This is a genomic window from Aeromonas finlandensis, assembly GCF_000764645.1.
GTDB lineage: Bacteria > Pseudomonadota > Gammaproteobacteria > Enterobacterales > Aeromonadaceae > Aeromonas > Aeromonas finlandensis.
Window position 1 is genome coordinate 1 of sequence record NZ_JRGK01000056.1, and the last position, 41,522, is coordinate 41,522.

The window sequence follows — 41,522 nt, forward strand, 5'->3', positions numbered from 1 at the left end:
ACATGAAGGACATGAAACGTATCGCTGTTGGCGGTTAAGCCAGCATCGGGCTGGATGATGAAGGGGCGGGGATGACGATCCCCGTCGCCGATCGGACTGGACACCCGACCGGCCAGCCAGAAAAACCAGCCCGACAGCCATAAAAAAGCCCCGCTCATCGAGCGGGGCTTTTGCATTCAGAAAGGCCGGATAAATCAGGCTTTCCACGCTTTCCAGGTGTTGATCAGACCGTTGGTGGAGCAGTCGTGACTGGTGACAGCCTCGGTGGTGTTGAGCTCCGGCAGGATCTTGTTGGCCAGCTGTTTGCCCAGCTCCACGCCCCACTGGTCGAAGCTGAAGATGTTCCAGATTGCGCCCTGTACGAAGATCTTGTGCTCGTACATGGCGATCAGGGCACCCAGGGTTTTCGGGGTCAGGCTCTTGAACAGGATGGAGTTGGTCGGGCGGTTGCCTTCGAACACCTTGAACGGCACCAGATCCTTGACCTGCTCCAGAGTCTTGCCAGCCGCCAGGAACTCGGCTTCGACCTGCTCTTTGCTCTTGCCGAAGGCCAGCGCCTCGGTCTGGGCGAAGAAGTTGGCCAGCAGTTTCGGGTGGTGGTCACCGATCGGGTTGTGGCTGATGGCTGGTGCCAGGAAGTCACAGGGGATCAGCTTGGTGCCCTGGTGGATCAGCTGGTAGAAGGCGTGCTGGCCGTTGGTGCCCGGCTCACCCCAGATGATGGGGCCAGTCTGGTAGTCAACCGGCTTGCCGTTGCGATCCACATACTTGCCATTGGATTCCATGTTGCCCTGCTGGAAGTAGGCAGGGAAGCGGTGCATGTACTGGTCGTACGGCAGAATGGCTTCGGACTCGGCACCGTAGAAGTTGTTGTACCACAGGCCAATCAGCGCCAGCAGTACCGGCACGTTCTGCTCATAGGAGGCGGTGGCGAAGTGCATGTCCATCTCGAAGGCGCCTTGAAGCAGGGCTTCGAAGTTTTCGAAACCGACGGAGAGGGCGATGGGCATGCCGATGGCAGACCAGGAGGAGTAGCGGCCGCCAACCCAGTCCCAGAACTCGAACATGTTGTCGGTGTCGATGCCGAACTCGGCCACGGCCTTGCCGTTGGTGGAGAGGGCAGCGAAGTGCTTGGCAACGTGGGCCTTGTCACCGGCGATATTGATGAACCAGTCGCGGGCGGTCAGGGCGTTGGTCATGGTCTCCTGGGTGGTGAAGGTCTTGGAGGCCACCAGGAACAGGGTGGTTTCCGGATCGATCTTCTTCAGGGTCTCGGCGATGTGGGTGCCGTCGACGTTGGAGACGAAGTGCATCTGCAGGTGGTTTTTGTAGGGGCGCAGCGCCTCGGTGATCATCACCGGACCCAGGTCAGAGCCACCGATACCGATGTTGACCACGTGCTGGATCGCTTTGCCGGTGTAGCCTTTCCACTCGCCGGAGATGATCTTCTCGCAGAAGCCCTTCATCTTGGCCAGTACGGCATTCACTTCCGGCATCACATCCTTGCCGTCGCACTCGATGGGGCGGTCGGAGCGGTTGCGCAGGGCCACGTGCAGTACGGAGCGACCCTCGGTCATGTTGATCTTGTCGCCATTGAACATGGCGTCGATCGCGCTGCGAAGATCGGTCTCTTTGGCCAGATCAACCAGCAACTTGAGGGTTTCTTCGGTGATCAGGTTCTTCGAGTAATCAACCAGGATGTCGCCGCCGAAGGTGAGGGAAAACTTGTCAAAGCGCTTCGGGTCCTGCGCGAACAGATCCTTGAGTCGGGTCTCTTTGTTTGCTGCAAAGTGGGCTTCCAGTGCCTGCCAGGCCTGGGTTTGGGTTGGATTGATATTTTTCATAGGATTCCTGAAATGCCAAGTTGTGTTTGAACCTTGCAGGCAAGGTCCCGCCAAACCTTATTATCCGAGCATTATAGCGAGCCGATCGGGCGGCCCGTGTAACAGATTTTTACCGATTGTCTTTTACCGCAATGGGTCACTGTCGGGAGCATACAACCAGAACATTGGGATTATGTGTCACGAAAGCAAGGCGGATCTTGCGCTTGCTCATGATTGGGGCCACCCCGATGGCCTGAAATTGTTTTCATCCGGTTGGCTTGGTTATGCATCGAAACGGCCATGGGGCGGGGCCAGAAACGACAATGCCAGCCCGAAGGCTGGCATTGTCTGTTGCAGCAGAACCGCGATCACGCCTGCGGTTTTTGCATGTGCATCACCATCTGCGGGAAGGGGATCTCGACGCCTTCGGCATCAAAGGTCAGTTTCACCTTCTCGTGGAAGTCGAACCAGACACCCCAGTAATCGCCGGTCTTGACCCACGGGCGCACCACGATATTGACCGAGGAGTCGGCCAGCGCGGCGACGGCGATGGTGACGGCCGGATCTTTCAGGATGCGCGGCTCTTCGTTCACCAGACGCTCGAGGATCTGCTTGGCCTTGCGCAGGTCGGAGCCGTAGCCGATGCCGAAGGTCATGTCGACGCGGCGGGTATCCATGCGTGAGTAGTTGACGATGGTGCCGTTGAGGATGGCGGAGTTCGGGACTACCACCATCTTGTTGTCACCGGAGGTGAGGGTGGTGGTAAAGAGCTGAACGGACTGCACCACACCCGCAGTGCCAGCCACTTCGATAAACTCGCCCGCCTTGATGGGGCGGAAGATGATCAGCAGGAAGCCGGCGGCAAAGTTGGAGAGCGAGCCCTGCAACGCCAGACCGATGGCCAGACCGGCGGCACCGATAATGGCGACGAAGGAGGCGGTTTGCACCCCGACCCGGCCCAGTGCGGCGATCACCACGAACACCAGAATGGCGTACTTGAGGATGCTGCCGACGAAGTGAGTGACGGTGGTGTCCAGCTTGCGGGTCTGCATCACCTTGACCACGCCACCGCTGAGCAGGTTGGCGGCGATATAGCCGACCAGCAGGGTCAGCAGGGCGGCGGCGATATTGACGCCGTATTCGATCAGCAGCCCCTGATTATTGACCAGCCAGGTCTGCGCTTCGGTAATGATTTCGGGTTCCATAGGATGTCCTGTCAGGTTTTAAAAGGTTTATGGTGGATGAATCTAACACCGCAGCGCGACAGTCCGGGTCGCATCTGGTACTTCTTTTCTGCCATAAAAAGCTGACACAAAAAAGAAGGGAGGCCTTGGCCTCCCTTCTTTTGTGCTGAATGATGCGAAAAAACCATCAGCTCTGCAGCAACTGGCTGCGGATAAATTGCCACTGATCCTCGAAACCGGCGGTGGGTTTGAGCTTGAACTCGGAGCGAACAAACTGACTGATGCGACCTTCGGTGTAGGCCAGCAGCAGATTGGCCAGCATGGTCTCGTCGAGCTGGAAGCCCTGCCCTTCGCGCAGCCGCTTCTCACGCAGTACCTGCTTGATCTGGGTCTCCAGCTTGTCGAACAGGATGCTGATGCGATCCCGCAGTCGATCGTGCTCACCCAGCAGGGCATCGCCGTTGAGGATGCGGGTGATGCCGGGATTGCGCTCGGCAAACACCAGCAGCAGCTGCAGGATGTGGTGGCAGCGCGCCATGGTGTCCTTCTCTTCATCCATGATCAGATTGACCCGTGACAGCAGGGAATCCTCGATAAAGTCGATCAGCCCCTCGAACATCCGCGCCTTGCTGGGAAAATGTCGATAGAGGGCTGCTTCAGAGACGCCGACCTCGGCCGCCAGACGGGCCGTGGTGATGCGCTGACCCGGACTGGTTTCCAGCATATGGGCGAGCGCTTGCAGGATCTGATCACGCCGACTCGGTTTCTGATTACTGCTTGCCATGGATTCCCCTAAAAAAACAATGGCTTGATTCTGTTATTAAGCACCGCCCATCGGGCAGGTGTGGTCTGTTATTGGCGACCAGAAGAACCAAAACCGCCTTCACCCCGTTCGCTCTGATTGAACTCATCGACCAGTTGGAAGCTGGCCTGAACGACCGGCATGATCACCAGTTGGGCGATGCGCTCGCCAGGTTGCATGGTGAACTCATCTTTGCCGCGGTTCCAGACCGAAACCATCAGCTGGCCCTGGTAGTCGGAATCGATGAGGCCGACCAGGTTGCCCAGCACGATGCCGTGCTTATGGCCGAGGCCGGAGCGGGGCAGAATGGTGGCACACAGAGCCGGATCCTGAATGTGAATGGCCAGACCGGTTGGCACTAGCGTGGTATCACCCGGAGCCAGGGTCAGCGGTGCATCCAGCAGGGCGCGCAGATCCATACCGGCAGAGCCCGGTGTGGCGTAGGCGGGCAGCGGGTACTCGGTACCGATACGGGCATCCAGAATCTTCAGTTCAATTTGTGTTGTCATGAATCGTTTTTTCAGTTGGAACTTGTGTCGGCGCCTCTCTTGCACGGCAAGGCGGGGCGTCATGAGTCTTGCGTTATCGGGACGCTCAGCGCCGGTAGTGGCTCGCAATCAGGGCAACCAGATGACGGGCCAGCGTCAGCTTGTCGGCCAGCGGCAGAGGCGCTTGGCCCCCTTGCCAGAACACGGTCAGGGCGTTGTCATCGGCGTTGAAGCCCTGCCCCTCGCGGGACACATCGTTGGCGGCGATCATGTCCAGCCGCTTACGCTGCAACTTGTCGAGGGCGTATTGTTCCACATCCACGGTTTCGGCGGCAAATCCGACGGTGAAGGGTTTGTCTGAAAGGGCGCCGACGGCAGCGATGATGTCGGGGTTCTTCACCAGCTTCACCACCATCTGGTCGTTGTCGCCGGTCTTCTTGATCTTCTGGCTGGCTACCTGCTCGGGGCGATAGTCGGCCACCGCCGCGCAGCCGATGAAGAGGTCGCACTCGCCGACCCGGCTCATCACCGCCTGATGCATCTGCTCGGCACTCTCCACATCGACACGGGTAACGCCAGCAGGCGTCGCCAGTGCCACTGGCCCGCTCACCAGCGTCACCTCTGCACCCGCCTCACGGGCGGCGCGGGCGATGGCATAGCCCATCTTGCCGGAGCTGTGGTTGCTGATGTAGCGCACCGGATCCAGCGCCTCGCGGGTTGGACCTGCGGTCAGCAGCAGCTTGACGCCCGCCAGCAACGGCTCGGCAGCCAGTTGCTGACAGCAGCGGTCCACCAGTTCGAGGGGATCCAGCATCCGGCCCGGGCCCACGTCGCCACAGGCCTGGCTGCCGGCATCCGGCCCCCACAGCAGAATGCCGCGGCTGGCCAGGGTCTTGAGGTTGGCCTGGGTCGCAGCGTTGAGATACATCTGCTGGTTCATGGCGGGCGCCAGCGTGATGGGCGCCGGGGTTGCCAGACAGAGGGTGGTCAGCAGTTCATCGGCCATGCCGGCGGCCATGCGGGCCATCAGGTTGGCGCTGGCGGGGGCGATCAGTACCAGATCGGCCCACTTGGCCAGCTCGATATGGCCCATGCCCGCTTCGGCAGAGGGATCCAGCAGGCTGTAGGCCACCGGATGACCGGAGACCGCCTGCAGGGTCAGCGGGGTGATGAACTCCTTGGCGGAGCGGGTCATCACCACTCGCACTTCGGCCCCCTGATCTTTCAGGCGGCGTACCAGCTCGGCACTCTTGTAGGCGGCGATCCCGCCACTGACACCCAACAGGATGCGTTTATCGGCCAATCTCATCTGCTGTTTCTCTATCCGGCTCATTCTGACTGGTCGGCTAAGATACCACAGGCAATGGATGACGACAGGGGTTGGCATCAAGGGGTGTGGTCGGGCGCGCGCAATTTTTTGCTATGTTTTTTCTCAACAGGGATGAGGGAGAGACAAATGAGCATCAAAGAGTGGCCGGAAGATGAACGACCCAGAGAGAAGCTGTTGCGTCAGGGCCCCGCGGCGCTCTCCGATGCCGAACTGCTCGCCATCTTTTTGCGCACCGGTGTCAATGGCCTGAGTGCGGTGGATCTTTCACGCAAGCTGTTGAATCAATTCGGCTCTTTGCGCAGCTTGCTGGGGGCGGATCAACAGGGATTCTGCGAGGCGCACGGCCTTGGCCCGGCCAAATATGCCCAGTTGCAGGCGGTGCTGGAGATGGCCAGACGCCATTTGGCCGAGCAGCTGCAACGGGGTGATGCGCTCACCTCGCCCCAGTTGACCCGGGACTATCTGCAGGCCCAGCTACGGGATCGGCCGCGCGAGGTGTTTGCCCTGCTGTTGCTCGACAATCAGCACAGAGTCATTCAATTTGTTGAGCTTTTTTTCGGCACAATCGACTCGGCAAGCGTCTGGCCAAGAGAAATCGTGCAGATCGCGCTCAAACATAATGCAGCCGCTGTGATTCTGGCGCATAATCACCCGTCCGGCGTCGCCGAGCCCAGTAGGGCCGACCGCCAGATCACGGATCGGATCACGGCCGCCTTGGCCCTGATCGATATCAGAGTGCTGGATCACTTGGTGATCGGTGACGGCATCACGGTTTCTTTTGCCGAGCGTGGTTGGTTATGACTGCGCTCTGGCACCGTATTAGTTGATCTTTGATCACGGATGCTGTATAAAATGCCGCCTTCTGTTTGCCCCGCAATCGAAGGCCAGCGGGGCAGATATTTGCTCGAGCAATGAAGTAAGATTTGGAGAGACTGACATGTCTAGAGTATGCCAAGTAACCGGCAAGCGCCCGGCAGTTGGTAACAACCGTTCGCACGCTAACAACGCTACCAAGCGTCGTTTCCTGCCGAACCTGCACACTCACCGTTTCTGGGTTGAGAGTGAAAAACGCTTCGTAAGTCTGCGCGTATCCGCAAAAGGCATGCGTATCATCGACAAGCGTGGCGTTGAAGTGGTTCTGGCTGAACTGCGCGCCAGCGGTGTTAAGGTATAAGGAATTAGATCATGGCTAAAGGTATTCGCGAGAAAATTCGCCTGAACTCCAGCGCCGGTACTGGTCACTTCTATACCACTACCAAAAACAAGCGCACCATGCCCGAAAAAATGGAGATCAAAAAGTTTGATCCCGTTGTTCGTCAGCATGTGATCTACAAGGAAGGCAAAATCAAGTAATTACTTGATGCTGCATTCCCAAAAACCCGGCTTCGTGCCGGGTTTTTTTATGCGTCGAATTCAGTACACTGCCGGTTCAAAGGGAGGCTTGCCATGTTCAAATTGAGCCGCAAAGGCTGGAATAACGTGATCATCGTGGTGGTGCTGATCGTGATCACCCTGTTGCATCGTATGGAGACTGCCCAGCAGGAGAACAGCGCCAAGCGGGCTCGCCCCTTGCTGCCGGATGCAGCTGTGGTGCTCACCTGGCAGGGGCCGAGCTGGCAGATCGAGCGGATCGGTCAGGGCTGGCGCAGCGGGCCGGATCTGGGATTCGACAGTGCTCAGCTGGATGCCCGTCTGGCGCGCTGGCAGAGCTGGTTGCTGCCCCCCGGCGAGGCGGTACGCGGTACACCGGTGACCATCAAGGTGTGGATTGCCGGCCAGAACGATCCGGTCGAGATCGGCCTCTATCAGAACAGCGGTCAATATGGCGCCCAGCTGCCGTCCGGCCTCTGGCTCTCCCTCACTGCCGAACAGTATCGCGATCTGCTGCGTCCTGCTCCCTGAGCTCCTTTTCCTTGCGAGGTTCCAATGCCTGAATTGCCAGAAGTTGAAGTCAGCCGTCAGGGGATCTCCCCCTGGCTTACCGGCATCAAGGTCACCAGGGTGGTGGTGCGGGATGGCCGCCTGCGCTGGCCGATCCCCGGTGAAATTCAGGAGCTGGTGGACCTCACCATCCATCGGGTGCGCCGCCGCGCCAAATACCTGCTGCTGGAGACCGATTTCGGCACCGCCATCCTCCATCTGGGGATGTCCGGCAGTTTGCGGGTGCTGGATATTGGCACCCCGGCCGAGAAGCATGACCACGTGGATATCGAGCTGGAGAATGGCAAGCTGCTGCGGCTCAACGATCCGCGCCGTTTCGGCGCCCTGCTCTGGACCCGTGAACCGGCCGAAGCCCACGCGCTGCTGGCCAAGCTGGGGCCGGAGCCGCTCACCGATGCCTTCAATGGCGATTACCTGCGCGATCGCGCCAAGGGGCGCAGCACCGCCATCAAGCAGTTCCTGATGGACAATCAGGTGGTGGTCGGGGTGGGCAACATCTACGCCAACGAGGCGCTCTATGCCGCTGGCATTCACCCCAAACGGGCGGCGGGCAACATCAGTGGTGAGCGGCTGGGAACCCTGGTGGCCGAGATCAAGCGAGTGTTGGCCGAGGCCATCCGTCAGGGGGGCACCACCCTCAAGGATTTCACCAGTGCCGATGGCAAGCCGGGCTATTTCGTGCAGCAGTTGCAGGTCTATGGCCGTGGTGGCCAGCCCTGTTTCCACTGTCACACTCCGCTGACCGAGATAAGAATGGGGCAGCGCACCACGGTTTTTTGCACTCATTGCCAGCGCTGAGCGCACTTTTTGCCCCGATCCGGGGGAAGTTGTAACAGCGTATTGCCACGCTGTTGAAGATTTGCACAGCTGTCACTAATATCCCGACCGTTCAGGCGGTTTGAGAAATAAAAATGACAGTTAAATCAATAGACTGGGAACTCCTATCCCGGCAAGAGCGCTATTGCGCCAAAAGCATGGCCCGCTTCCTCTACCCCGAGGGATGCGAGCGCCAGACCTTCAATCGCGGCAAGTTCGTGCTGCGCAGCCTGCTCTATCGCAAGTCGCTGAGCCGGGTCTTCAGCCTGTTTCAGTGCGAGTCGCTCAAGGCGCTGCCTGCCCTTTACCCCGAACTGCTCGACAAGCCGATGCGTCCCTACCGCTTCGCCAGTGCCAGCGCTCGCCAACGGGCCGAGATGATGGAAAATCACTATCGGTTGCTGCTGGAGTGCTACCCGCTGCTGATCGACCCGCTCTATCTGGGCGAGGGGATTGAGCTGGGGCACTATCCCCAGAGCGGCTGCCGGATCCTGCTGCGCCATGACGGCACCTTCCGCCGCGAGGCCGAGCTGGCACTCTCCATCGTCAACGGCGAGGGGCAGCGCCTCTACAGCTGCGCCTTCTCGCTGGCGGGCAGTGCGGAGCGTTTGATTCTGATGATCGGCTCCATGCAGGGGCCGGAGCCTGCGGTCGACAATGCCCAGGATCGGGTGCGCGAGCTGACCAAAGAGGGGCACGGCCTGCGGCCCAAATCTCTGCTGGTGCAACTGGTGCTGCAACTGGCACAGAGCATGGGGGCGGCAGAGGTGCTGGCGGTGCGCAAGCGGGCCCACGTGTTCCAGGCCAAGCGCTACAGCAGCAAGCAGAAAGCCAACCTGCAGGCCGATTATGACGAGCTGTGGCAGGAGTTCGATGCCCGGGATGTGGACGCCAACTTCGTCGCCTTGCAAGCACAGCCGCGCAAGCCGCTGGAGGAGATCGCCTCCAAGAAGCGGGCCATGTACCGGCGCCGCTACGAGTGGCTCGATCTGCTGGTGCAGGGGATGCGCGAGCGGTTTGCCCGTCAGTAACCGGCACGCTGGCTGAAGTCCTCACAACGAGACCAATACAACAAGGGCTACCCGCGGGTAGCCCTTGTTCGTTTCTGCCAATCAGGGAGGGATTAGCGCTGCTGCTGTTTGGCGGCGATGGCCTGCGCCACCACGGGGTCGACAAACTGGCGGATGTCGCCACCGTGCAGCGCCACCTCTTTCACCAGAGTGGAGGAGATAAAGGAGTTCTCCTCCGCCGGAGTGAGGAAGACGCTCTCCAGCTCCGGCATCAGGCGGCGGTTCATGTTGGCCAGCTGGAACTCGTACTCGAAGTCGGAGACGGCGCGCAAACCGCGGATCAGCACGTTGGCCTGATGCTCTTTGGCGAAATCGACCAGCAGGCCGGAGAAGCCCACCACCTTGACGTTGGGCAACTGGCTGGTCACTTGCTGTACCAGCTGGACACGTTCTGCCAGATCGAACAGCGGGCGCTTGCTCGGGCTGTTGGCGACACCGACCACCACCTCGTCAAACAGCTTGGCGGCCCGGCCGATGAGATCGGCGTGGCCATTGGTAACGGGATCAAAAGTCCCGGGATAAATTACCCTGGTAGTCATCTTTGCGGTCCTGCAACCTGGAAATTTGGTCGCATTATAAGGTCGTCGCTTGAGAATAGCAGTGCATCAGGCAAGAATACGCCATCGCGCATCAAGCCTCCTTGCATTGGTGACAGGGAGCAAAGGGATTTTTTATGAAACGTATTCTGGTCGTTCGCAATGACAAGATTGGTGACTTCATGCTGGCGTGGCCGAGCTTCGCCATGCTCAAAGGCTCCATGGCGTGTCATGTGACTGCCCTGGTTCCGGCCTACACGGCGCCGCTGGCCCGGCTCTGCCCCTGGATTGACGAGGTGATCATCGATCCGGGTGTGCGGGCCGACAAGGAGCAACAGCGAGCGCTGCTGGCCCGGATCAAGGCGGCGGCGTTCGATGCGTCCATCTGCCTCTTCTCCAACTCCCGCAACGCCATGCTGGTGTGGAAGGCGCACATCCCTTACCGGCTGGCACCGGCGACCAAGCTGGCGCAGGTGCTCTACAACCAGCGGCTGGTGCAGCGTCGCTCCCGCTCGCTGAAGCCGGAGTCCGAGTACAACCTGGATCTGATCCGCCGCTTCCTGGCCGATCAGCAGGTGGCCGTGGTGGAGCCCAAGACCCCCTTCCTGCAGTTCGATGACGAGACCCTGCAACAGGTGCGCGAGCAGCTGGCAGCCAAGCTCAAGCTGGATGCCAGCCGCCCCTGGCTGATGGTGCACGCCGGTAGCGGCGGTTCGGCCAACAACCTCTCCATCGAGCAGTATGCCCGCATCATCATCAAGCTCAATCAGGCTTGCCCCGAGCTGCAGTGCGTGCTGACCGCTGGCCCGGGTGAGGAGAAGCTGGCCGAACAGCTGGCGGCGGAGCTGCTGGCCCACGGTGGTAACGGCTGGATCTACCGCTCCAGCGACGGTCTGCCGATGTTCTGTCAGGTGCTGGCCAACGCCGCGCTGTTCGTGGCGGGCAGTACCGGGCCGCTCCATATCGCTGGCGCGCTGGATGTGCCGACCGTCGGCTTCTTCCCGATGCGCAGCTCCGCCACCCCGCTACGCTGGAAGCCTCTCAACAGCGAAGGGCGTCACCTCGCCTTCAGCCCGCCGGAGGATAGCGACCACCCGGAGGATATGAGCCAGCTCGATCCCAAGACCATGGTGCCGGTGATGGCCCGCTGGGCGGCGCCTTTCTGGCAGAAGTAAGGTATGCAGCAATGCAAACAGGGCCCCGCGGGGCCCTGTTTTGTATGGTGATGATCGCAGCTGACAGACCAGCAGATCGGACATTGTCCCGGTAGCCCTTTTACGGCCCTCTCTGGACCCCGCTGGTGCGGCTCCTGCCGGTATAAGCTGGAGTTGGGTCATTTAACCAAAATCCATAAATTAAACTTATAGCGAACGATCTAACCCCTGCCGCCACCCGTCATTACGATTGTGAGCCCCGCAAGGGCTCCGCCCGATCTGCCGCCATGCTATTCGCCCCTTGTTCCGGTGGAACAAGGGGCGAATTAACGAATTTGCGGTGGGGTGGCGTACAGCCCTTATTCCGGCTGCTGCGGCTGTTGGCGCACCCAGAGGTCGGCGTATTTGACGAAGGTGGAGTGGGCGGAGAGGATCGCCAGCAGCAGCCCCTGCTTGCCATCGAGGAAGCCCGCCTTGAGCAGGTACATCTTGAGGAAGCAGCCGACGGCGTGGATCAGCCCCTGACTGAGGGAGCCCTTCTTGCCGCGGGCGGTGCGCTGATCGGCCCAGGCGCGGGCATAACCGGCGGATTTGACCAGATAGTGCTCCAGATCCCGATAGGTGAAGTGGAGCAGGTCGCCATGAATATTGACGATCTTCATGTTGGCCCGCACTTCCACCTTCTCGTGCACCAGCGCCTCGTTGTAGCTGGTGAGCGCCTTGGGATAGAGGCGCAGCACCCGATCCGGATACCAGCCGCTGTGGCGGATAAAGCGGCCAAACACCCAGGAGAGGCGCGGCAGCGAGTAGATGGTGTCGCTGGCCGGATTGGCCATCACGTTGGCGATGGCGGTTTTCAGCTCGGGGGTGAGCCGCTCGTCGGCATCCAGCCACAGCACCCAGTCGGATTGCACATGGGACTGGGCCAGCCGGCGCTGTTTGCCAAAGCCCGGCCACTTGGCGTTGACGAAGAAGCGGGCACCAAATTCGGCGGCAATGGCCGGGGTCTCGTCCTGACTGCCGGAGTCCAGAATGACGATCTCGTCCACCAGTCCGTCGAGGGAGGCGAGGCACTTGCGCAGGTTGTCGGCTTCATTCTTGACGATCAGAACGGCAGCCAGAGTCGGTTTTTTCACGAATGTGGGCTCACGGTTATTGCCCGGCTGGCGGGTCGAATGCGTATTGATGGGCCATTCTAACGGAAAAACGGGCCAAAGAGAGAGCCGCCATTGCCCGTTTCTCCCTGCTGGTTGCCTGTCTCGTCTCGCCCGGTTGGAAGAGGGTCACCGCTGGAAAAATGAGGCGGATGGGGGGATGCGCGAGGATCTTCTGTTATTTATCCACTCATTCTTGGGGCATAATCTCGCCCAGTGATGATTAACAGCCGGGCCAGTCCCGAGAGAAGACGCGTGATGAAAATATTGGTGATCGGCCCCTCCTGGGTCGGTGATATGGTGATGTCCCAGAGCCTCTACAAGGCGATCAAGGCCAACCATCCGGAGAGTGAACTGCATGTGATGGCCCCCGCCTGGTGCTGCGCCCTGCTGGAGCGGATGCCGGAGGTGGACAAGGCGATCACCATGCCCCTTGGCCACGGTGACTTCAAACTGGTGGCGCGCCGTCGCCTCGGCAAGCAGCTGGCGGCCGAAAAATACGATCAGGCCATCGTCCAGCCCAACTCCATGAAGTCGGCGCTGATCCCCTGGTTTGCCCGCATTCCGGTGCGTACCGGCTGGAAGGGCGAGAGCCGCTATGGCCTGCTCAACGATCTGCGCAGCAACAAGTCCGCCTTCCCGCTGATGGTGGAGGGCTATCTGGCGCTCGCCTATCCCAAGGAGCAGATGAAGAGCCGGGCCGATATTCCGACCATTCCCCACCCTTCTCTGCACGTCGACCTGATCAACCAGAGCAAGGCGCTGGAGCGACTGGGGCTGGATCGCGCCCGCCCGGTGCTGGTGCTCTGCCCCGGTGCCGAGTTTGGTCCGGCCAAGCGCTGGCCGGAGGGGCATTACGCCGTGGTGGCCCAGCAGCATCTGGACGAAGGGTGGCAGGTGTGGATCTTCGGCTCCAACAAGGATGTGCCGGTCGGCAACACCATCCGGGATCGGGTCAATCTGCTGACTCGCCCCAACTGCCATGTGCTGGCGGGCAAGACCAGTTTGCACGAGGCGATCGATCTGATGGCGCTGGCCAGCCGGGTCATCTCCAACGACTCCGGCCTGATGCACATCGCCGCCGCCCTCAACCGGCCGCTGGTGGGTGTCTATGGCTCCACCTCGCCGCTCTACACCCCGCCGCTGGCAGATCGGGTCGAGATCGTTCACACCGACATCGAGTGTCGCCCCTGCTTCAAGCGCACCTGCAAGTTCGGCCATCTCAAGTGCCTGATCGACCTGCCGCCGGAGCAGGTGGTCGATGCCTGCAAGAAGCTGGAGCAGAGCCAGTAAGATGCCCTACCGTCTGCTCTACAACTTGTTGATCCATCTGGGATTGCCGCTGGCGCTGCTGGCCCTCTACAAGCCGAAGAAGGGCAAGCCCGGCTTTGGCGAGCGCTGGGCCGAGCATCTCGGGCGGCTGCCCGCCACCGGACAGGATGCGCCGCTGTGGATCCATGCGGTGAGCGTGGGGGAGACGCTGGCCATCACGCCGCTCATTCGAGCCCTCAAGGCGGAGCGGCCCGATCTGCCGATCCTGCTCACCACCACCACTCGCACCGGCGCCGAGCAGGCCGCCAAGCTGGGGGAGCTGGTGATGCATCGCTACGCGCCGCTCGACTACCCGTGGGCGGTGGCGGCCTTTCTCGACACCTTCAAGCCGCGCGCGCTCTGGGTGATGGAGACCGAGTTGTGGCCGAACTGGCTGGCCGCCTGCGAGGCGCGCCACCTGCCGGTGACCATTATCAATGCCCGCCTTTCCGAGCGTTCCTGCCAGCGTTATGCCCGTTTCCGCGGCGCCTTCGACGCCCTGAGCCGACCGCTGACCCATCTGCTCTGTCAGCATCAGGATGACGCCGACCGCTTCGCCCGCCTCGGCATCGATCGTTCGCGGCTGGCGGTGACCGGCTCCATCAAGTTCGATATCCAGTTTGGTGACGAGGTGCAGGCCAAAGGGCGTGCCCTGCGTCAGCAGCTGGGGGCGGATCGGCCGGTCTGGATTGCCGCCAGCACCCATCTGGGTGAGGACGAGCAGGTGCTGGCGGCCTTCGATCTGCTGCTCAAACGCCATCCCGCTGCGCTGCTCATTCTGGTGCCGCGCCACCCCGAGCGGTTCGACCGGGTGGCCGAACTGTGTGCCCCTTATGGCTGCGTGCGGCGCACTGATGGTGCTGCGCTGAGTGCCGGGGATAAGGTCTATCTCGGCGATACCATGGGCGAGCTGCCGCTGATGCTGGCGGCGGCCGATGTGGCCTTCGTTGGCGGCAGTCTGGTCAAGGTGGGCGGCCACAATCTGCTGGAGCCAGCGGCGCTCGGCAAGCCCTGCCTGACTGGCCCCGCCTACTTCAACTTCAGCGACATCACCCGTCAGCTGGTGGCTCAGGGGGGCGCCGCCATCGTGGCCGATGCTGCCGCTCTGGGCGAGCAGGTGAGCCAGCTGTTTGCCGATGTGACCGCCCGCCGCGAGATGGGGGAGCAGGCCCGCGCCGTGGTGCTGCGCAATCAGGGGGCGCTGGCCCGCACCCTCTCGCATTGCCTCGCCGCACTGGAGAGTGACTAGCGCAGCCCAGAGTCAGGGTGCTTGATGCCCCGCACACCAGATCGTCAGTTTGTAATCGATAAAAAGAAGCCCCCTCCGGTCTGGAGGGGGCTTTTTCGTTATCCAGTCACTGTGACCTGATGAAGATTAGGGGGCCAGATTCAGCTTGTACTGACCCTTGGCTGCGATATCGTCATCAACGCCCGGGGTACCTTTTGGCGGCATCGTCTTCAGATAGGTGTACTTGCCTGCGGCCAATGCCTGAGCTTCCGGGCTGGGGGACGTGTAGAAACGCAGGTCCAGATTGGCGGGGAGCTTGGCAAAGTGCCAGATCTCATCGGCTTTCGGTGTAAAGCCCTCTTTCGGCGACTGTCTTGCCAGCTCGGTGAGGTACTCGGAAAGCGCGCGAGGGGTTTCATAGCCATCTTCCAGCACAATCTGCTTACCATCGATGCCCGGGAAGTGGCATCCGCCACTGGCGCGGTAGTTATTGGTCACTACGTAGAAGTACTGATCCGGATCGACCGGTTGGCCCTGATAGGTCAGCTTGGTAATGCGCGAGCTGTCGCTCACCTTGACGCCATCTATGGTGTAACGCGCCGGTTTGGTGACATCCACTTCGTATTTCACCCCGCTGATTACGTCAAAGCAGTAGCTGCGATACTGTTCGTTGATCAGATCCTGCGGTCCTGTGTTGGTGATATCGATCTGGTTGTACTGAACGGCACTCTTCTCCAGCCACTCCTTGACGGTTGCACCGGTGATCTTGACCACTTGTACTGTGTTGGGGAAGACATAGAGGTCGGCGATGTTGCGCAAAGAGAGTTCACCCGTCGGCACATAGGTGTAGTCTTTGGGGCCGTTGCGCCCGCCACGGAAGGGGGCTGCGACAGCGAGGATCGGCAGTGGCTCGGGGAGCAGCCCCTCCTTCTGCAACTCCTTGCCGCGCCAGAGCTGGGCATCGTTCACGATCTGGATGGACGGATCGGGCTGCACCCGAGCGAAATAGCTATAGAACGGCTGGGTAATTTTGCTGATCGGGGTCTTCAGCCACTCTCTGGTCTCCTGATGCTCAGTGGTGAGTTGATCCACCACATCCGGATCTTCATAACTTGTCGGGCTGCTGTCGATCTTGCGCAATCCCGCCTTGCTTGACGCAACCTGCCAGCGGCCATCCTGCCATGTCAGCTTCAGGTCGATGACCCCGAGGTGGGTGCCCGTGACCGCAGGCATCACGGTGGGGATGCCAGCCAGCGTCCCTTTGACGTTATCCACATCCTTGATGTTGGCGTAGCTCTTGTCGCCGGGGAATTCGCGGTGGGCATGGCCAATCAACAGCGCATTGACCCCCTTTACTTTGGCCAGCGGCAGGGCAGCATGTTCCATCCCCTTGACTCGTTCGCCGCCGATCAGGCCGGTATGGGCGACCACCACGATGAGGTCTGCACCATTTGCCTGCATCTGTGGAATATAGTGCTCGGCAGTTTCAACCATGTCGGCCACCACCACCTTGCCCTCCAGCATGCTCTTGTCCCACATGGTGATCTGTGGTGGCGTCAGCCCCAGAAAACCGACCTTGATGGTCTGGGGCTTGCCGTTGACGTCGATCACCTGGCGCTCAAGGATCACATAGGGTTTGAAGTACTGTTTGCTCCAGTCGATGGCGCCCTTGCCATCACGGCTGAAAGCGTCGGCCTGGAAGACGTTGGCGTTGATGTAGGGGTAGTTGGCGCCGCTCAGGGTCCCTTTCAGGAAGTCGAGACCAAAGTTGAACTCGTGGTTACCCAGGTTGCCGACATCATATTTCATGACGTTGAGCGCCTTGATCGCCGGGTGGGTATGTTTTTTGAACCACTGTTCGGCAAACGCCTTGGTTTTGGCTTCGTCAGCACCGGCACTGCCGAGATCGTTGGCAAACTGCTGATGGATGTAGTCGGCCAGGGGGGTCCCCTGGATCAGGTCTCCGTTATCGATCAGCAGGTTGTTTGGATTTTCCTCACGTGCCTTCTTGATCAGCACAGCGGTACGGGCGAATCCCAGCTGGGGGGCCTTCTCATCCTGGTAGTAGTCAAAACTGCGCAGGTTGGCGTGAATATCGGATGTCTCAATGAGCCGCAGGCTCACGTCACCGGGGGCTTGGGCCTGGGTACTCGTGGGTTGGTTGATATTCGCAGGTGCTTGAGAGTCGTTCTGGTTGCAGCCGGACAGCGCAAAGACCACTGCCACCGCACTTATTTTAAGGGTGGTTTTCATCGTAGGGTTCTCTTTTTGTCTTGTTATTTGTATGCCAGCGCGGGCATTTTATAGACAGCAAAGGAGTCCTGTTGTGAGCAGGTTAACAACCGTGGCTAACAGGTTATGTATCAGTAGTGGAGAGGTTATGCTATTGATTCAGCGCTATTTATGCTGTCTGGTCGGAGAGCAGCATGGCTTGCGGCGAGTGATTGGGGGGCGCTCAGAGAGGGATGAGCGGAACTATTTCTTGCCTGTCCGGTGGCTGGCAACCCGAAAAAAAACGGAGCGCGATGCGCTCCGTTTCTGTTGTTGGCGGTGACGGGATTAGCGAACGATCAACCCCAGCAGGATGCCCAGCACGCCGAAGTCGGAGTCGCTGAAGGTGGTGTTGGCCACACCGATGTCGCCCAGTACCGGCAGCAGGAACACCGGCAGAATGGTGAGCAGCAGCAGGCCGTTGGCGAAGGAGCCCAGAATGGCGCCGCGACGACCACCGGTGGCGTTACCGAATACCCCGGCGGCCGCGCCGACGAAGAAGTGCGGTACCACGCCCGGGATGATGACGGTCAGCCCCATTACGTAGAGCAGCGCCATCCCCACCAGACCGGCGGCAAAGCTCGACAGGAAGCCGATCAGCACGGCGTTGGGGGCGTAAGGGAAGACGATGGGGCAGTCGAGCGCCGGTTTGGCGTTCGGTACCAGCTTGTCGGAGATCCCCTTGAAGGCTGGCACGATCTCGGCGATGACCATCCGTACACCTTGCAGGATGACGTAGACGCCCGCCGCGAAAGTGATGGACTGCATCAGGGAGAACATGAACCAGTGCTTGCCATTGGCGACGCTGGAGACAAACTCGGGGCCGGCGAAGGCAGAGGTCACCAGGAAGATGATGCCCATGGTGAAGGAGATGGCCACCGGGGTGTCGCGCAGGAACAGCAGGCTCTTGGGCACCTGCACATCTTCACAGCTGTGGGCCTTGTTGCCGAACTTGGCGCCGATCAGGGCGGAAAGTACGTAGGAGCAGGTGGAGAAGTGACCCAGCGCCACGTCGTCGGAGCCGGTGATCTGCTTCATGAAGGGGTGGGCGATGGCCGGGAAGAAGACCATGGCGACACCGACCACCAGACTGCCCACCGCGATGAGGGGGGCGCCACTCATGCCACCGGCAGAGAGGATCACGGCCACCATCATCGACATGAACAGGGTGTGGTGACCGGTCAGGAAGATGAATTTCCACGGGGTCAGGCGGGCGATCAGGATGTTCACCAGCATGGCGAAGAACATGATCATCGCCATCTCCTTGCCAAACGAGGTCTGGGCGATGGAGACGATGGCCTCGTTGTTGGGGACAACCCCCTTGATGCCGAAGGCGTGCTGGAAGATGACGGCGAAGTCACCCAGCGAGTTGATCACTAGGGTGGCACCGGCCCCCAGAATGACGAAACCCATGATGGTCTTGACCGTGCCCTTGATGCACTCGGTCACCGGCTTCTTCTGGGCAATCAGGCCGATAAGCGCGATCAGGCCGACCAGCACGGCGGGCTCGGACAGCACGTCAAACATCAGAAAGTTGAAAAATCCCATGGTCAGCTCCTGGCAATGGAAGATGCGGCCCGCAGGCCGCATGGAGGATTCTTAGAGGGCGCCCAGTTCGCGCAGGGCGGTGGAGAGCTTCTCTTTCATCGCGGCCTTGTCGACCATGTTGTCGAGGGCCACCAGACGACCGTTGACGCCCATGCTCTGCAGCTGCTCGGCGATGTCGCGAGTGGCGACAAACATCTCGGCGGTTTCGCTACCGGCGGAGGCCAGATCGCGGTGATCCACTTCGGCAGTGACCGCCAGCTCTTTCAGGATGCTCTTGATGCTCATTTCCATCATCAGGCTGGTGCCCAGACCGTGACCGCATACAACCAGAATTTTCATCGTATCTTCCTTTGTCAGGTGCGCCTCGGCGCAGATCAGTAGCGCGCCAGAATGCGCAAGATGTCGTCTTTGGTGTCGGCCGCAATGATGGCCGCCACATCCTCTTCATTCATAAACAGCTCAGCCAGCTGGGCGATGGTCTCCACGTGGGAGTTGCTGTCGCTGGCTGCCAGGGTGATCAGCAGCTGGATCGGATCGTTACCCTCGGAATCGAAGTTGACCCCCTGCTTGATGACGGTCAGCCCCAGACCCAGCCGGTTGACCCCATCCTCGGGGCGAGCGTGGGGCATCGCCAGACCGGGGCCCAGTACGTAGTAGGGGCCGAGCTCCTCATGGGAACGAAACAGCGCCGCCACGTAGGAGGGCTCGATGGTGCCATTGGCCAGCAGGGGCGCCGTTGCCAGCTCGATGGCGTGGCGCCAGTCGCGGGCGGCGGGTTCGATGCGGATGACATCCTCGGTCAGCAGTTGAGTCAGCATGGTGGTGATCCGGCTAGTTAAGATGGGGGCCAATCTAACGATCTTGCCGCTCGGAAACTGTGAGGGTGATCTCGAAAGTTAGCGCTATCAGATAGCGCTAACATGAAACTGTGATAGCGCTATCACTTTGCCCATTAACGGGAGTCATCTTGCCCCCGCGATCCGGGAAAGAGGGTAGAATCGGCCCTGAGCAAATGGTCTGTGCCGCACTTTTGCCTTAAAGTGGGCCGCCGCAAGTCGAGGATGGGATGGATGTCAGAAGCAAAGAAGCGCCGTAGCACGGGTCGGGTGACCCTCAACGATGTGGCTCAGCTGGCCGGTGTGGGGGCCATGACGGTCTCCCGTGCCCTGCGCACACCGGAGATGGTCTCCGACAAGATGCGCGAGCGCATCGAAGCTGCGGTGGAGGAGCTCGGCTATATCCCCAATCGGGCGGCCGGGGCGCTGGCCTCGGGGACCTCTCATGTCATTCTGGTGATAGTGCCAAGCCTGCTGGATCGCGCCAGTGCCGAGTTGATGGCCGGGCTGCAACCGCGGTTGATGAAAGCCGGTTATCAGCTGGTGCTGGGCGACGCCCAACACCTGCGTCAGCAGAGCGAACAGCTGGAGCATCTGCTGCAGTACAATCCGGCTGCCGTGATCGTGCTGGGCTGCCTTGAGTCGCCGGATGACAAAGCGCTGCTGCGTAACAGCCGCCTGCCGGTGGTAGAGGTGGGGGCGCTGGTGCCCCATCCCATGGATCTCTGTGTCGGCGGCTCCAATCAGGAGGCCGGCTATCGGTTGACTCGCCATCTCATCGAGCGGGGTTATCGCAATATCGGTTTTCTCTGTGCCCGTCAGGAGCAGTGGATGCTGCAACAACGGATGCGCGGCTGGCAGCAGGCGATGCTCGAGAGCTATCTCTCGCCCGATATGGTGATCAATACCTCGGAGGTGCCCAGTTTCAGCACGGGAGCCGCCATGCTGGGGGAGTTCCTGCTGCGCTGGCCCGAGCTGGACGCGCTGATCTGTGTCAACGACGAGCTGGCGGCGGGGGTGCTGTTCGAGTGCCAGAGGCGGCACCTGAGTGTGCCCGGCAAGTTGGCCATTGCCGGTTTCGATGATTCCGATGTGGCGAAGGCCTGTTATCCTGCGCTGACGTCGGTCCATATTCCCTATCGCAAAATGGGCAGCATGGCTGCCGAGATGATCCTGCGTAAATTGGCGGGCGAGGAGCTGCAAGAGAGTACCCAGCCCCTCGAGTTTGAATTGCAAAAGCGCCAAAGCAGCTGATCCCTTTTCATATGTCATTAAAGAGGCAACCATGTTCAAGGCTCTGTTACTGGAAAACCAAGACGGCAAGACTGTTCCGACTCTGACCCGGCTGGCCGAGAGCCAGTTGCCGGAAGGTGAGGTGCGGGTGGCGGTCACCTACAGCTCCATCAACTACAAGGATGGGCTGGCGATCACCGGCAAGGGCAAGATCGTGCGCCAGTGGCCGCTGGTGCCCGGCATCGACTTCGCCGGTACCGTGCTCGAATCTGCCGACAGCCGCTATCAGCCCGGCGACAAGGTGGTGCTGACCGGCTGGGGCGTGGGCGAAGGGCACTGGGGCGGCATGGCTGAACAGGCACGGGTCAAGGGGGATTGGCTGGTGCCGCTGTCCGCCGGGCTCGATGAGCGGCAAGCCATGTGTATCGGTACCGCCGGTCTCACCGCCATGCTCTGCGTGCTGGCGCTGGAAGAGGCGGGCATTACTCCCGAAAGTGGCGAGGTGCTGGTCACCGGCGCGGCGGGCGGCGTGGGGTCCACCTCGGTCGCTCTGCTGGCAGCCCTTGGCTATCAGGTGGCGGCGCTGACCGGTCGTCCCGAAGAGCAGGGCGCCATGCTGACTGCGCTGGGTGCCAGTCGCATCGTGCCGCGCAGCGAACTGCTGGTGCCCGCCAAGCCGCTGGAAAAACAGCTGTGGGCCGGCGCCATCGATACCGTCGGCAGCCAGGTGCTGGCCAAGTTGCTGGCCCAGATGAACTATGGCGGCGCCGTGGCGGCCTGCGGGTTGGCGGGCGGTTTCGATCTGCCAACCAGCGTGATGCCCTTCATCCTGCGCAACGTGCGCCTGCAGGGGGTCGATTCGGTGATGTGCCCGCTGGCGCGTCGTCAACTGGCGTGGCAGCGACTGGCGAGGGATCTGCCCGCCAGCTTCTTCGAACAGGCCGTCACCGAGATTGGGCTGGAGCAGGTGGTTGAGGCCGCCGAGGCCATCACGCTGGGCCAGATCGCCGGGCGCACCCTGGTCAAACTTTGATCTCCCCTTGACTGGCGAGCCCGACATTTCCGGATAAAATTGGAGTGCGGGTGAACTATCCAAGGAGAGCGAAGATGGGTGGACACAAGCCGGATTACGACTCCTCCGATGACGAGTGGGATCCGGAATCCTGGGAAGAAGAGCTGGAACAGTGGGAAGATGAAAGCTGGCAGGATGATGACACTTTCGATGACCAGTGAACCACGGCATTGAACGAACAGGCGGGCTTTGTGCCCGCCTGATTTTTTTGCCGCGCTCACAAGGCTGGTGCATCGCCCTTGGTCGTTGCCTTGCTGCTGGGTAGAATGAACTGCCCAAATGACACTCAAGGATGACTATGCGACTCACCATCATACTGTTGGCCGCCCTGCTGGGTGGCTGCGTCTCCAACGACGACCCTTGCGAGAAGGTGTGGGGCGATGTGGGGGAGGCCGATGGCAAGCTGGGCTTTACTGCCGATCGAGTCGAGTTCCATCAGGGCCAGTGCGGCAAAAAGGTGGATGCCGAGCTATGGGAGCAGGGACGTCAGAAGGGGTTGGCCTGGTATTGCCGTCCGGAGCATCTCTATCTGGCTGGCCGCTCCGGCAGCGAGTATCGCGGTGTCTGTCCCAATGACTCCCAGGCGCGCAGGCTGTTCGAGCAGGGGCGTCAGGGCTGGACCGATCAATAAGCCACTGACAGGGAGGGGGTTACTCCTCTTTCAATCGCAACGGCTGGCAGAGATAGCTCTTCTCGTTGGCACTGCGGGCACACTTGCCGCAGACAAACTTGGGTTTGCGCACGATTTTTCTCAGCGCCTTGAGATCGGTGGGGATCTCGTGGCGGCGCCACTCACACAGGGTTTTGCTGCCCATAACGACTACCTCTACGACTCGACGGGCGTATTGTAATCAATTTTCATTTCGAATAAACGACAAACCCGCCAGCAAAGAGCGATCCCTGCTGGCGGGTGAGTAAACGGGTGGGATTACTGATAGAGGAATTTGGTGAAGATGAGCTCGCGCACCGCTTTTTTGCCGGTCTCTTTCACCAGCAGCTCGTTGGCCTTGGTTTCGCACTCCTTGCGCAGCTCTTCACGGCTGACCAGCGACTTGATTTGTTCGGGACTCTTGCTGCCCATCAGGCGGATGATGGCGTCGCGGATTAGCGGATCATGCTGCTCTAGCAGCTTGAGGTCGCCCTCATTTTCTGCCATCAGCTCAACCGTGACCCGGACGTAACCGAGGGTTTTGCCATCGCTCAGGTAGTTGGTGATGATGTCAGGATCCAGCAGGTGGTAGAAGAAACCCGGCTTGGCGGCAGCTGCGGCCTCTCCCTCTGCAGGCGGCTCCTCTCCTTCGGAGGCATAGACCTGAAGTGCGCCGCAGCTCAGTAACAACACCAGCAGAATTTTGAAGATCTTCATATAGATGGCTCATCAGCAAGAGATACCCCATTTTTGATGTTGCCATCGGGGCCGTCAAGCACGGATGTTCTTACATTTCGCTATTGATTTACGGATAATAAACCGGATTTTAACCTGAACACGGAAATCTCTGGATGGTGAAGCTGTGAAGTCCGAGTTGACTGTTCCCCTCACGCCATTAAGCGGGTGGCTGGCCCCCGAAGGTTGCGAGTTGCCCGCCACGTTGCGTCCCTGGCTGCTGGAGCCTGGCTCCATGACCCTGCGCCTGCGCCAGCACAATCGCCACTTTTCGGTAGAGTGGCTGGGCAATCGTCCGGTCGCTTTCACTGCCGATGAGCAGTGGCTGGTGGATTCAACCTCTCCCGCCGGGATCTGCCGGGAAGTGATCCTGCACGGTGACCGGGGGCCTGCGGTACTGGGCTGGACCCTGTTTGCCGAGGCTGCGTTGCAAGGGAGCGGCATTGCCGAGCTTGGCGAGCAGCCGCTTGGCGAGCGGGTATTTGGCCATGAGCCTGCCCGCCGCGATCATCTGCAATTGGCCCGTTTTGAGATCGCCGCCAATTCCCGTTGCCCGGCCGCCATCGTCTGGGGGCGTCGTTCCCGTCTGTTTCTGGGGCAGTGGCCACTGCTGGTTCATGAGCTGTTTCTGCCCTCTCTCGTTTGTGACAAGGAGCTGGAGTGAATCTGTTAACCAAGGAGCGGGGACTGGCTTACATGCAGTTGGCCCGCATCGACAAGCCAATCGGTTCCCTGCTGCTGCTGTGGCCGACTCTCTGGGCACTCTGGCTGGCGGCCGGTGGCCTGCCCAATCTCTGGGTGCTGACCGTGTTTGTGGTCGGGGTCTTTCTGATGCGCTCGGCAGGGTGTGTCATCAACGACTATGCGGATCGCGATTTCGACGGCCACGTTAAACGTACCTCGGGTCGCCCCCTGCCGACCGGCAAGGTGGATCCCCGCGAGGCGCTGGCGCTCTTCTTCGTGCTGGCGATCATCTCGTTCGCGCTGGTGCTGACCATGAATCCGCTCACCATCAGCCTGTCGTTTGTCGGCCTGCTGCTGGCGGTGAGCTACCCCTTCATGAAGCGCTTTATCTCCAACCCCCAGCTGGTGCTCGGGATGGCCTTCTCCTGGTCGATCCCGATGGCCTATGCGGCGCAGGCGGATGCCCTGCCGCTGGTAGCCTGGCTGCTCTTCTTCGCCAACCTGCTCTGGACCGTGGCGTACGACACCCAGTACGCCATGGTGGATCGGGATGACGACCTCAAGCTCGGGCTCAAGTCCAGCGCCATCCTGTTTGGTCGTTACGACAAGCGGATCATCGGGGCGCTGCAACTCGCGGCACTGCTGCTGCTGGTGGTGGTGGGCCATCTGATGGCGCTGGGGGGCTGGTATTACTGGGGATTGCTGGGGGCGGCGGTGCTGTTTGTCTATCAGCAGCGGCTCATTCGCGAGCGGCAGCGGGAAGCCTGCTTCCAGGCGTTTCTCAACAACAACTATGTGGGGGCGCTGGTGTTTGCCGGTCTGGTGCTCGACTACCTGCTGGCGTGATCGCGCCCTGAGTAAAACCGAATGAAAACAGAAGGCCGCATGATGCGGCCTTCTTTGTTTGCGTTGCTGATCAGAGCTGGTTGCCCGCCTGAATGGTGCGGCGGATCTTGTTGCTCAGCAGCGGCACTATGTTGTCGGCCAGCGCCTGGAAGCGGCCGAGATCCGGCTTGCACTCGGGGGAGAGGTAACCCTCTTTGCGCAAGGTGTGGATCAGGGTGCTGAACAGCTTCTGGTCGAAGAACTCGGGGGCGTTGATGCCGTGCAGGGTGCCAAGGCGCTCTGCCATCATCAGGCCGTCCGCTTCCAGCTGCTCCGCCTCGATATGGGGCTGGGCCAGCACCCGGGTCAGCACGATGGCGTAGCGTTGCAGGGTCTCCTGAATGCTCTCAGCCAGCAGCAGCAGGCGCATCTGGTTGGCCGGATTGACCCAGTAGCCGTCATCGCGGGTCTCGATCAGTTGCTGGGTTTGCAGCGCGTCGAGCAGGCTGTCGACCAGCGCCGGCAGCTCCTCCTCTTCATAACGCAGGAACAGCTCGGTCTTGAGCAGCGGATAGATGTCGATGCAACGGGCCATGATCTCGCTGCGGGAGATCCCTTCGCACCGTTCGATCAATGCCGCCACCAGAGAGGGCATGGCGAACAGGTGGAGGATGTTGTTGCGGTAGTAGGTCAGCAGGATCGCCTGATAGCGGTCGAGACTGATGATCTGCCCCAACTTGTCCTCGCTCACCTCGAACTTGTTGAGCTCCATCGCCTGATCCAGCAGGGTCTTGGCATCCTCATCCGGAATGGTGCTCTGCGGGCTGTAAGGCACCGCTTTGAGCAGATCCAGATAGGTGTTGAGCTGGGCCTGCAATTCGTCGCGGGTCAGGGCGTGGCGCTCGGCGGCCAGCAGCGCCAGCGCGCTCAGGGTCAGGCCGTTGACGGCGGCAGCGCCGTTGATGCGGGTCATCAGCAGTTCGGCCAGATTGTTGACGGTGCCCGCCATCCACTCCGGACGCTCCTCTTCCCCGATGTGCTTTTTCCAGTCGGGGATGTGTTCGCTCAGGTAGCTGTTGAGAGTCAGCGGCTCGCCGAAGTTGACGAAACCACGGCCGTAGTTGCGCAGCTTGCGCAGGATGCCGAGCACCTGCAGGAAGCTCTCTTTCTCCTTGCGGCTCCCTTTGAGCTCGTTGTGGTAGGTGTTCACCTCCATCACGTGCTCGTAGCCCAGATAGACCGGCACCAGAGTGACCGGCCTGTCCAGCCCGCGCATCATCGCCTGCAGGGTCATCGCCAGCATGCCGGTCTTGGGCGGCAGCAGACGGCCGGTACGGGAGCGACCACCTTCGGTGAAGAACTCTACCGAGTAACCCTTGGCAAACAGCAGGTTGAGGTATTCACGAAATACCGTGCTGTAGAGCGGGTTTCCCTTGAAGGTGCGGCGAATGAAGAAGGCGCCGCCGTGGCGGAAAATCGGGCCCGCCGGCCAGAAGTTGAGGTTGATGCCTGCCGCGATATGGGGCGGCACCATCCCCTGGTGGTAGATGACGTAGGAGAGCAGCAGGTAGTCCATGTGGCTGCGGTGGCAGGGGACGTAGACGATCTCGTGCCCTTCCTGCGCCAGCTGGCGTACCTTCTCGGCGCCATTGACCGACAAACCGCGGTAGAGCTTGTTCCACAGCCAGCCGAGGAAGCTCTCGCCAAGGCGGATCAGCCGGTAGGAGAAGTTGGAGGCGATCTCGTCCATGTAGCCATGGGCGCGCTTTTGCGCCTTCTCGAGGCTGATCCCCTCGCGCTGGGCCTCCTCTTCGATCGCCTGCTGGATCACCCTGGAGTCGAGCAGCTGCTTGAACAGCAGGTTGCGGTTCGGCAGTTTCGGGCCAGTGGCGGCCAGTTGCTGACGGCTGAAGTGGGTGCGAGCGACCCGCGCCAGCTTGTGGGCGATCGCCTCGTCGGTGCCGTGCTTGTCGGCCATGTAGCGCAGGGAGAGCGGCGGCGAGAAACGCACCAGATTCTCGCGTCCCTTGAGGATCACGATGAGCGCCTTCTTCAGCCGGTTCGGCGCCAGGCTGCTGATGATGTTGAGACCGGAGGCCTCCTCGCCCTCCCGACCCGGAGCGCGGCCCCAGAACAGGGTGACGGGCACTACCTGGATATCCAGCTCGGGATCCTGCTTGTGCAGATCCAGCAGCTGGTGGAACTCCTGCAGGAAGGGCAGCGGCTTGCTGCGTTTGCCAAACAGGGGAGGCGGACGATCCAGACAGACATAGCGCGGCAGCAGCTGGCCGTTAAGTTCCAGCGGCGTGAAGGGGCCGGGCAGACCGAGATCCTCGCAGCACTGCTGCAAGGTCATCAGGTCGGTGATCGAACTGGTTTTCAGGGCATAGACGATGGGTCTGGCCGGATCCAGATTGAGTTCTGTGATGGGATTTTCCGGCAGGCTCTTGTGATTGACCAAGCCGCTGACCGGCCATTGCAAGATGGCTCTGGAAATCTTCTGTCCTAGGGACATGTGCGTCTGCTCTCCAAAAAAATGCGGCGTGAGCATAGCAAATTGGCAGCCCCTTGTCGCCGAGAGGTACGATGAGTCGGCTGCGCAGGATCAAAACAGCAGTAAATGAGGGGTTGGTTGCGACAAATGTCAGCTGCGCCTTGCCTTGGCCACTGCACTGTATATACTGCCAGTGTGCTGTATAAAAAGACAGGTGCCAATTCTATGAAACCCCTTACCCCCCGCCAGGCCGAAGTGCTGGAGCTGATCAAGGTGAACATGAGCGAGACCGGCATGCCGCCGACTCGTGCCGAGATTGCCCAGAAGCTTGGTTTCAAGTCGGCCAATGCGGCCGAAGAACATCTGAAGGCCCTGGCCAAAAAAGGGGTCATCGAGATCATGCCGGGCACGTCCCGCGGCATTCGCCTGTTGCTCGAAGAGGAAGAGGTGCTGGAAGAGAGCGGCCTGCCGCTCATCGGCAAGGTAGCCGCCGGCGAACCCATCCTGGCTCAGGAGCATATCGAGAGCCACTATCAGGTTGATCCCGCCCTGTTCCATCCGCGCGCAGATTTTCTGCTGCGGGTGCAGGGGATGAGCATGAAGAACATCGGCATTCTGGATGGCGATCTGCTGGCGGTGCACAAGACCCAGGAGGTGCGCAACGGTCAGGTGGTCGTTGCCCGTCTCGATGAGGATGTCACCGTCAAGCGCTTCCAGCGCAAGGGCAGTCAGGTATGGCTGTTGCCGGAAAATGAAGAGCTCGCCCCCATCGAGGTGGATCTCTCCTGCCAGCAGCTCACCATCGAAGGGCTGGCGGTCGGGGTGATCCGCAACGCCGACTGGATGTAATCATCCCCGCCAACTGCGTATGCCACACGGCCTCCTTCGGGAGGCCGTGCTGTTTCTGGTGCACTTTCCCTGTCATATCAAACAGATCATCGGCGACGGCATTTTTGTCCTGCGCGACCGGCTACCAATCATCCATTTCAGATATATGCTCAGATCTGTGCCCTGTCGCCGAGACGGGGCTTGGTGCCTCCCCCGGGCAACAGTAATGAGCCGTGATGGGAGGGCCGGTAACAACGAGAATCGGGCAGTACACCTTCACGGGATATGAAGGGGGAGTGGGGAGATCCCGAGCCTGGTCTGGCGGAGGGACCACTCGTAGTGGTTGCAGATAGTCGTGACGGGCCTGTTCCCAGTTCAGGCCGACGAAGCAACATGACCTGTCGGTCAAGGAGGACTGGTATGGCATCAAGATCGCCATGGGATTCAGAGGCGGCGGCGCCAGCGGAATCGTCAATCACCCGTTTTGTCAAAGGTAGCCGGATGACCTGGTTCTACGGTCTCTGGTTGCACCACAGGGGATCGCACTGGACGCTCTGGCTGGGATGTCCGAAAGAGAAGGTGGTGCGTCTGGTGCTGCTGTTCAAGCGGGGCTATGGCGATCGCCAGGGGGAAGAGGGCAGGCTGGCCCCCGTCATTCCCATCGGCGTACGGACCATCGGAAAAATGTTGCAGCAGGGGCGCAACGCTCGCCCCTGAGGATAAGAGGCAAACAAATCCACCCATAAACCGGCACCCGAGGGGGCCGGTTTTTTTATGACCGACACTGGCGATCAATTGTGCCAAATGGTCGACTCCTGACAGGGGCTGCACAAGGTTGACCCACCTTGGTGGCTCGCTGGGGTACAATGTCCCCTCTGGTTTGGCCATCGCAGGCCATTTGCATTGAACTGAAAGGGTCTCTTGTGATGATGAAGCTTCGCTATCCCCTGCTTTTTCTACTGCTGACAAGCTGCCTGATCGTCGCGTTCTACGCTACGAAGCCAGAGCAGCCGGAGCAGGCCGACTACTACCCGGCCGGGCGGGATATCAATAACTTCGCATTTACTGATGCAAATAATCAGCCGTTTACTCCCGCTAATCTGAAGGGGCACTGGACCTTTCTGTTCGTCGGCTACACCTTCTGCCCCGATATCTGCCCCACCACGTTGGCAGATATGCGCTCCGTCTATGATCAGCTGAAGAAGATGGCACCCAATAGCCAGGTGGTGTTTATCTCGGCGGATCCCCAGCGTGACGATATTCCCCGTCTCAAGACCTACACCGCCTTCTTCAATCCCGAGTTCAAGGCGGCCACAGCCCCCCACGACAAGCTGTTCCCGTTCGTGCGCAATCTGGGGTTGGTCTACTCCATCGCCAATGAGGGGGAGAAGGATTACCTGATCGATCACTCCGCCTCCATCGTGCTCATCAATCCCAAGGGCAAGCTGCAGGGGGTGTTCCGCCCGCAGGTGGCACCGGATCAGGTGCCGCGGGTGCAGATGGCCACCATGCTCTCTGACTTCTCCCGCATCCTGAAGCTGACAGGCCACTGAGAGTGACCCAATCTGTTGCCCTCTGGTGGCGGGATCCCTCTCGCCACCGCGCTGTTTTTGCCCTCGCCCTGCCCATGGTTTTTTCCAATATCACCACTCCCTTGCTGGGGCTGGTGGACACCTGGGTGATCGGTCATCTCGGTCAGGCCTGGTTTCTGGGGGGCGTCTCGGTCGGTGCGACCCTGATCAACCTCATCTTCTGGCTGCTCGGTTTCCTGCGGATGTCGACTACCGGACTGACGGCGCAGGCACACGGCGCCGCCGACGGCCGCGCCCAGCTCGATACCCTGCTGCGGGCGCTGGGGCTGGCCATTGCCCTCGGGTTGGCGCTGCTGTTGTTGCTTTTCCCCCTGTTACCCCGGTTGATCGCCCTGAGTGGCGGCTCGGCCGAGGTGCAGCTCTATGCTGGCCAATACGTGGCGGTACGGATCTGGAGTGCCCCGGCGGCGCTCTGCAATCTGGTGATCATGGGGTGGTTGTTGGGGATGCAGGATGCTCGCAGCCCCATGGTGATGCTGATCCTCACCAATCTGGTCAATATGGCGCTCGATGCCCTGTTTGTGCTGGGGCTCGGCTGGCAGGTGCGGGGCGTGGCGGCGGCCTCGGTCATGGCGGACTACTGCGCGCTGGCCGCCGGGATCTGGCTGGTGCGGCGTCAGCTGGGGCAATTGGCGCCGACGGTGTGGCAGGATGGCTGGCAGCGCTGGCGGCAATTTGCGCCTATGGTGCGGTTGCTCGGCCTCAACCGCGATATCTTCCTGCGCTCCCTCTGTTTGCAGCTCTGCTTCGCTTTCATGACTCTGCAAGGGGCGCGGCTGGGGGATGTGGCGGTGGCCGCCAATGCGGTGCTGCTCAACTTCCTGATGCTCATCTCCTACGGACTCGATGGTTTCGCCTACGCGGTGGAGGCCATGGTGGGGCGAGCCATCGGTCAGCGGGATCGGCATAAACTGCGGGAGGCCATCGTGCTCAATCTGGGCTGGGCCGCGCTGATTGCAACCGCATTTACGTTGGGGTTCGCCCTGCTGGGCAGCTGGCTGGTGGGGCAGATCACCGACATTCCGGCGGTAGTTGCGGAGGCAAATCGTCAGCTTCCCTGGCTGATTGCCATGCCCTTGCTGGCGGTCTGGTGCTTCCTGCTGGACGGGGTGTTCATCGGGGCGACCCGGGCGCGGGAGATGCGCAACAGCATGTTGCTGGCCGCTTTTGGCGGCTTCTTCCCGGTCTGGTGGTTCTGTCAGTCGTGGGGCGTGGCCGCTTTATGGGCGGCGATGGCGGCACTGATGGTGGGGCGCGGTTTGTCGCTGGGGGTCACCTGCTGGCGGTTGGAGCGCAGCGGGCATCTGCTCGACGCCCGCCACTGATCCGCGATGGCGCTTACATGGCGCCGTCGTAACCGAGCTGGCGCCAGCTCTCGTAGACGAACACCGACACCGCGTTGGAGAGGTTCATGCTGCGGCTCTGGGGCACCATCGGGATGCGCAGCCGCTGCTCGAACGGCAGGCTCTCGATGATCTCGATGGGCAGGCCACGACTCTCCGGGCCAAACAGCAGGGCGTCGCCAAGGGCATACTGGGCCGCCGAGTGCGCGGTGCGGCCCTTGGTGGTGCAGGCGAACACCCGCTTGGGTGCCACGGCTGCCAGAAAGGCCTCATAGCTTGGCCAGCGCTTCACCTCGGCAAACTCGTGATAGTCGAGTCCCGCCCGCTTTACCCGCTTGTCATCCCACTCAAATCCCAGCGGCTCGATCAGATGGAGCCGATAACCGGTATTGGCGCAGAGCCGGATGATATTGCCGGTATTGGGCGGAATTTCCGGCTGGTAGAGGACGATATCGAGCATGACGAGTTCCTGCAAAGAGATGTAAAGCCAAGAAGGGGCGCCAGCATACCCAGCGCCCGTCCGGATGAAAAGGATCAGGCGATGGGCAAGCGGATGGTGATGGTCAGCCCGGTCGGGTGATTGTTGCTGGCCGCAATGGTGCCGCCGTGGCGCTGGATCGCCTCCGAGGCGATGGCCAGCCCCAGCCCGGTGCCGCCAGTCTTGGCGTTGCGGGCGTCATCGACCCGGAAGAAGGGCTGGAACAGCAGCGCCTGCTGCTCGTCAGGCACACCGGGGCCGTCATCCCGAATGGTCATAACCCACTCCAACCCTTCCCGATACCAGTCCACCTTGATGAACTCGCGGGCATATTTGAGGGCGTTGCGCAGGGGGTTCTCCACTGCCCGGGCCAGCAGCTCGGGCCACATCTGGATCGACTCGGCGGGCAGCGGCGGCAGTCTGAGCTGCTTGCCGCTCTGGTTTGCCTCGAACATGGCATCTTCCAGGATGGGTTCCAGCAGCTCAGCCAGCGGTTGCACCACCGGCGCCTCCACATGTTGCTGTACCCGCGACAGATCGAGCAGATCGCCGATCAGCTTGTCCAGCCGCCCAATCTCCGATTCGATCCGCGCCAGCTCGGCGCTGTCTCCCTGCTTGCGACGGATCAGCGCCTGCGCCAGCTGCATCCGGGTGAGGGGGCTGCGCAGCTCGTGGGAGATATCCGAGAGCAGCTGTTTCTGCTTCTGGATCATGTTTTTGAGCGTGTCCACCATGCGGCTGACGTTATCCGCCAGCTGGCCGATCTCATCCCCCCGTCCCAGGTTGGGGATCTGCACCTCCAGATTGCCGGCCGCCAGCTGGGAGACCGACTTCTGCAGTTGCAGGATGGGACGGGTCAGCCGCCAGGCGAGCAGCAGACAGAGCGGGGTGCTGACCAGCATCGAGATGCCCAGAATGCGGATCGGGTGATCCAGCACCTGAATAAACAGGAACAGGTAGGGGTTCTCGGCATTGAGGCCGAAATAGACGTGGTAGCGGTGGCCGTGGTGCTCCATCAGGAAGGGGCCGGCGATCGCCTTGCGATCCTCGTTGCCCAGCATGGGGTTGGCTGGGTCGTCAGCATCCACCATAAAGCGCACCACGAACTTGCGCGGATGGGTGGTGGACTGGATCTGCCCCTTCTCGTCGCGCAGGTAGACATTGTCCACTGGCAGCATGGCGATATTGTCCATCGCCTTGGCCAGATCGAAATCCTGCTCCGGGTCGGCGGCATTGAGCAGGGTCTCGACATTGTTTTGCATCCGGGCTGCCTCATGGGTCGGCAACGGGATCTGGTTGCGAGGGTCCAGGGTCGGCAGGCTGATCACGGCGGCCAGCATCACCAGCAGCATGAACCAGAACCAGAGGAAGATGTGGGTCGATATCCCGTTGAGGGAACTGGCGCTCTTTACTCTTGCTCTAGCCACAGGTAGCCGCGCCCCCGTACGGTTTTGAAGCGGGGCTGGCCATCGATGCGCTCCGGCAGCTTCTTGCGCAGGTTGCTCAGGTGCATGTCGATGGCCCGATCGAAGGGTTCCAGTTTCTTGCCCAGTACCTGCTCGGAGAGGTGGCTCTTGCTGACGATCTGGCCGGGATTGCGCAGCAGGCACTCCAGCAGTCCGAATTCGGTGGCGGTCAGCTCCAGCAGCTGTTCGCCGCAGCGGGCCTGCTGCAGGCCGGGTTGCAGTACGATGTCCATAAAGTGCACTTCGTCGGAGGAGTTGCCACGCTGGGGCGGGGCGCTCTGGGTGCGGCGCAGGATGGCGCGCACGCGGGCCAGCAGCTCCCGATCATCGAACGGTTTGGCCAGATAGTCGTCGGCGCCCGCCTCCAGACCGTTGACCCGATCCTGACTGTCACCGCGGGCGGTCAGCATCAGCACCGGGGTGTCGTGGGTCTTGCGCAGCTTGGTCAGCATGGCAAAGCCGTTGAGCTTGGGCATCATCACATCGAGCAGCACCAGATCGACGCGCTGCTCCGCCAGTCGTTGCAGCCCCTCTTCACCATCCTCGGCGACCGTGACCTGAAATCCTTCCAGGGTCAGAATTTCGGTGAGCAGTTGGGTCAAGTCAAGATCGTCGTCGACCAGGAGTATTCTGTTCATCTGGAGTTATTCCGCAGATTTTCGCGCCAAACTGACGCCGGGGTCAGGGTATAATAAATTTTTCACCGTCATAGGAAAGCCTGTTTTGAGCCATCAACAATATTCCCGTTGGGTGACCTTTGCCAGCATGGCGGCGGTTACCACCGCCAGCTTGCTGATCATCGGTAAATTGATCGCTTGGCTGATGACAGATTCATCAACCCTGCTGGCGTCGCTCACCGACTCCTTTATGGATGTGAGCGCTTCCATCATCAACCTGCTGGCGATCCGCTATGCGCTGGCGCCCGCCGATGACGAGCACCGCTTCGGTCACGGCAAGGCGGAGTCGCTGGCGGGGCTGATCCAGTCAGCCTTTATCTCCGGCTCGGCGCTGCTGCTGGTGATGCACGGCATCTCATCCCTGCTCAATCAGGCGCCTATCCTGCGGCTGGAGGCGGGGCTCTGGGTCAGCGGTGGCTCCATCGTGCTGACCCTACTGCTGGTCAGCTTTCAGGGCTTTGTCATTCGCAAGACCAACAGCGTGGCCATCAAGGCGGACATGCTGCACTACCGTTCCGATCTGCTGCTCAATGCCGGTGTCTTGCTGGCGTTGGTGCTGGCGGGGCAGGGGTGGTACTGGGCCGACGGTACGTTTGCCATCCTGATCGGGCTGTTCCTGTTGTGGGGCGCTATTCACATTGGCTACGAGTCGGTGCAGGCCCTGCTCGATCGTCAGTTGCCAGCCGAAGAACAAGCGAGAATAATGGCGCTCTGCTGTGCCGTAGAAGGTGTACACGGCGTACATGACCTGCGCACCCGTCAATCCGGGCCGACCCGATTCGTACAGTTGCATCTGGAACTGGATGATCAGATCCCCCTGGTCAAGGCCCATCAGATCGCCGATGAAGCCGAACTGGCGGTACGCCAGGCATTCGAGCGGATGGATGTCATCATCCACATGGACCCCATCTCGGTGCTGACAAAAGAACAACAGAGCCCTCACCCAGAACAACAGTAGGCTGCAACATGGATGAACTGGTTGCCAAAACCTGGCACAAAATTCAGCAAGAAGCGGAGTGCATGGCGGCCCAGGAGCCGATGCTGGCCAGCTTCTTCCACTCCACCATTCTCAATCACAAGAATTTGCGCTCGGCCCTCAGCTTCCAGCTGGCCAACAAACTCGACAGCGCCACCATGCCCGCCATCGCCCTGCGCGAAGTGATCGAGCTGGCGCTGCGCAGTGAGCCAGAGCTGCTGGCGGTGGTGGCGGCCGACATCTGCGCCGTGCAGGAGCGGGATCCGGCGGTCGATCTCTTCTCCACCCCGCTGCTCTACCTCAAGGGTTTCCATGCCCTGCAGGGTTATCGGGTCGCCAACTGGCTGTGGCGTCAGGGGCGCCGCTCGCTGGCGCTCTATCTGCAAAACCAGATCTCGGTGGTGTTCGGGGTGGATGTGCACCCGGCCGCCCGTATCGGCAAGGGGATCATGTTTGACCATGCCACCGGCATCGTGGTCGGTGAAACGGCGGTGATTGAAGATGATGTCTCGATCCTGCAGAGCGTGACCCTCGGCGGTACCGGCAAGGAGAGCGGCGATCGCCACCCCAAGATCCGCGAAGGAGTGATGATAGGGGCGGGCGCCAAGGTGCTCGGCAATATCGAAGTGGGCAGGGGCGCCAAAATCGGCGCGGGCAGCGTGGTGATCAACCCGGTGCCACCTCATACCACGGTCGCTGGCGTACCGGCCAAGATCGTCGGCCGTCCGGAGTGCGACAAACCTTCACTGGATATGGATCAGTGTCTCTGATCTCCCGGCCGGAGTAGTCGATGGCCAAACGCTGGTCGGGTTATCTGATCCTGGGGATGTGGCTGCTCAACCTGCTGCATCTCTATCTGGGATTCTCCCCCTGGCCAGCGGCCATTGCAGCCTGGGCCGCTTCCCTGCTCACCTGGCCCTGGCTGGTGGGGGCAGCCAAGCGTCAGGCGTTAGCCCTGTATGGTGCCGCTCTATTGCTGCTGCTCTTCTCCTGGTGGCAGGGGGCGACCCTCACCGCCGGTGACTGGCTGCTGCCCAACATCAATATGCTCACCATGTTTGCCGCGGTGAGCACCCTCAACCTCGCCACCTCCGGCCTGCTGACCGGTACCACCTCCTGGACTGGGCGCAAGGGGCTGTGGAGTACCATGGCCAGCCTCAATCTGCTGGGTGCGGTCATCAACCTCTCGGTGCTGTTCATCATCGGCGATAGGCTGGAGCGGGGCGGCACGCTGGAGCGGCGTCAGGTGATGGTGCTGAGCCGGATCTTCTGTGCTGCCGCCTTCTGGTCGCCCTTCTTTGTCGCCATGGCGGTGGCGCTCACCTATGCACCGGGTTTGCAGCTCTCCCATATTCTGCCGTTCGGGATCCTCGCCGCCTTGCTGGCGATGGGGCTGACCGCCTGGCAGGTGGAACGGCTCGGGGTGGCCGACTTTGCCGGTTATCCGCTGCGGCTGCAGACCCTGGGGTTGCCGGTCACGCTGGCGCTGCTGGTACTCCTCATCAAGCAGATCTGGCCCCAGCTCGGCATTCTGGCGGTGATCGCGCTGGTGGCCCCGCTGCTGGCGCTGCTCTTTATGCCGAGGGCAGGGCGCAAGGCGGCCCTCAAGCGGCAGGTGGTGGAGCGTTTTCCCGCCATCGGTGGTCAGCTGGTGCTGTTTCTGGGGGCCGGTTTGCTGGCGGCAGGCATCAACAGTGCGCTGTCGGTCATCGATCTCGGTGCCGGGCACGGCCTGCCACTGTTCAACCACTTTGGCTGGCTCGAAGCATCCCTCACTCTGCTGCTGATCCTGCTGGTGGCCATCGTCGGGGTGCATCCGCTCATCAGTATCTCCGGGCTGGCGCCGCTGCTCTGGCCGCTGGCGCCGGATCCCAGCCTGCTCGGCATGTGTTTCCTGCTGGGATGGGGGCTTGCCACCGGCACCAGTCCGCTCTCCGGATCCAATCTGGCGCTGGCCTCCCGTTATAACCTCAGTGCCGGGCTGATCCTGCGCTGGAACCTGCTCTACGGCCTGCTGATGTATGTCGTCGCCTGTCTGTTGCTGGGGGCTTATATCGCCTTGCATGGATAACGGCGGTGCCGTCAGGAGGGCGCCAATGATGTGCTGTTGGCGGGGCCTTTTACGCACGGTTCAGTGTGTTGTCGCGACTCGGGCGCAGGATGCGAGAAAAATAGACGCATATTTAGACAATACATCTATGGAAGGCGCATTTTACAGCGCACTGGCTTGTTTGTGCCGATGCGCTCGGGGTATGCTGGCTTCACGCGCTTGAATCGCCCTCTGTGGGGCATCGCAATTGAACAAACAGGTATGCATATGTCACTAGAAGTCCTTGAGCAACTCGAATCCAAAGTACAATCCGCCGTCGACAACATCTCCCTGCTGAAGATGGAGCTGGACGAGCTGAAAGAGCAGAACAGCAAGCTGCAAGACGAGAACCATCAGCTGCGCAACGAGCACGTTGCATGGCAGGAGCGTCTGCGTGCCCTGCTGGGCAAAATGGATCAGATGGGCGAAACCATCTAATTCATCGCCTTCAGGCAGAATTGAAAACGGGCCGCTTCATGAGCGGCCCGTCTGTTTTTGGCGGGGTGGGGATTACAGTGCCAGCAGCTGTTTGACCGTCTTCTCGATGCCGTCCGCCGCCTCGACAATAGTGTTGGCCAGCATGTAGGCGGGGGTGGAGATCACCTTGCGCTCCTGATCCACCACGAACTCGTTGACCGGGCAGTTGAGATGGCTGCCGCCCATCGCCTCGATGGCGTTGGCGGTGCCCTCGTCATGTCCGATGGTCGCCAGCGTCCCGGCGCCATAGATCAGCGGGATCATGGCGGGCGCGATGCAGATATAGGCGGCCGGTTTGCTGGCTTTGGCAAAGCTCTGGCACGCTTTCAGCACATCGGGCTGGAGCTGGCACTCGGCCCCCCTGATGGCGAAGTCGCACAGGTTCTTGGCCGCGCCAAAGCCGCCGGGCACCAGCAGCGCGTCGTAATCAGCCGCATCCAGCTCGGCCACATCCTTTATCTGGCCACGGCAGATGCGGGCCGCTTCGACCAGCACATTGCGGCTCTCTCCCTCGCTCACTTCACCGGTCAGGTGGTTGATCACATGGAGCTGCGCCACATTCGGGGCGAAGCACTGGACGGCAGCACCCTGGCGGGCCAGCGCCAGCAGGCTGATGACGGCCTCATGGATTTCGGCTCCGTCAAAGACACCGCAGCCACTCAAAATCACGGCCACTTTTTTCATGGCAAACTCCTCGTTGTTGAAAATGTGAGCCAAGATGGATTGTTGTACTTTTGTATGGTTATCGCTCGCCATCTGCTGGTCAAGTCATCTTGCTGTGCTAGGATTGTTTCGTTTTGGATCCTGCCGTACTTACTCCCTTAAATCTTTTTCCACATTGATCGAGATCATTCTAACTGTCTTACGATCGGTTTTTGCGATCTCAAGGCATTGTTTTTAATGGGTTTTTATATTCTTGTGCACAGCTTTGCCACTGTGCGTTTTGATGTGCCCCATTTTTGAACACAGAGTTATCCACAGCTTGAGTCCCTTTATCAGGCGCTTTGTGCTGTTGCTGCGCCCCTTGGTGTGAGGGGGGGGCCTGTGGCATCCTAGCGGCTGTTTATCTCTGGCAGGACGATTTCATGGCCCCTAGCAATCCCCTTATTCTGGTCGACGGCTCCTCTTATCTTTACCGTGCCTTCTTCGCCTCCCAGCAGGCCGATCTGCGCACCTCGACCGGTTTGCCGAGCGGCGCCGTCCGTGTCATGGCCAACATGATGCGCAGCCTGCGCAAGCAATATCCTGACTGTCATGTGGCCGTGGTGTTTGATGCCAAGGGCAAGACCTTCCGCGACGACATCTATCCCGAATACAAGGCCAATCGCCCCAGCATGCCGGAAGACCTGCGCAGCCAGGTCGGCCCGATCCATCAGATGATCAAGGCGATGGGCTTCCCCTTTTTGATGATCGACGGGGTCGAGGCGGACGACGTGATCGGCACCCTGGCCCGTCAGGCGACCGAGAAGCAGTTGCCGGTGCTGATCAGTACCGGTGACAAGGACATGGCGCAACTGGTCTCCGACCATGTCACCCTGATCGACACCATGAAAGATGTGAAGACCGATCGGGAAGGGGTGATCGAGAAGTTTGGCGTACCGCCAGAGCTCATCATCGACTATCTGGCCCTGATGGGTGACAAGGTCGACAACATTCCCGGCATGACCGGTGTCGGCGAGAAGACCGCACTGGCCCTGCTGCAGGGGATTGGCAGCATCGACGAGATTGCCGCCAACCTCGACAAGGTGGCCGCCCTTGGCTTCCGTGGCTCCAAGGCGTTCGCCGACAAGTTCCGCGAGCAGGAGGAGCAGGTTCGTCTCTCCTATCGGCTGGCGACCATCAAGACCGATGTCGAACTGGAACAGAGTCTGGAGCAGCTGCTGCTCAAGCCGGTCGATAAGGAGTCCCTGCTGGCGGTCTATCGCGAATACGAGCTGCGCAACCTGATCAAGGAGCTGGAGTCCGGTGGTGAAGAGGGCAGCGAGAGCGCCGGACAGGAGGAGGCTGGCGATGAGAGCGCCGCTCCGGTTGTCGCCATCGAAACCGACTACCGCTGCATTCTGGACGAGGCCGAGTTTGATGATTGGCTGGCCCAACTACAGGCCGCGCCGCTGTTTGCCTTCGATACCGAAACCACCAGTCTCGACTATATGGAGGCGCGGATTGTTGGCGTCTCCTTCGCGGTTGAGCCCGGCAAGGCCGCTTATGTGCCGTTTGGCCACGACTATCTCGGGGCGCCGGTACAGCTGAGCGAGGCCGTGGTGCTGGGCAAGCTCAAACCGCTACTGGAAGATCCGACCCGTCTCAAGGTGGGGCAGAATCTCAAGTACGATCGCAACGTGCTGCTCAACCACGACATCGACCTGCAGGGCATTGCCTACGACACCATGCTCGAATCCTATGTGCTCAACTCTACCGCCAGCCGCCACGACATGGATTCGCTGGCCAAGCGTTACCTCGGGGTCGAGACTACCTCATTTGAAGATATCGCGGGCAAAGGGGTGAAACAGCTCACCTTCAACCAGATCGAGCTGGAGCAGGCCGCCCCCTATGCGGCGGAAGATGCCGACATCACCCTGCGTCTGCACCAGACCCTCTGGGGTCAGCTGGAGGCTGTGCCGGGCCTTGCCAAGGTATTCAGCGAGATCGAACTGCCGCTGCTGCCGGTACTGGCGCGGATGGAGTTGCTCGGCACTACCATCGATCCCAAGTTGCTGCATCAGCAGAGCCAGGAGATTGAACTGCGGCTGGCGGAGCTGGAGCGTCAGGCCCACGAGCTGGCCGGACAGGAGTTCAACCTCTCCTCGCCCAAGCAGTTGGGGGAGATCCTCTTCACCAAGCTGGGCCTGCCGATCATCAAAAAGACTCCGAAGGGGGCACCGTCCACTGCGGAAGAGGTGCTGGCCGAGCTGGCGGAGACCTATGAGCTGCCGCAACTGCTGATGGAGCATCGCGGTCTGGCCAAGCTCAAGTCCACCTACACCGACAAGTTGCCGCTGATGATCAAGCCGCAGACCGGGCGGGTACACACCTCCTATCATCAGGCGGTAGCGGCTACGGGCCGTTTGTCATCATCTGATCCCAACCTGCAGAACATCCCGGTGCGCAACGAGCAGGGGCGCCGGATCCGTCAGGCCTTCATCCCGAGCGCCGGTTACAAGCTGGTGGCGGCGGACTACTCCCAGATCGAGTTGCGCATCATGGCGCACCTTTCCGGTGACAAGGGGCTGCTGACCGCCTTTGCCGAGGGCAAGGACATCCACAAGGCGACTGCCGCCGAGGTGTTCGGCGTGGCGCTCGATGCGGTCACCACCGACATGCGCCGCAGCGCCAAGGCGATCAACTTCGGCCTTATCTACGGCATGAGTGCCTTCGGTCTGGCCAAGCAGCTGGGGATCGGTCGTGCCGAAGCACAGAAGTACATGGATCTCTACTTCGAACGCTACCCGGGCGTGCTGGAGTATATGGAGCGCACCCGCCAGCAGGCGGAAGCTCAGGGTTATGTCGAAACCCTGTTTGGCCGTCGTCTCTATCTGCCGGACATCAAGTCCCGCAATGCCGGTCTGCGCAAGGCAGCCGAACGGGCCGCCATCAACGCCCCGATGCAGGGCACGGCTGCCGATATCATCAAGCGCGCCATGATCAATGTGGACAGCTGGATCCGCGGTATCGAGGATGAGTCGATCCGCATGCTGATGCAGGTGCACGATGAACTGGTGTTCGAGATCCGCGAAGAGAAGCTGGAGGAGTACACCGCCATCATCAAGGAGAAGATGTCGGCCGCTGCCGAACTGCATGTGCCGCTGCTGGTTGAAGCGGGTACCGGCGACAACTGGGATCAGGCCCACTGATTTCCGGTCAGCCGTTCTGCACTGTTATATAGCGATATAAGAAGCGAAGCCCGGCATCATGCCGGGCTTCCTGTTTCTGCCTGCCCTATCAGGTCTCTTGCAGATACTCATCCTTGAGCAGGACATAGTTGTCCGCCGAGGTTTTGAGAAAGGCGATCTCGGTGGGCTTGAGCGGGCGAGCCTGTTTGACGGGATTCCCTATATATAGAAAGCCCGACTCGAGTCGCTTGCCCGGTGGCACCAGACTGCCAGCTCCGATCATCACATCATCCTCGACAATTACCCCATCCAGAATGATGGCCCCCATGCCGACCAGCACCCGGTTGCCGATAGTGCAGCCGTGTAGCATCGCCTTGTGGCCGACCGTGACATCTTCACCGATCAGCAGCGGATAGCCGTCAGGATTGCCGGCACTCTTGCGAGTCAGGTGCAGCACGGTGCCATCCTGAATATTGCTGCGGGCGCCGATGCGGATATGGTTCACATCCCCCCGTGCTGCCACCATGGGCCAGATGCTGGCATCGTCGGCCAGCTCGATATCGCCCACCAGTGTCGCGCAGG

43 protein-coding genes are annotated in these 41,522 nt (G+C 60.8%); 24 read left to right on the forward strand and 19 right to left on the reverse strand.

All coding sequences use genetic code 11. The features are described 5' to 3' along the window. Positions 1-194 precede the first annotated feature (194 nt). The 5 genes from pgi to coaBC all read right to left on the reverse strand — a co-directional run bounded on the left by pgi (position 195) and on the right by coaBC (position 5,606). Positions 195-1,844, reverse strand: a complete 1,650-nt coding sequence (gene pgi, locus LD28_RS0107505) for a glucose-6-phosphate isomerase (RefSeq protein ID WP_033136366.1) — start codon at positions 1,842-1,844, stop codon at positions 195-197. Between the two features lie 347 nt (positions 1,845-2,191). Next, a complete protein-coding gene (locus LD28_RS0107510; RefSeq protein ID WP_033136367.1) occupies positions 2,192-3,028 on the reverse strand; it encodes a mechanosensitive ion channel domain-containing protein in 837 nt (278 codons plus the stop codon). Between the two features lie 166 nt (positions 3,029-3,194). Further along, positions 3,195-3,791 carry a nucleoid occlusion factor SlmA gene (gene slmA, locus LD28_RS0107515; RefSeq protein ID WP_033136368.1) on the reverse strand — a complete coding sequence of 199 codons (597 nt, stop codon included), beginning with the start codon at positions 3,789-3,791 and terminating at the stop codon, positions 3,195-3,197. 68 nt (positions 3,792-3,859) lie between these two features. Beyond that, the gene (dut, locus tag LD28_RS0107520; RefSeq protein ID WP_033136369.1) at positions 3,860-4,318 is read right to left on the reverse strand and encodes a dUTP diphosphatase; all 459 of its coding nucleotides are present in this window, start codon (positions 4,316-4,318) and stop codon (positions 3,860-3,862) included. Positions 4,319-4,403: 85 nt separating this feature from the next. Then, positions 4,404-5,606 carry a bifunctional phosphopantothenoylcysteine decarboxylase/phosphopantothenate--cysteine ligase CoaBC gene (coaBC, locus tag LD28_RS0107525; RefSeq protein WP_033136370.1) on the reverse strand — a complete coding sequence of 401 codons (1,203 nt, stop codon included), beginning with the start codon at positions 5,604-5,606 and terminating at the stop codon, positions 4,404-4,406. 147 nt (positions 5,607-5,753) lie between these two features. Here coaBC and radC point away from each other — a divergent pair, with 147 nt between their 5' ends. The 6 genes from radC (at position 5,754) to LD28_RS0107550 (ending at position 9,415) form a co-directional block, all read left to right on the forward strand. Further along, positions 5,754-6,428: a RadC family protein gene (radC, locus tag LD28_RS0107530; protein WP_033136371.1), complete on the forward strand. Its 675-nt coding sequence runs from the start codon at positions 5,754-5,756 to the stop codon at positions 6,426-6,428. A gap of 136 nt (positions 6,429-6,564) precedes the next feature. Further along, on the forward strand, positions 6,565-6,801 hold the full coding sequence (gene rpmB / locus LD28_RS22175) for a 50S ribosomal protein L28 (RefSeq protein WP_005307492.1): 237 nt from the start codon (positions 6,565-6,567) through the stop codon (positions 6,799-6,801). Between the two features lie 11 nt (positions 6,802-6,812). Then, the gene (gene rpmG, locus LD28_RS0107535) at positions 6,813-6,980 is read left to right on the forward strand and encodes a 50S ribosomal protein L33 (RefSeq protein ID WP_005307500.1); all 168 of its coding nucleotides are present in this window, start codon (positions 6,813-6,815) and stop codon (positions 6,978-6,980) included. A gap of 93 nt (positions 6,981-7,073) precedes the next feature. Next, positions 7,074-7,529 carry a hypothetical protein gene (locus LD28_RS0107540; protein WP_033136372.1) on the forward strand — a complete coding sequence of 152 codons (456 nt, stop codon included), beginning with the start codon at positions 7,074-7,076 and terminating at the stop codon, positions 7,527-7,529. Between the two features lie 24 nt (positions 7,530-7,553). After that, entirely contained in the window at positions 7,554-8,366 is an 813-nt protein-coding gene (gene mutM, locus LD28_RS0107545) for a bifunctional DNA-formamidopyrimidine glycosylase/DNA-(apurinic or apyrimidinic site) lyase (RefSeq protein WP_033136373.1), read from the forward strand. A 176-nt stretch (positions 8,367-8,542) separates the two neighbouring features. Continuing rightward, positions 8,543-9,415 carry a VirK/YbjX family protein gene (locus LD28_RS0107550; RefSeq protein ID WP_033136374.1) on the forward strand — a complete coding sequence of 291 codons (873 nt, stop codon included), beginning with the start codon at positions 8,543-8,545 and terminating at the stop codon, positions 9,413-9,415. A 92-nt stretch (positions 9,416-9,507) separates the two neighbouring features. On the opposite strand, the gene coaD is transcribed toward LD28_RS0107550, so the two are convergent. Beyond that, positions 9,508-9,993 (reverse strand): pantetheine-phosphate adenylyltransferase, encoded by a 486-nt coding sequence (gene coaD, locus LD28_RS0107555; protein ID WP_019446530.1) that lies wholly within the window; start codon positions 9,991-9,993, stop codon positions 9,508-9,510. Between the two features lie 134 nt (positions 9,994-10,127). Between coaD and LD28_RS0107560 the strand changes: the two genes are divergently transcribed. After that, the gene (locus LD28_RS0107560) at positions 10,128-11,165 is read left to right on the forward strand and encodes a glycosyltransferase family 9 protein (RefSeq protein WP_033136375.1); all 1,038 of its coding nucleotides are present in this window, start codon (positions 10,128-10,130) and stop codon (positions 11,163-11,165) included. A 338-nt stretch (positions 11,166-11,503) separates the two neighbouring features. On the opposite strand, the gene LD28_RS0107565 is transcribed toward LD28_RS0107560, so the two are convergent. After that, complete coding sequence (locus tag LD28_RS0107565; RefSeq protein WP_033136376.1) at positions 11,504-12,280, reverse strand: glycosyltransferase family 2 protein; 777 nt, start codon at positions 12,278-12,280, stop codon at positions 11,504-11,506. 276 nt (positions 12,281-12,556) lie between these two features. Here LD28_RS0107565 and waaF point away from each other — a divergent pair, with 276 nt between their 5' ends. Beyond that, positions 12,557-13,591, forward strand: a complete 1,035-nt coding sequence (waaF, locus tag LD28_RS0107570; protein ID WP_033136377.1) for a lipopolysaccharide heptosyltransferase II — start codon at positions 12,557-12,559, stop codon at positions 13,589-13,591. 1 nt (position 13,592) lies between these two features. Next, a complete protein-coding gene (gene waaA, locus LD28_RS0107575; RefSeq protein ID WP_033136378.1) occupies positions 13,593-14,858 on the forward strand; it encodes a lipid IV(A) 3-deoxy-D-manno-octulosonic acid transferase in 1,266 nt (421 codons plus the stop codon). 126 nt (positions 14,859-14,984) lie between these two features. Here waaA and LD28_RS0107580 read toward each other — a convergent pair whose 3' ends face one another. From LD28_RS0107580 to LD28_RS0107595, 4 genes are all read right to left on the reverse strand, one after another. Then, positions 14,985-17,090: a bifunctional 2',3'-cyclic-nucleotide 2'-phosphodiesterase/3'-nucleotidase gene (locus tag LD28_RS0107580; RefSeq protein ID WP_081959457.1), complete on the reverse strand. Its 2,106-nt coding sequence runs from the start codon at positions 17,088-17,090 to the stop codon at positions 14,985-14,987. A 306-nt stretch (positions 17,091-17,396) separates the two neighbouring features. Next, the gene (locus LD28_RS0107585) at positions 17,397-18,656 is read right to left on the reverse strand and encodes a PTS ascorbate transporter subunit IIC (RefSeq protein WP_033136379.1); all 1,260 of its coding nucleotides are present in this window, start codon (positions 18,654-18,656) and stop codon (positions 17,397-17,399) included. A 51-nt stretch (positions 18,657-18,707) separates the two neighbouring features. Next, the gene (locus LD28_RS0107590) at positions 18,708-18,995 is read right to left on the reverse strand and encodes a PTS sugar transporter subunit IIB (RefSeq protein WP_033136380.1); all 288 of its coding nucleotides are present in this window, start codon (positions 18,993-18,995) and stop codon (positions 18,708-18,710) included. Positions 18,996-19,030: 35 nt separating this feature from the next. Further along, a complete protein-coding gene (locus tag LD28_RS0107595) occupies positions 19,031-19,474 on the reverse strand; it encodes a PTS sugar transporter subunit IIA (protein WP_033136381.1) in 444 nt (147 codons plus the stop codon). A gap of 252 nt (positions 19,475-19,726) precedes the next feature. On the opposite strand from LD28_RS0107595, the gene LD28_RS0107600 reads away from it, so the two are divergent. From LD28_RS0107600 to LD28_RS0107610, 4 genes are all read left to right on the forward strand, one after another. Further along, positions 19,727-20,746 carry a LacI family DNA-binding transcriptional regulator gene (locus LD28_RS0107600; protein ID WP_033136382.1) on the forward strand — a complete coding sequence of 340 codons (1,020 nt, stop codon included), beginning with the start codon at positions 19,727-19,729 and terminating at the stop codon, positions 20,744-20,746. Positions 20,747-20,777: 31 nt separating this feature from the next. Further along, complete coding sequence (gene acuI / locus LD28_RS0107605; protein WP_033136383.1) at positions 20,778-21,758, forward strand: acrylyl-CoA reductase (NADPH); 981 nt, start codon at positions 20,778-20,780, stop codon at positions 21,756-21,758. Between the two features lie 74 nt (positions 21,759-21,832). Beyond that, on the forward strand, positions 21,833-21,958 hold the full coding sequence (locus tag LD28_RS23905) for a hypothetical protein (protein WP_275066049.1): 126 nt from the start codon (positions 21,833-21,835) through the stop codon (positions 21,956-21,958). Positions 21,959-22,095: 137 nt separating this feature from the next. After that, positions 22,096-22,428 (forward strand): DUF2799 domain-containing protein, encoded by a 333-nt coding sequence (locus LD28_RS0107610; protein ID WP_033136384.1) that lies wholly within the window; start codon positions 22,096-22,098, stop codon positions 22,426-22,428. Between the two features lie 19 nt (positions 22,429-22,447). Here LD28_RS0107610 and LD28_RS23545 read toward each other — a convergent pair whose 3' ends face one another. Both LD28_RS23545 and LD28_RS0107615 read right to left on the reverse strand, forming a co-directional pair. Further along, on the reverse strand, positions 22,448-22,612 hold the full coding sequence (locus LD28_RS23545) for a hypothetical protein (protein WP_156120141.1): 165 nt from the start codon (positions 22,610-22,612) through the stop codon (positions 22,448-22,450). Between the two features lie 113 nt (positions 22,613-22,725). Further along, positions 22,726-23,163, reverse strand: a complete 438-nt coding sequence (locus LD28_RS0107615) for a flagellar basal body-associated FliL family protein (protein WP_033136385.1) — start codon at positions 23,161-23,163, stop codon at positions 22,726-22,728. A gap of 145 nt (positions 23,164-23,308) precedes the next feature. Between LD28_RS0107615 and LD28_RS0107620 the strand changes: the two genes are divergently transcribed. Both LD28_RS0107620 and ubiA read left to right on the forward strand, forming a co-directional pair. Continuing rightward, entirely contained in the window at positions 23,309-23,845 is a 537-nt protein-coding gene (locus LD28_RS0107620) for a chorismate--pyruvate lyase family protein (RefSeq protein WP_033136386.1), read from the forward strand. Next, on the forward strand, positions 23,842-24,711 hold the full coding sequence (ubiA, locus tag LD28_RS0107625; RefSeq protein ID WP_033136387.1) for a 4-hydroxybenzoate octaprenyltransferase: 870 nt from the start codon (positions 23,842-23,844) through the stop codon (positions 24,709-24,711). Before LD28_RS0107620 ends, ubiA begins: the two co-directional genes overlap by 4 nt. 70 nt (positions 24,712-24,781) lie before the next feature. Here the strand turns inward: ubiA and plsB are convergent, their stop codons facing one another. Beyond that, positions 24,782-27,205: a glycerol-3-phosphate 1-O-acyltransferase PlsB gene (gene plsB, locus LD28_RS0107630; RefSeq protein WP_033136388.1), complete on the reverse strand. Its 2,424-nt coding sequence runs from the start codon at positions 27,203-27,205 to the stop codon at positions 24,782-24,784. Between the two features lie 204 nt (positions 27,206-27,409). Between plsB and lexA the strand changes: the two genes are divergently transcribed. The 4 genes from lexA (at position 27,410) to LD28_RS0107650 (ending at position 30,929) form a co-directional block, all read left to right on the forward strand. Next, positions 27,410-28,033: a transcriptional repressor LexA gene (gene lexA, locus LD28_RS0107635; RefSeq protein WP_033136389.1), complete on the forward strand. Its 624-nt coding sequence runs from the start codon at positions 27,410-27,412 to the stop codon at positions 28,031-28,033. Between the two features lie 399 nt (positions 28,034-28,432). Beyond that, the gene (locus tag LD28_RS0107640; RefSeq protein WP_033136390.1) at positions 28,433-28,729 is read left to right on the forward strand and encodes a hypothetical protein; all 297 of its coding nucleotides are present in this window, start codon (positions 28,433-28,435) and stop codon (positions 28,727-28,729) included. 209 nt (positions 28,730-28,938) lie between these two features. Then, the gene (locus tag LD28_RS0107645) at positions 28,939-29,565 is read left to right on the forward strand and encodes an SCO family protein (RefSeq protein ID WP_033136391.1); all 627 of its coding nucleotides are present in this window, start codon (positions 28,939-28,941) and stop codon (positions 29,563-29,565) included. Positions 29,566-29,639: 74 nt separating this feature from the next. Beyond that, positions 29,640-30,929, forward strand: a complete 1,290-nt coding sequence (locus LD28_RS0107650) for an MATE family efflux transporter (RefSeq protein WP_081959459.1) — start codon at positions 29,640-29,642, stop codon at positions 30,927-30,929. Between the two features lie 13 nt (positions 30,930-30,942). Here LD28_RS0107650 and trmL read toward each other — a convergent pair whose 3' ends face one another. The 3 genes from trmL to LD28_RS0107665 form a co-directional block, all read right to left on the reverse strand. Then, positions 30,943-31,407, reverse strand: a complete 465-nt coding sequence (gene trmL / locus LD28_RS0107655) for a tRNA (uridine(34)/cytosine(34)/5-carboxymethylaminomethyluridine(34)-2'-O)-methyltransferase TrmL (protein ID WP_005339545.1) — start codon at positions 31,405-31,407, stop codon at positions 30,943-30,945. 74 nt (positions 31,408-31,481) lie between these two features. Then, positions 31,482-32,777 carry an ATP-binding protein gene (locus tag LD28_RS0107660; RefSeq protein WP_050514273.1) on the reverse strand — a complete coding sequence of 432 codons (1,296 nt, stop codon included), beginning with the start codon at positions 32,775-32,777 and terminating at the stop codon, positions 31,482-31,484. Positions 32,778-32,833: 56 nt separating this feature from the next. Next, the gene (locus tag LD28_RS0107665) at positions 32,834-33,529 is read right to left on the reverse strand and encodes a response regulator (protein ID WP_033136394.1); all 696 of its coding nucleotides are present in this window, start codon (positions 33,527-33,529) and stop codon (positions 32,834-32,836) included. An 85-nt stretch (positions 33,530-33,614) separates the two neighbouring features. On the opposite strand from LD28_RS0107665, the gene fieF reads away from it, so the two are divergent. From fieF to LD28_RS23340, 4 genes are all read left to right on the forward strand, one after another. Beyond that, positions 33,615-34,526, forward strand: coding sequence for a cation efflux pump FieF (gene fieF, locus LD28_RS0107670; protein WP_033136395.1), 912 nt, complete (start codon positions 33,615-33,617; stop codon positions 34,524-34,526). A gap of 8 nt (positions 34,527-34,534) precedes the next feature. Beyond that, the gene (cysE, locus tag LD28_RS0107675) at positions 34,535-35,314 is read left to right on the forward strand and encodes a serine O-acetyltransferase (protein ID WP_033136396.1); all 780 of its coding nucleotides are present in this window, start codon (positions 34,535-34,537) and stop codon (positions 35,312-35,314) included. 20 nt (positions 35,315-35,334) lie between these two features. Next, positions 35,335-36,615, forward strand: a complete 1,281-nt coding sequence (locus LD28_RS0107680; RefSeq protein ID WP_033136397.1) for a hypothetical protein — start codon at positions 35,335-35,337, stop codon at positions 36,613-36,615. 246 nt (positions 36,616-36,861) lie between these two features. After that, on the forward strand, positions 36,862-37,071 hold the full coding sequence (locus tag LD28_RS23340; RefSeq protein WP_033136398.1) for a cell division protein ZapB: 210 nt from the start codon (positions 36,862-36,864) through the stop codon (positions 37,069-37,071). 72 nt (positions 37,072-37,143) lie between these two features. Here LD28_RS23340 and elbB read toward each other — a convergent pair whose 3' ends face one another. Beyond that, a complete protein-coding gene (gene elbB / locus LD28_RS0107690; RefSeq protein ID WP_033136401.1) occupies positions 37,144-37,794 on the reverse strand; it encodes an isoprenoid biosynthesis glyoxalase ElbB in 651 nt (216 codons plus the stop codon). Positions 37,795-38,195: 401 nt separating this feature from the next. Between elbB and polA the strand changes: the two genes are divergently transcribed. After that, complete coding sequence (gene polA, locus LD28_RS0107695) at positions 38,196-40,961, forward strand: DNA polymerase I (protein WP_033136399.1); 2,766 nt, start codon at positions 38,196-38,198, stop codon at positions 40,959-40,961. 88 nt (positions 40,962-41,049) lie between these two features. Here the strand turns inward: polA and LD28_RS0107700 are convergent. Then, positions 41,050-41,522: gamma carbonic anhydrase family protein (locus tag LD28_RS0107700; protein ID WP_033136402.1), on the reverse strand; the 473-nt coding region annotated here is incomplete at its 5' end.

Excerpts from the sequence above, each read along its gene's own strand:
- LD28_RS0107595 (WP_033136381.1), bottom strand. The coding sequence starts at position 19,474 with ATGCTGACTCAACTGCTGACCGAGGATGTCATCCGCATCGAACCCGCC.
- coaD (WP_019446530.1), bottom strand. The coding sequence starts at position 9,993 with ATGACTACCAGGGTAATTTATCCCGGGACTTTTGATCCCGTTACCAAT.
- mutM (WP_033136373.1), top strand. The coding sequence starts at position 7,554 with ATGCCTGAATTGCCAGAAGTTGAAGTCAGCCGTCAGGGGATCTCCCCC.
- dut (WP_033136369.1), bottom strand. The coding sequence starts at position 4,318 with ATGACAACACAAATTGAACTGAAGATTCTGGATGCCCGTATCGGTACC.
- trmL (WP_005339545.1), bottom strand. The coding sequence starts at position 31,407 with ATGCTCGATATCGTCCTCTACCAGCCGGAAATTCCGCCCAATACCGGC.
- LD28_RS0107660 (WP_050514273.1), bottom strand. The coding sequence starts at position 32,777 with ATGCTGCTGGTGATGCTGGCCGCCGTGATCAGCCTGCCGACCCTGGAC.
- LD28_RS0107650 (WP_081959459.1), top strand. The coding sequence starts at position 29,640 with ATGGTTTTTTCCAATATCACCACTCCCTTGCTGGGGCTGGTGGACACC.
- LD28_RS0107645 (WP_033136391.1), top strand. The coding sequence starts at position 28,939 with ATGATGAAGCTTCGCTATCCCCTGCTTTTTCTACTGCTGACAAGCTGC.
- plsB (WP_033136388.1), bottom strand. The coding sequence starts at position 27,205 with ATGTCCCTAGGACAGAAGATTTCCAGAGCCATCTTGCAATGGCCGGTC.
- waaA (WP_033136378.1), top strand. The coding sequence starts at position 13,593 with ATGCCCTACCGTCTGCTCTACAACTTGTTGATCCATCTGGGATTGCCG.
- lexA (WP_033136389.1), top strand. The coding sequence starts at position 27,410 with ATGAAACCCCTTACCCCCCGCCAGGCCGAAGTGCTGGAGCTGATCAAG.
- waaF (WP_033136377.1), top strand. The coding sequence starts at position 12,557 with ATGAAAATATTGGTGATCGGCCCCTCCTGGGTCGGTGATATGGTGATG.
- LD28_RS0107615 (WP_033136385.1), bottom strand. The coding sequence starts at position 23,163 with ATGAAGATCTTCAAAATTCTGCTGGTGTTGTTACTGAGCTGCGGCGCA.
- LD28_RS0107550 (WP_033136374.1), top strand. The coding sequence starts at position 8,543 with ATGGCCCGCTTCCTCTACCCCGAGGGATGCGAGCGCCAGACCTTCAAT.
- LD28_RS0107665 (WP_033136394.1), bottom strand. The coding sequence starts at position 33,529 with ATGAACAGAATACTCCTGGTCGACGACGATCTTGACTTGACCCAACTG.
- LD28_RS0107585 (WP_033136379.1), bottom strand. The coding sequence starts at position 18,656 with ATGGGATTTTTCAACTTTCTGATGTTTGACGTGCTGTCCGAGCCCGCC.
- rpmB (WP_005307492.1), top strand. The coding sequence starts at position 6,565 with ATGTCTAGAGTATGCCAAGTAACCGGCAAGCGCCCGGCAGTTGGTAAC.
- LD28_RS0107580 (WP_081959457.1), bottom strand. The coding sequence starts at position 17,090 with ATGAAAACCACCCTTAAAATAAGTGCGGTGGCAGTGGTCTTTGCGCTG.
- LD28_RS0107560 (WP_033136375.1), top strand. The coding sequence starts at position 10,128 with ATGAAACGTATTCTGGTCGTTCGCAATGACAAGATTGGTGACTTCATG.
- LD28_RS23545 (WP_156120141.1), bottom strand. The coding sequence starts at position 22,612 with ATGGGCAGCAAAACCCTGTGTGAGTGGCGCCGCCACGAGATCCCCACC.
- acuI (WP_033136383.1), top strand. The coding sequence starts at position 20,778 with ATGTTCAAGGCTCTGTTACTGGAAAACCAAGACGGCAAGACTGTTCCG.
- LD28_RS0107610 (WP_033136384.1), top strand. The coding sequence starts at position 22,096 with ATGCGACTCACCATCATACTGTTGGCCGCCCTGCTGGGTGGCTGCGTC.
- LD28_RS23340 (WP_033136398.1), top strand. The coding sequence starts at position 36,862 with ATGTCACTAGAAGTCCTTGAGCAACTCGAATCCAAAGTACAATCCGCC.
- LD28_RS23905 (WP_275066049.1), top strand. The coding sequence starts at position 21,833 with ATGGGTGGACACAAGCCGGATTACGACTCCTCCGATGACGAGTGGGAT.
- radC (WP_033136371.1), top strand. The coding sequence starts at position 5,754 with ATGAGCATCAAAGAGTGGCCGGAAGATGAACGACCCAGAGAGAAGCTG.
- coaBC (WP_033136370.1), bottom strand. The coding sequence starts at position 5,606 with ATGAGATTGGCCGATAAACGCATCCTGTTGGGTGTCAGTGGCGGGATC.
- LD28_RS0107510 (WP_033136367.1), bottom strand. The coding sequence starts at position 3,028 with ATGGAACCCGAAATCATTACCGAAGCGCAGACCTGGCTGGTCAATAAT.
- elbB (WP_033136401.1), bottom strand. The coding sequence starts at position 37,794 with ATGAAAAAAGTGGCCGTGATTTTGAGTGGCTGCGGTGTCTTTGACGGA.
- LD28_RS0107600 (WP_033136382.1), top strand. The coding sequence starts at position 19,727 with ATGTCAGAAGCAAAGAAGCGCCGTAGCACGGGTCGGGTGACCCTCAAC.
- LD28_RS0107590 (WP_033136380.1), bottom strand. The coding sequence starts at position 18,995 with ATGAAAATTCTGGTTGTATGCGGTCACGGTCTGGGCACCAGCCTGATG.
- pgi (WP_033136366.1), bottom strand. The coding sequence starts at position 1,844 with ATGAAAAATATCAATCCAACCCAAACCCAGGCCTGGCAGGCACTGGAA.
- cysE (WP_033136396.1), top strand. The coding sequence starts at position 34,535 with ATGGATGAACTGGTTGCCAAAACCTGGCACAAAATTCAGCAAGAAGCG.
- LD28_RS0107680 (WP_033136397.1), top strand. The coding sequence starts at position 35,335 with ATGGCCAAACGCTGGTCGGGTTATCTGATCCTGGGGATGTGGCTGCTC.
- polA (WP_033136399.1), top strand. The coding sequence starts at position 38,196 with ATGGCCCCTAGCAATCCCCTTATTCTGGTCGACGGCTCCTCTTATCTT.
- LD28_RS0107640 (WP_033136390.1), top strand. The coding sequence starts at position 28,433 with ATGGCATCAAGATCGCCATGGGATTCAGAGGCGGCGGCGCCAGCGGAA.
- LD28_RS0107540 (WP_033136372.1), top strand. The coding sequence starts at position 7,074 with ATGTTCAAATTGAGCCGCAAAGGCTGGAATAACGTGATCATCGTGGTG.
- slmA (WP_033136368.1), bottom strand. The coding sequence starts at position 3,791 with ATGGCAAGCAGTAATCAGAAACCGAGTCGGCGTGATCAGATCCTGCAA.
- rpmG (WP_005307500.1), top strand. The coding sequence starts at position 6,813 with ATGGCTAAAGGTATTCGCGAGAAAATTCGCCTGAACTCCAGCGCCGGT.